This window comes from Leptospira terpstrae serovar Hualin str. LT 11-33 = ATCC 700639 (genome assembly GCF_000332495.1).
Classification (GTDB): domain Bacteria; phylum Spirochaetota; class Leptospiria; order Leptospirales; family Leptospiraceae; genus Leptospira_A; species Leptospira_A terpstrae.
This window is the reverse complement of record NZ_AOGW02000004.1, coordinates 1-57671: the sequence shown is the minus strand read 5'-3', so window position 1 is coordinate 57671 and position 57671 is coordinate 1. Positions and strand designations below refer to the sequence as shown.

General features: G+C 38.6%; 48 protein-coding genes, 1 other RNA gene and 2 pseudogenes (1 of these 51 running past the window's edge). 25 read left to right on the top strand and 26 right to left on the bottom strand.

Annotated elements, in window-relative coordinates; all coding sequences use genetic code 11:
* From LEP1GSC203_RS01680 to fusA, 3 genes are all read right to left on the bottom strand, one after another.
* Positions 1–315, bottom strand: the beginning of a protein-coding gene (locus tag LEP1GSC203_RS01680; RefSeq protein ID WP_002972040.1) for an amidohydrolase family protein. It extends 915 nt beyond the left edge of the window; only the first 315 of its 1230 coding nucleotides appear in the window; the start codon lies at positions 313–315; the stop codon falls past the left edge of the window.
* A complete protein-coding gene (locus LEP1GSC203_RS01675; RefSeq protein WP_002972048.1) occupies positions 315–953 on the bottom strand; it encodes an LIC_10271 family cell wall hydrolase in 639 nt (212 codons plus the stop codon). Before LEP1GSC203_RS01675 ends, LEP1GSC203_RS01680 begins: the two co-directional genes overlap by 1 nt.
* A 103-nt stretch (positions 954–1056) precedes the next feature.
* A complete protein-coding gene (gene fusA / locus LEP1GSC203_RS01670) occupies positions 1057–3174 on the bottom strand; it encodes an elongation factor G (protein WP_002972011.1) in 2118 nt (705 codons plus the stop codon).
* A gap of 126 nt (positions 3175–3300) precedes the next feature.
* Between fusA and LEP1GSC203_RS01665 the strand changes: the two genes are divergently transcribed.
* Genes LEP1GSC203_RS01665 through LEP1GSC203_RS01645 form a run of 5 tightly spaced genes read left to right on the top strand, consistent with a single transcriptional unit; the run spans position 3301 to position 8109 of the window.
* Positions 3301–4827, top strand: coding sequence for a TrkH family potassium uptake protein (locus tag LEP1GSC203_RS01665; RefSeq protein ID WP_002971990.1), 1527 nt, complete (start codon positions 3301–3303; stop codon positions 4825–4827).
* A gap of 45 nt (positions 4828–4872) precedes the next feature.
* On the top strand, positions 4873–5907 hold the full coding sequence (locus LEP1GSC203_RS01660; protein ID WP_002971954.1) for a hypothetical protein: 1035 nt from the start codon (positions 4873–4875) through the stop codon (positions 5905–5907).
* Positions 5904–6803 (top strand): decaprenyl-phosphate phosphoribosyltransferase, encoded by a 900-nt coding sequence (locus LEP1GSC203_RS01655; RefSeq protein ID WP_039936929.1) that lies wholly within the window; start codon positions 5904–5906, stop codon positions 6801–6803. The genes LEP1GSC203_RS01660 and LEP1GSC203_RS01655 overlap by 4 nt, the downstream gene beginning before the upstream one ends.
* A gap of 5 nt (positions 6804–6808) precedes the next feature.
* Positions 6809–7318: a TlpA family protein disulfide reductase gene (locus tag LEP1GSC203_RS01650; protein ID WP_002971987.1), complete on the top strand. Its 510-nt coding sequence runs from the start codon at positions 6809–6811 to the stop codon at positions 7316–7318.
* A gap of 17 nt (positions 7319–7335) precedes the next feature.
* The gene (locus LEP1GSC203_RS01645) at positions 7336–8109 is read left to right on the top strand and encodes a hypothetical protein (RefSeq protein ID WP_002972034.1); all 774 of its coding nucleotides are present in this window, start codon (positions 7336–7338) and stop codon (positions 8107–8109) included.
* 11 nt (positions 8110–8120) lie between these two features.
* Here LEP1GSC203_RS01645 and LEP1GSC203_RS01640 read toward each other — a convergent pair whose 3' ends face one another.
* Positions 8121–8984 carry a hypothetical protein gene (locus tag LEP1GSC203_RS01640; RefSeq protein WP_002972018.1) on the bottom strand — a complete coding sequence of 288 codons (864 nt, stop codon included), beginning with the start codon at positions 8982–8984 and terminating at the stop codon, positions 8121–8123.
* Positions 8985–9042: 58 nt separating this feature from the next.
* On the opposite strand from LEP1GSC203_RS01640, the gene LEP1GSC203_RS01635 reads away from it, so the two are divergent.
* The 5 genes from LEP1GSC203_RS01635 (at position 9043) to hemH (ending at position 14530) form a co-directional block, all read left to right on the top strand.
* Positions 9043–9591: a polyhydroxyalkanoate synthesis regulator DNA-binding domain-containing protein gene (locus LEP1GSC203_RS01635; protein WP_039926971.1), complete on the top strand. Its 549-nt coding sequence runs from the start codon at positions 9043–9045 to the stop codon at positions 9589–9591.
* 45 nt (positions 9592–9636) lie between these two features.
* Positions 9637–10524 carry a HEAT repeat domain-containing protein gene (locus tag LEP1GSC203_RS01630; RefSeq protein WP_002972002.1) on the top strand — a complete coding sequence of 296 codons (888 nt, stop codon included), beginning with the start codon at positions 9637–9639 and terminating at the stop codon, positions 10522–10524.
* A gap of 66 nt (positions 10525–10590) precedes the next feature.
* Positions 10591–11505, top strand: a complete 915-nt coding sequence (cysK, locus tag LEP1GSC203_RS01625) for a cysteine synthase A (protein WP_002972008.1) — start codon at positions 10591–10593, stop codon at positions 11503–11505.
* A 57-nt stretch (positions 11506–11562) separates the two neighbouring features.
* Positions 11563–13455, top strand: coding sequence for a type I DNA topoisomerase (topA, locus tag LEP1GSC203_RS01620; protein WP_039936927.1), 1893 nt, complete (start codon positions 11563–11565; stop codon positions 13453–13455).
* Complete coding sequence (gene hemH, locus LEP1GSC203_RS01615; protein WP_002971977.1) at positions 13445–14530, top strand: ferrochelatase; 1086 nt, start codon at positions 13445–13447, stop codon at positions 14528–14530. Before topA ends, hemH begins: the two co-directional genes overlap by 11 nt.
* Here hemH and LEP1GSC203_RS01610 read toward each other — a convergent pair.
* Genes LEP1GSC203_RS01610 through LEP1GSC203_RS01580 form a run of 7 tightly spaced genes read right to left on the bottom strand, consistent with a single transcriptional unit; the run spans position 14504 to position 22719 of the window.
* Entirely contained in the window at positions 14504–15715 is a 1212-nt protein-coding gene (locus LEP1GSC203_RS01610; RefSeq protein WP_002972039.1) for a protoporphyrinogen/coproporphyrinogen oxidase, read from the bottom strand. The genes hemH and LEP1GSC203_RS01610 overlap by 27 nt on opposite strands.
* Positions 15712–17052, bottom strand: a complete 1341-nt coding sequence (hemN, locus tag LEP1GSC203_RS01605) for an oxygen-independent coproporphyrinogen III oxidase (RefSeq protein ID WP_002971992.1) — start codon at positions 17050–17052, stop codon at positions 15712–15714. Before hemN ends, LEP1GSC203_RS01610 begins: the two co-directional genes overlap by 4 nt.
* Positions 17052–18092: a uroporphyrinogen decarboxylase family protein gene (locus LEP1GSC203_RS01600; RefSeq protein ID WP_002971993.1), complete on the bottom strand. Its 1041-nt coding sequence runs from the start codon at positions 18090–18092 to the stop codon at positions 17052–17054. The genes hemN and LEP1GSC203_RS01600 overlap by 1 nt, the downstream gene beginning before the upstream one ends.
* Complete coding sequence (gene hemL / locus LEP1GSC203_RS01595; protein ID WP_002972001.1) at positions 18089–19372, bottom strand: glutamate-1-semialdehyde 2,1-aminomutase; 1284 nt, start codon at positions 19370–19372, stop codon at positions 18089–18091. The genes LEP1GSC203_RS01600 and hemL overlap by 4 nt, the downstream gene beginning before the upstream one ends.
* A complete protein-coding gene (gene hemB, locus LEP1GSC203_RS01590; RefSeq protein ID WP_002971951.1) occupies positions 19369–20322 on the bottom strand; it encodes a porphobilinogen synthase in 954 nt (317 codons plus the stop codon). Before hemB ends, hemL begins: the two co-directional genes overlap by 4 nt.
* Complete coding sequence (hemC, locus tag LEP1GSC203_RS01585; protein ID WP_002972075.1) at positions 20319–21854, bottom strand: hydroxymethylbilane synthase; 1536 nt, start codon at positions 21852–21854, stop codon at positions 20319–20321. Before hemC ends, hemB begins: the two co-directional genes overlap by 4 nt.
* Entirely contained in the window at positions 21847–22719 is an 873-nt protein-coding gene (locus LEP1GSC203_RS01580; RefSeq protein WP_002972024.1) for an NAD(P)-binding domain-containing protein, read from the bottom strand. The genes hemC and LEP1GSC203_RS01580 overlap by 8 nt, the downstream gene beginning before the upstream one ends.
* A gap of 106 nt (positions 22720–22825) precedes the next feature.
* On the opposite strand from LEP1GSC203_RS01580, the gene msrB reads away from it, so the two are divergent.
* Complete coding sequence (gene msrB / locus LEP1GSC203_RS01575) at positions 22826–23209, top strand: peptide-methionine (R)-S-oxide reductase MsrB (protein ID WP_002972000.1); 384 nt, start codon at positions 22826–22828, stop codon at positions 23207–23209.
* Between the two features lie 244 nt (positions 23210–23453).
* On the opposite strand, the gene LEP1GSC203_RS01570 is transcribed toward msrB, so the two are convergent.
* Positions 23454–23897, bottom strand: a complete 444-nt coding sequence (locus tag LEP1GSC203_RS01570) for an LEPBI_I1174 family sigma 54-regulated protein (protein WP_002972059.1) — start codon at positions 23895–23897, stop codon at positions 23454–23456.
* Positions 23898–24001: 104 nt separating this feature from the next.
* On the opposite strand from LEP1GSC203_RS01570, the gene rnpB reads away from it, so the two are divergent.
* Positions 24002–24351: RNase P RNA component class A (gene rnpB / locus LEP1GSC203_RS19425), an RNA gene on the top strand.
* A 1154-nt stretch (positions 24352–25505) separates the two neighbouring features.
* On the opposite strand, the pseudogene LEP1GSC203_RS20135 reads toward rnpB, so the two are convergent.
* Positions 25506–25892 (bottom strand): annotated as a pseudogene (locus LEP1GSC203_RS20135) (nuclease-related domain-containing protein); the annotation flags it as partial.
* Between the two features lie 43 nt (positions 25893–25935).
* Between LEP1GSC203_RS20135 and LEP1GSC203_RS01555 the strand changes: the two are divergent.
* Positions 25936–26541: an LBF_1134 family protein gene (locus LEP1GSC203_RS01555; protein ID WP_198008541.1), complete on the top strand. Its 606-nt coding sequence runs from the start codon at positions 25936–25938 to the stop codon at positions 26539–26541.
* On the opposite strand, the gene LEP1GSC203_RS01550 is transcribed toward LEP1GSC203_RS01555, so the two are convergent.
* Entirely contained in the window at positions 26538–27131 is a 594-nt protein-coding gene (locus tag LEP1GSC203_RS01550) for a precorrin-2 dehydrogenase/sirohydrochlorin ferrochelatase family protein (protein ID WP_002972005.1), read from the bottom strand. The genes LEP1GSC203_RS01555 and LEP1GSC203_RS01550 overlap by 4 nt on opposite strands.
* Positions 27128–27913, bottom strand: coding sequence for a uroporphyrinogen-III C-methyltransferase (gene cobA, locus LEP1GSC203_RS01545; RefSeq protein ID WP_002972033.1), 786 nt, complete (start codon positions 27911–27913; stop codon positions 27128–27130). Before cobA ends, LEP1GSC203_RS01550 begins: the two co-directional genes overlap by 4 nt.
* A gap of 165 nt (positions 27914–28078) precedes the next feature.
* Between cobA and LEP1GSC203_RS01540 the strand changes: the two genes are divergently transcribed.
* Together LEP1GSC203_RS01540 and LEP1GSC203_RS01535 are read left to right on the top strand one after the other, a co-directional pair.
* Positions 28079–29848 carry a diflavin oxidoreductase gene (locus LEP1GSC203_RS01540; RefSeq protein WP_039936919.1) on the top strand — a complete coding sequence of 590 codons (1770 nt, stop codon included), beginning with the start codon at positions 28079–28081 and terminating at the stop codon, positions 29846–29848.
* A 7-nt stretch (positions 29849–29855) separates the two neighbouring features.
* Positions 29856–31523, top strand: coding sequence for an NADPH-dependent assimilatory sulfite reductase hemoprotein subunit (locus LEP1GSC203_RS01535; protein ID WP_002971969.1), 1668 nt, complete (start codon positions 29856–29858; stop codon positions 31521–31523).
* Here LEP1GSC203_RS01535 and LEP1GSC203_RS01530 read toward each other — a convergent pair.
* The 9 genes from LEP1GSC203_RS01530 to LEP1GSC203_RS01490 all read right to left on the bottom strand — a co-directional run bounded on the left by LEP1GSC203_RS01530 (position 31520) and on the right by LEP1GSC203_RS01490 (position 40238).
* A complete protein-coding gene (locus LEP1GSC203_RS01530; RefSeq protein WP_002971950.1) occupies positions 31520–32425 on the bottom strand; it encodes a bile acid:sodium symporter family protein in 906 nt (301 codons plus the stop codon). The two genes, LEP1GSC203_RS01535 and LEP1GSC203_RS01530, sit on opposite strands and share 4 nt — an antisense overlap.
* Positions 32426–33493: a TauD/TfdA family dioxygenase gene (locus LEP1GSC203_RS01525; protein WP_002971956.1), complete on the bottom strand. Its 1068-nt coding sequence runs from the start codon at positions 33491–33493 to the stop codon at positions 32426–32428.
* 68 nt (positions 33494–33561) lie between these two features.
* Positions 33562–34794, bottom strand: a complete 1233-nt coding sequence (locus LEP1GSC203_RS01520; RefSeq protein ID WP_002971989.1) for a sulfate adenylyltransferase subunit 1 — start codon at positions 34792–34794, stop codon at positions 33562–33564.
* Positions 34794–35702, bottom strand: a complete 909-nt coding sequence (gene cysD, locus LEP1GSC203_RS01515) for a sulfate adenylyltransferase subunit CysD (RefSeq protein ID WP_002971957.1) — start codon at positions 35700–35702, stop codon at positions 34794–34796. The genes LEP1GSC203_RS01520 and cysD overlap by 1 nt, the downstream gene beginning before the upstream one ends.
* A 7-nt stretch (positions 35703–35709) precedes the next feature.
* On the bottom strand, positions 35710–36435 hold the full coding sequence (locus LEP1GSC203_RS01510) for a phosphoadenylyl-sulfate reductase (protein ID WP_002971985.1): 726 nt from the start codon (positions 36433–36435) through the stop codon (positions 35710–35712).
* 68 nt (positions 36436–36503) lie between these two features.
* Positions 36504–37568, bottom strand: coding sequence for a sulfate/molybdate ABC transporter ATP-binding protein (locus LEP1GSC203_RS01505; protein WP_002972019.1), 1065 nt, complete (start codon positions 37566–37568; stop codon positions 36504–36506).
* Positions 37558–38373, bottom strand: coding sequence for a sulfate ABC transporter permease subunit CysW (gene cysW / locus LEP1GSC203_RS01500; protein WP_002971996.1), 816 nt, complete (start codon positions 38371–38373; stop codon positions 37558–37560). The genes LEP1GSC203_RS01505 and cysW overlap by 11 nt, the downstream gene beginning before the upstream one ends.
* The gene (gene cysT, locus LEP1GSC203_RS01495) at positions 38370–39197 is read right to left on the bottom strand and encodes a sulfate ABC transporter permease subunit CysT (protein ID WP_002972076.1); all 828 of its coding nucleotides are present in this window, start codon (positions 39195–39197) and stop codon (positions 38370–38372) included. Before cysT ends, cysW begins: the two co-directional genes overlap by 4 nt.
* A gap of 3 nt (positions 39198–39200) precedes the next feature.
* Positions 39201–40238: a sulfate ABC transporter substrate-binding protein gene (locus LEP1GSC203_RS01490; protein WP_002971973.1), complete on the bottom strand. Its 1038-nt coding sequence runs from the start codon at positions 40236–40238 to the stop codon at positions 39201–39203.
* A gap of 180 nt (positions 40239–40418) precedes the next feature.
* Here LEP1GSC203_RS01490 and LEP1GSC203_RS01485 point away from each other — a divergent pair, with 180 nt between their 5' ends.
* From LEP1GSC203_RS01485 to LEP1GSC203_RS01455, 7 genes and pseudogenes are all read left to right on the top strand, one after another.
* The gene (locus LEP1GSC203_RS01485; protein WP_002972054.1) at positions 40419–42059 is read left to right on the top strand and encodes a flagellar hook-length control protein FliK; all 1641 of its coding nucleotides are present in this window, start codon (positions 40419–40421) and stop codon (positions 42057–42059) included.
* Between the two features lie 47 nt (positions 42060–42106).
* Positions 42107–42640: pseudogene (locus LEP1GSC203_RS01480) on the top strand (flagellar hook capping FlgD N-terminal domain-containing protein); the annotation flags it as partial.
* Between the two features lie 68 nt (positions 42641–42708).
* Positions 42709–44103, top strand: coding sequence for a flagellar hook protein FlgE (flgE, locus tag LEP1GSC203_RS01475; protein ID WP_015680552.1), 1395 nt, complete (start codon positions 42709–42711; stop codon positions 44101–44103).
* Between the two features lie 97 nt (positions 44104–44200).
* Positions 44201–46546: a tetratricopeptide repeat protein gene (locus LEP1GSC203_RS01470; RefSeq protein ID WP_002971968.1), complete on the top strand. Its 2346-nt coding sequence runs from the start codon at positions 44201–44203 to the stop codon at positions 46544–46546.
* On the top strand, positions 46543–47538 hold the full coding sequence (locus LEP1GSC203_RS01465; protein ID WP_002972013.1) for a hypothetical protein: 996 nt from the start codon (positions 46543–46545) through the stop codon (positions 47536–47538). Before LEP1GSC203_RS01470 ends, LEP1GSC203_RS01465 begins: the two co-directional genes overlap by 4 nt.
* Before the next feature lie 50 nt (positions 47539–47588).
* The gene (locus LEP1GSC203_RS01460; RefSeq protein ID WP_002972028.1) at positions 47589–49568 is read left to right on the top strand and encodes an HD family phosphohydrolase; all 1980 of its coding nucleotides are present in this window, start codon (positions 47589–47591) and stop codon (positions 49566–49568) included.
* A gap of 76 nt (positions 49569–49644) precedes the next feature.
* Positions 49645–50481: an enoyl-ACP reductase FabI gene (locus LEP1GSC203_RS01455; protein ID WP_002972050.1), complete on the top strand. Its 837-nt coding sequence runs from the start codon at positions 49645–49647 to the stop codon at positions 50479–50481.
* Positions 50482–50490: 9 nt separating this feature from the next.
* Here the strand turns inward: LEP1GSC203_RS01455 and murD are convergent, their stop codons facing one another.
* Positions 50491–51885 carry a UDP-N-acetylmuramoyl-L-alanine--D-glutamate ligase gene (gene murD, locus LEP1GSC203_RS01450; protein WP_002972004.1) on the bottom strand — a complete coding sequence of 465 codons (1395 nt, stop codon included), beginning with the start codon at positions 51883–51885 and terminating at the stop codon, positions 50491–50493.
* A gap of 60 nt (positions 51886–51945) precedes the next feature.
* Between murD and LEP1GSC203_RS01445 the strand changes: the two genes are divergently transcribed.
* The 3 genes from LEP1GSC203_RS01445 (at position 51946) to LEP1GSC203_RS01435 (ending at position 54861) form a co-directional block, all read left to right on the top strand.
* Positions 51946–52278, top strand: coding sequence for an STAS domain-containing protein (locus tag LEP1GSC203_RS01445; protein WP_002971981.1), 333 nt, complete (start codon positions 51946–51948; stop codon positions 52276–52278).
* Between the two features lie 9 nt (positions 52279–52287).
* Positions 52288–53046 carry a beta/alpha barrel domain-containing protein gene (locus LEP1GSC203_RS01440; protein WP_039936914.1) on the top strand — a complete coding sequence of 253 codons (759 nt, stop codon included), beginning with the start codon at positions 52288–52290 and terminating at the stop codon, positions 53044–53046.
* Positions 53047–53178: 132 nt separating this feature from the next.
* On the top strand, positions 53179–54861 hold the full coding sequence (locus LEP1GSC203_RS01435) for a sensor histidine kinase (RefSeq protein ID WP_002972069.1): 1683 nt from the start codon (positions 53179–53181) through the stop codon (positions 54859–54861).
* 71 nt (positions 54862–54932) lie between these two features.
* Here the strand turns inward: LEP1GSC203_RS01435 and LEP1GSC203_RS01430 are convergent, their stop codons facing one another.
* Complete coding sequence (locus tag LEP1GSC203_RS01430) at positions 54933–57149, bottom strand: ATP-binding protein (protein ID WP_002972052.1); 2217 nt, start codon at positions 57147–57149, stop codon at positions 54933–54935.
* Positions 57150–57671: the final 522 nt, after the last annotated feature.

Sequence of the window (57671 nt, the reverse complement as noted above, 5' to 3'; positions counted from 1 at the left end):
TAAGATTTCTGGATCTACTTGTTGGCGTTCTGCAAAAACTCCTGAACTTTTGTAGAGATTGTCATAAGACAACCAAGACTGGTGTTTTTCTGTACCTCCCACTTTTGGAAGATAACTTGCAAGTAAGTGGTCATGGGAATTGATAAATCCGGGATACAGTTTTTTTCCTTTTAAGGAAATTGTCACCGCATTTCCGTTAGTTGGTATGTTTTCTTCGATAGCGGAAATTTTTTCGCCATCAACGAGCAGGTCTTTTGTTTCTAATTTTCCATTCCGATAGACGGTACCAGATTGGAAGAGGATGGAGTTTACCATTAGATGCCCCTCTCCAAGATTTTTTCTGGATTTAAGCTGAGTTTTTGCCTGTTCATTTGGAAGTAGAGACCCTTGTCTTTTACTAAAATTCCCAAGCGGTCTTTGGGTTTTACCTGTTGGCCTTCTGTGACTTGGATTCTTTCCAAGTTCCCATAGACAGAATATAATCCGTTCTGGTGTTCTAAAATCACAAAGTTATCATACCCATCCATATAATCCACATGCACCACTTTGCCGGGAAGACTTGCACGAACGAGTGAAGATACACCACGTTGGAATTGAATTCCTTTATGTGGATCATAAGTGAGCTCAGAAAATTTTTTAACCACCTTTTCTCTTTGGACCAAAGGATAAGTTGGTATTTCTTTCAAAACGGATTCAGCGGAAACAGAAACTTTTTCTTCCCCTTTGGGAATTCGTAAAACTTCTCTTTCGTATAAATTTTCTTTTGTGGTTCGGCCATTTAACTTGGCTAAGGTTTCAGGTGAAATTTTGAATTTTTTTGCAATTCCAAACCAGGAATCTCCTTTGGTCACTCGGTAAGAGGAAGGAACTTCTGTTTTTGAGGTTTGTTTTGAGAAAATAGGGAATAGGAGAAAGTAACCCAAAAAAATTAGAATGAATTGCAATCTGTACATCCGGTATCCCTTCTAAATGTATCGACACCTGGCAGAGAGAGGGCAATAAAAAAGGCGGGAGAACCCGCCTTTTCCTAAATCGAACTGACTGGAAGAAGAATGATTATTCTTCTTCTGTCTTGTTGACTTTGTATTTTTTCATCAGTTCGTCTGCTACGTTTCTTGGAACAGGAGCATACTTGGAGAATTCCATAGCAAACTCAGCTTTTCCTTGTGTAGAGGAACGAAGGACCGTCGAGTAACCAAACATGTCAGCAAGAGGAACTTCTGCTTCGATCTTTGCATAACCGTTTTCTTCAGTTGTGTTTAAGATCATACCACGTCTTTGGTTTACTGAGGCAAGGATGGCTCCTTGGAACTCCGTAGGACCTTCTACTTCCACTCTCATGATTGGTTCGAGAATGATAGGAGCTGCTTTTGAGAATCCTTGGCGGAAACCATAACGAGCACCAATTTGGAAGGCCATATCTGATGAATCCACATCATGGTAAGCACCGTCATTGATGACACAACGAACTCCAATGATAGGGAATCCAATGAGAGATCCTCTTTCTAAACAAGAACGAAAACCCTTATCACAAGATCCGATGTATTCGCGAGGGATGGATCCACCTACGATTTTATCTACGAATTCGTAATTCTTTCCTTCTTCTTGTGGGATTGGTTCGATAAAACCAGCCACACGAGAGAACTGACCTTGACCACCTGTTTGTTTTTTGTGGGTATAATCAAATTCAGCGGATTTAGTAATGGTTTCACGATACGCAACTTGCGGTGCTCCAGTCACAAGATCTACACCGTATTCACGTTTCATACGTTCGATGTATACTTCTAAGTGAAGTTCCCCCATCCCTTTGATGATGGTTTGACCGGACTCTTTATCTATTTCTGTTTGGAAGGTTGGGTCTTCCTTAGTGAAACGGTTGAGAGCTTTCGCAAGGTTTGGAAGTTGTTTTGATTCTTTACATTCGATAGTAAGAGAGATCACGGGATTTGGAACAAACATGGACTCCATAGTCACTTTTGCTTTTCCATCAGTGAACGTATCTCCGGAAGCACAATCAATACCGAATAGAGCTACGATATCTCCTGCTTCTGCTTTCGCAATATCTTCCATATCGTTTGAGTGCATACGAACAAGACGTCCAATGTTATGGCGTTTGTTGTTAGAAGAATTGTAGATGGTCATACCTTTTTCGAGTCTACCTTGGTAAACGCGAACATAAGTTAACTGACCATATCGACCGTCTTCAAGTTTGAATGCGAGACAAACTAATGGTTTTTCTGGATCTGATTCTAAGCTGAATTCGTTTTCTTCGTTTCCGATTTCTTTTGCTTTGTTATCAACATCATAAGGAGATGCAAGGTAATCCGCAACTCCATCAAGAAGTCTTTGAACCCCTTTGTTTTTGAAGGCAGAACCCATAAATACTGGAACAAATTTAAGAGCAAGAACACCGCGACGAATCGCTTCTTTCACTCGTGCTTCCGAAGGAGTTCCTTCTAACAACTCTTCTGTGAGTTCATCACTGAAAAGAGATACTGCATCAAGAAGAGCTTCACGTTTTTCGTTCGCTTGGTCTTTTAATTCATCAGGGATATCAGTGATTTTGATATCTTGACCGTTTGGACCTTCAAAGTAATAAGCTTTCATTTCGACAAGGTCAACAATCCCTTTCAGATCATTTTCCAAACCGATTGGAAGTTGCACAGCATGTGCATTCAAATGGAGTTTTTCACGAAGTTGTTCGATCACTCTCCAAGGGTTAGCACCTGTACGGTCTAGTTTATTAATAAAAGCAACACGTGGAACATTGTAACGTTTCATCTGACGGTCTACAGTGATGGATTGCGACTGAACACCCGCAACTCCACAAAGAACCATAATCGCAGAGTCAAGGACACGAAGGGAACGTTCTACTTCGATTGTAAAGTCAACGTGGCCCGGAGTATCGATGATGTTGATAGAGATGTCTTTCCAGGTAGCATAAGTTGCTGCTGATTGGATTGTGATCCCTCTTTCTCTCTCGAGATCCATACTGTCCATGGTAGCACCCACACCGTCTTTTCCACGAACTTCGTGGATGGCATGGATTTTGTTCGTATAAAATAAAATACGTTCGGTAAGAGTTGTCTTTCCAGAGTCAATGTGTGCAGAGATTCCGATGTTACGGATTCTGTCCAATTTAGGGTCGCGTTTTGTTTCTGTCGCAGAGGTCATATTTTCCTCAAAATAATGGTTAAAGTTGAATTGATTCTACCAAAATCTGAAATGGACTGCGTTTGTAAAGTACTTGGGATTTTTGGTCAAAGGGAAAATCCTGGAGAAAGTAGAGATTAGGGGAATATGCCACTAGCGCGCTTGAAGCGATTTTTTCGAACACTATCCTTTGCCCGACTTGTATGTCTGGGGTTCTTTGCCGCCATCCTGATTGGATCAATTGCCCTCTATGTTTCCGAAGAAGGGGAACTCTCTTATGTGGATAGTTTATATCTTTCTTCCTCCTCTATTTGTGTGACGGGGCTCTCTCCCGTTCCCCTCTCTGGACTCAATCCTTCTACCCAGTGGATTATGCTCTTTCTCATCCAACTGGGGGGACTTGGGATCATTAGTTTTACCGTGATTGTCGGATTTCTCATCACCCAAGGAATTTCCAGGAATGCTCGTTTTAATGCCTTTGTGGGTGCGGCCATAGATACCCAGGCAGAAACGGAATCACTTGCTACCAATGAAGTGAACCGGATGTTACTTTCCATTATCAATATTTCTTTTTCGATAGAAATCTTAGGTGCCATTGGGCTTTACCTTCATATGCCGGATGGAGTCGAAGGGGGGAACACTCGTTGGTTCTTTTCTCTTTTTACGGCGATCTCTTCTTTCAATAACGCTGGTTTTTCGATTACTGATGATTTGAGTGCCCTACGGTTAGATCCCTTTTCCTTATACATTGTATCAGGACTTGTGATTTTTGGAGGGATTGGATTTCCCGTGATTATCCTTTTAGAAAAGTTTTTACTCACTGTGTTTGTAAGGATTGTTTACCGCATTGAAGTGATGGCAGAAACTCTTATGATGGAAAAGGCATTAAAAACAGGAAATGTTCCAAGACTTCTATTACTTCCTGCTCAGTTTTCTGCCTTTTTAGAAAATCGCATTGGTGACTATAACAAACATTTGCGGGGGGAAACCACAAGGATCCAGTCCAAAGTTCTTGTTTATGGATCTTTCGCCTTACTATTATTTGGTTTTGTTGGGATTTATTTTTTGGAAAGGTCGAATCCTCATACCTTTCATGGAATGTCTTTTGTTGATAAAATTTCGAATGCATTCTTTATGTCTGTTTGTTCTCGTACTGCGGGATTTTCAACCATGGATCTTGGGCATCTAAATGATGCTACTGTCATCATCATTACTGTGCTAATGTTTATAGGTGGGGGTCCACAAGGAACAGCAGGTGGTATTAAAATCACCACCTTTGTTCTGTTACTTGCTTATTTGAAAAATGTGATCCAACCTTCAAAACCTGTGATGTTGTTTGGAGAAATCGTTTCTAAAAATTCAGTGGCGGTTGCCATTCGAGTTTACTTCCTTGCGACCATTGCATTGGCCTTCGTATTTATATTTCTTGGGATTTTGGACCAAAACCAACATTCATTACACGTTATCTTTTTTGAACTGATCTCTGCTTTTTCTACAGTTGGGTTTAGTCTCAACTTAACCTCCCAATTGGGGGACATTGAAAAGCTGTTTTATGCCGCAGTGATGTATGTAGGCCGAGTGGGAATCTTTACAGTCCTCATTGCTGCCACAGGCCACTCAGGAGTTCCTAAAATGGGAACTGTGGATGATGGCGTGAAAATCCAAGTCGGTTAGAATGGACATAAAAATCAGTTTTAGTATTTTGAGGACGGTTAAGACTTGGTATTTGTGAAATTACGTATGCGAGATCTATTGTTTTCCCCTTGGAAGGCTCCGGTTTTGGAACCTCGGGAATTGGAATTCGAGAAACAAAAAGAATCTCAAAAAAGAGTTTTGGCCCAAATGGAATCTCGATTGGAATCCATCGAACTTCTTTTATCAAACGAGAAGTTAGAAGATGCAAAACTTCTGTTTCGATCCTTAACCTTTGATTTGGTAAACTTTCAATTACAAAGAACCAACCAAAAAGAAATTCTATCTGAAAAAGACCTAAAAGGTTTTTTGATCCCTGAATCAGATAGAAAACTCAAACCATTTCTGTTTTTGAATTCTATCGAGCTTTTATCCCAATTGGATGCTAAGGGAATGGACCAAATTTTGTCCGAAGCCATTGATACTTACGAATTTCTTTTATACGAATCTAAAAAAGAATTTAAAACTCGTTTTTCGACTCTTTTGGATCAGTATCGGATAATACGACAAATTCGATTTTTTTTCCTAAGTTCTGCCGTTGTTTTGAGTGCCTTTGGATTCATTTACTATCAATACAAATACCCAGCGATGAGAGACCAATCCATCAAATTGTATAGTTTTATCAGTAAAGAGAAACCAGAAACTTCGGAATCTATGATGGTCTCTAAACCTGTATCCAAAAAAGACATTGGTAATTGGGTGGAATATGAATGGGAACTCCCTGAATCAATGTCCACAATGGGTGGTCTTCGGATTGATCCATTGGAACAAAGAGGAATCCGTTTTGTTTTGGACCAAATCAGTATTTTGGATTCAAAAGGAAAAGAAATTTACTCCAAAAAAATGATCGTGAGTGCAAGTTTACTTCCAGAAGACTATCAAGATTTTTTACAAATTTTGGATATCAAAACTGCCGGCAAACAAAGCCATGGGGAACTTGTGGAAATGATAACCACGGGAAGTGACCCACAAATCCATTTAGTATTCCCAATGCTTACGGATGCAAAAACCATTAAACTAAAAATGAAATACATAGAAGCCCATAAAGTGAAGAAAAAATGATCTACCTATACCTCAAATTAATGCGAGTCCCTCAGTGGGTGAAAAACATTATCCTTTTTGCCGGATTGATTTTTTCTAAAAAAATCTTTGAACTTCCTTCGTTAACGAAAGTTTGTTTGGCTTTTCTTTGTTTTTCTTTGGTTGCTAGTTGCCAATATGTCTTTAACGATTTTTTAGATCAAAAGGAAGATGCAAAACATCCTGAGAAAAAACATAGGCCACTGGCCAGTGGAGAATTGGATTCTGGTATTGCTTTAGCCATCACCGGTGTGATTTTACCCATTGCCCTGATCGGTGCGTACAAACTGTCCCCTGTTTTCTTTTATCTTACAATTTTCTACCTTCTTTTCAATATGTTGTATAGTAAAGTCCTGAAACATATTGTGATTTTAGATGTTATGAGTATCTCCATTGGATTTGTGTTACGTGCCATTGCCGGTGCAGTTGTCATTGGAGTGGAATTTTCTCATTGGTTATTACTTTGTACTTTTATGTTGGCTCTCTTTTGGGGATTTTCCAAACGTAGAGGAGAGATCAATATCCTTAAAACGGATGCGGGCAAACACCGAAAGATTTTAGAAGAATATTCTATCGAGTTTTTGGACTTGATGATGGCAGTGGTTGCCACTCTCACACTAGTAAGTTATGTAATGTATACAGTAAGTCCTGAAACTGCAAAAAGTTTAGGAACACCATATATGGTTTATACAGTTCCGATTGTTGTTTATGCTATCTTTCGTTCGCTTTACATTATATATATCAAGAACATGGGTCATAACCCCACAAAAGCCATCCTCACCGATGTGAGTGTCTTGGTTTCTGGGTTTATCTGGTTACTCCTCATCTTATTTTTGATGTTTGGGAACATATCGGGCCAACCACCAGTCTTACAATAAAGACTATGAAAATTTGGAAGCAGTTACCGTACGGATGGAAGGTGGTTTCCGCCTTTGTTTTCTTTTTTTCGACCACCCTTTGTTTTGCTTATTTTAAGGGTCGGGACACGAGGCCGGGTGTTCCCATTGAAATCCTGGCCACTACACCGACAGAGGCCAATTCCTGGAAAGGGCATCCCAAAGTAGTTTATTTTTGGGCGACTTGGTGCACGATTTGTAAAGCTTACGCACCCATTTTAGAGGCAAATTTAAAGTTTTTGCCAAAATCTACAATTTTCCTTTCTGTTCTCGAAGCAGAAGATTCAGAAGAAACCAAAGAAATTTTATCAGAACTCACCCCCGATGCCAAACATCCCGTTTATGCTGCAGACTACCGGATGTTAAAGGAATGGCGAATTTCTGCATACCCCACAACGGTATTTTTGAATGAAGAGGGGAAGGTTGTATTTTCTGATACGGGAATCCTTAGCCCGATTGGGTTTTGGCTTCGTACTTTTCTTTTGCGGTTTTTCTAATCTGTCGATGATATAACATGGATTCTTCCTTCAAACCCAAGCCGCTTTTGAATAAGTCGGAACTGCGACAGATCAAACGCAGTAAAACTCGGGTCGAAGGAAAAAAGGTCATCACGGATGACGTAAAAAAACTCAAATCCCTCAAAGTCACACCAGAAGTCAGTTTCCAAGAGTCCATTGATTACTATAAAGAACCCATTTGGATCGAATATTACATTCCAAAAGAATCTAGGTTTGCCTTTGAAACAAAGTATCTTTTTATCCTACTCGTAGATCCAAAAATGACTAATGATCTATGTGATGCAGAAAGGAAACGTGCCGCTGCCAACCGCGAAATCGTAGATGTGTTTGCCTATATGGAATCCCATCCTGAATCTATTCGGCTCATTGAAGACTCGTATCATTCTACGATTTCTATGCACGAAACAGTCCATCATATCTTTAAGGCTTATAAAGAAACGGGAGCTACTGAGGATTTAAAAACTGCTTGTTACCTAACAGAAGCTCTCCTTAAGTATGAACCTACCATTGCAGGTCTTACGTATTTTCGAGATTATGTAATTTATAATCTAAATTTTTTCATTCGCACATTGAATCGGTTGAAGATTGAATTTGCTTTGGAAGATGCTACTGTTTCTCTTCTCATCAAACGCCGTAATGAACTTTGGGAATTAGAAAACCGAGAGGAAGATGAAGACTTTGACTTGTTAGCTGCTCTTTTTTTTGAGCAGGCCTTTCCGAATCGGGGAGCAGGCGAACTTTCTAGTGATGATATGTTGCTCTTTGAGTGAGATTACTTCAATTACAAAAACCAATGAAATAAATCTAATAGATTTTGGATTTGCGGGTGAGCTAGTTTTTTCTTTAAAACCGTAGTTTCTGTCAATTGCATGGCAATGGGAATTTGTTTTTCTTGGAAAGTAAAACTAAGTTTAGAAACCGACTTAGAAGTTTCCTTCCAAGTTTCTTGTTCTTTGGATTCCTCGGACATGGGGAAACTATGAAGTAAAACATTCCAAAAATCTGAAAAGGAAACAAGAACTTCCGAAATGGTTCCAATCCCTGTTTTTAAATCTCTATAGAGATGTTCTTTCATAAAGTCCTTAATTCCAATGGATAAAAACTGTTTTTCACTTTTAAGTTTAGAGAGTTCCGGGACTACCGTTTTTGGATCCAATACATCCCAATCTAAAATAAGAAAATGACAAGGTCCCGTTTGGATTCGTTTGACGAGGAAGTCCAGACTTCCTTCCGCAAAAACAGTTTGTCCCATTGATTTTAGAAATACTGACAGGTGTTTATCTAGGAGTTGGTTTTTTGTATAAACAACCCAAGTCAGTTTTGACATAGGTAAGGTTTTATAAGGTAAAGTGTGGATTTCTGTATATGGTTTTTCCCAAAGTAGGGAAGCTCCCATGTTTTTATAATTTTCTTTTTCTTCGTTTGTAAAATTACCGCATAAGATTGGTTCAATGCTCCAATCTAATAACTCTTTTATGATTTCAGGTGTTGGTTTGGAAAAAAGACGAATGGAATCGGGATGGTCTTTCCAAGTTTTCTGTGTACATTCTTTCACCACGAGTCCTTGTACTTGTAACCATGAAACAATCAGGTTTTTTTCAAGGTCGGGAAGTTGTGTCAAAACAGCACCGAATAGAGTGTCCATTACGATTGTATTTTAGTTGACCCCCTAGGCTTGAAAGTCATTTTAAAAAGCATCTCCGATGAAGCTCCTTAAGCGATACGCAAACCGCAGACTCTATGATCCTGAAACTAGTTCCACCATTACTTTAGAAGATGTGGCCAAGATGATCATCGGGGGAGAAGAAATCAAAGTCCAAGACAATATGACTGGAGAAGACATCACTCCGAAGATTTTGGGACAAACCTTTCTCAAAGTCAGCTTAGGACAGCGGAACGAAGATTTTTCAAATTTTATGTTAACCTCACTCATTAGAGAAACAGGGCGGGATGTTTCCGGACTTTTTGAACGATTGATCTTGGGAGGAATCGGTGCCAATTATCTAACTTCCGAGCGGTTAGAAAAAATTGTTACTTCTATGGTCGAACTTGGGGAATTGAAGGAAGCGGATTTCAGTCACTACCGAGAAGACTTACTCCGCAAAATGGCCTCCCGTGCCAGTGAAAAAAAGGAACAAATCCAAAGAGATTTGGAAAAGTTCAGCCAATCTATTTTGGAAGAAGACAAGGCCACTCTTGGAGATCTTTCCGAAAAATTAAAAGAAGTCGCAGAAAAATTAAAAGAAAATTAACAGGAATCGGTTAGAATGACCGTCCCAAATCAGAGGTGGTTTAGAATGATTCGAAAGTTTGTTTTGTTTTTCAGTGTTCTCCTGGTGCCAGTGGCAATTTTTTCAGAAACTGAGGAGCGTTTTTTTGAGATCCAACGTACCAGACTCTCTTCCTCTAATATCTCTGAAATTCGAGATGCTATCGACAAACTAACTTTCGTTAAGTCGAACCAAGGGATTCGTGACATTATTTCTGCTATGGAAGGTTCCCCAAATTTTCCCACAAGTCCAGGGAATGCCCCAGCGGTAAAATTTTATGCAGCAAAGGCATTGGGAATCAAAGGGGAGAAACTTGCTGTTCCTTATTTAATCAAAACCTACCAAAAAGAATCGGCCAATATTCCCGAACACAATCCACCGAAATCTCGCACTTGGAAAGATGGTGTGGCTGATAGTACATCTTTATCTAGTCCTTATTTTTATGAAGAGGGAGAGATTCCTATCACATTGGCTTGTGGAGAAATTTTGAGAGCCCTGGGATCTTTACCCAAAACTGCGGAATCAGAATCCACGATCAAGTCAGCACTGACAAGTCCCAATTTTTATCTTCGCAGTTCTGCTGCTGATGCTCTATATAATTCTGGAAAAAAAGAGGCTCTCTCTCCTTTGTCGGAAGCACTCAGTAAGGAGACAGTTCCCTATGCAAAAATTTCGATTCTTTCTGCACTTGCAGGCCTTGAACGATTGCCAAACCAAAACTACAAAGCGATTTTAGAATCATTAACAGACAAAAACCCTGAGGTTCGTGCCAAAGCATCGGAAGCACTGCGGAGATTGGACTTCCGGATCTCGGCACCTTACTTAGAAAAGGTGATTCAGTCCGAAAATGACTCCAAGGTCCTGAATCAAATGAAATCCGATTACCAATTCCTAATTTCTATTCACACTCCGTAAGTTTTCGTATTTTTCATTGTGGACAAATCCGCTTTTTCTCCTAAAATGTGACAGAGCGGAGAAATTATGAAAATAAACAGCATTCTAGAAGCCATCGGAAATACACCTCACGTTAGACTGTCGCGACTTTTTGGAACCGACCATGAAGTATATATGAAACTCGAAAGACAAAATCCTGGTGGATCCATTAAAGATCGAATCGCTCTTGCTATGATTGAAGAAGCAGAGAAGTCAGGAAAATTAAAAAAGGATTCTTTTATCGTAGAGCCTACTTCTGGAAATACTGGAATTGGTCTTGCTATGGTAGCAGCTGTTAAAGGGTATGCAATCACTCTGGTGATGCCAGAACATATGTCCGTGGAAAGAAGAAGGATTATGGCAGCTTATGGTGCAAAGTTTGAACTGACTCCTAGAGAAAAGGGAATGCCTGGTGCTATCGCCAAAGCACAAGAAATAGTTGCCGCCAATCCGAATGCATGGATGCCTCAACAGTTTGAAAACGAAGCTAACATTGCTGTTCACAGAGAAAAAACTGCAGAAGAAATTGCAAAAGATTTTCCAGAAGGTTTGGATTACATCATCACTGGAGTGGGTACAGGTGGTCACATCACTGGATGTGCTGAAAACCTAAAGAAAAGATTTCCTAAATTAAAAGTATTTGCTGTAGAACCAGAAGGTTCTCCGGTTCTTAGCGGTGGAAAACCAGGTCCGCACCCTCTGCAAGGAATAGGTGCAGGTTTTATTCCCAAAAATTGCAAAACAGAACTTTTGGATGGAATCATCACTGTGGGTAAAGACGAAGCATTTACCATGGCTGTGCTCGCTGCAAAAAAAGAAGGAATCTTTATCGGAACTTCTTCTGGTGCAAGCCTTGCTGCAGTTTCTAAAAAACTAAAAGAAATTCCAGCAGGTTCTAAGGTTCTTACTTTCTGTTATGACACAGGAGAAAGATACTTATCAGTGGAAGGTCTTTTCGTTTAATAGGAATTTAAAATCACCAAACTCCTAATAGTCGAATCACCGACAAAAGCTGCAACAATCGCTTCCTACTTAAGCGAGGAATGGGTTGTTGTTGCTACCAAAGGTCATATCAAAGACCTACCTCCCAAATCTTATGGGGTGGATTTTAAAAATCAATTCGAACCCGAATATGAATGGTTAAAAGGAAAAAAAACTGTTTTTTCCGCCATCAAAACCAAAGCCAAAAATGCCTCTATTATCTACATTGCTAGTGACCCTGATCGAGAAGGGGAGATCATCGCCAAACATTGTTATGATGAATTAATTAAATTAAAAAAACCAATCTTTCGACTTCGGCTGAAAGAAATATCTAAAGAGGAAGTTAACCGTCAGATCCAACTAAAAGCCGGATTGGATTTGGCGGAAATTGAATCACAAATTGCAAGACGTGTAGTGGATCGTATTTTTGGTTTTGAAGTTTCACCCGACTTATGGAAACAATTAAAAATTTCCTCTTTATCGGCGGGTCGAGTTCAATCCACTGTCTTACATTGGATTTGCGAAAGGGAATTAGAAATCCAAAACTTTTCTAAAGAAATCTATTACCAATTAAAATTAAATGGATCGGTTTCCAACCAGTCAGTTGTTTTGGACCACCAAACCAAAGATAAATTAGATTCGAAGTCGATACAAAAGCTCCTTTCGGAAATAGAAATCCTACCAGAACCAACCAGGTTAAAAGAAATAACACTATCCCAGATTAAAAAGAAAAATATCAAAAGAAATCCTCCGCAAGCATTTTCCACTGCTAGTTTGCAAGAAACGAGTTTCCGTGTTTTAGGATTTGATTCCAAAAAAACAATGAAATTAGCACAAATGTTATTTGAAGGAAAACGAATTGGTTCGGGAGAGAGGATCGGACTCATCACTTATATGCGGACTGATAGCACCCGTGTTTCCGATCAAAAACGGGAGTTAGGTGAGAAGTATCTCAATCAAAATTATCCTGGTTTGTGTTCTTTGCAAAATAACACTCCTAAAAAACAAAAAAAATATTCTCAAGATGCCCACGAAGCAGTCATTCCCACGAATGCAAATTATAGTCCAGATTCAATATCTTCCTATTTATCGCTTGAGGAGAAAAAACTATACTCACTGATTTGGGAGCGTTTTTTAGTTTCTTTGATGAAGCCAGAGTTAGGTGAAGAGACAGTTTATGAATTTGAGAAAAATAATCATACCTTTGTCCACAAAAATGAATTCATAACAGACCCTGGATTCAAAGCCTTTGCCAAATCAGAAAAGAAAAAATTGCAAAAACGATTAGATTGGAAATTGGGAGATCGTTTTCAATACGAGTCCTACTCTGTAGAGGAAAAACAAACAGAACCACCCGTTCGTTATACACAGGGAAAACTTGTGCAAAAGATGGAAGATACGGGAGTCGGTAGACCCTCTACCTATGGAAGTATCCTCGAAACTTTAAAAACCAGGAAATACATTGTCGAATACCACAAATCCATTGGCCCTACGGCACTTGGTTTGAAAGTGAATGAATATCTTTTTCTTAACTTTCACGATATGATTGGTGAATCCTTTACAAAAGATTTAGAAGAAAAGTTAGACCAAGTCACAGACAAAAAAGAATCACGAGTGTCTCTCATTCAAAATTTTTATGAAGGTTTGATGTTTATTTTAAGAAGTCCTCGAAAAAAAACATCTCTCGTTTCTTCTCAGTCAAATACAAAAGAAAATGTCATTAGTTCCGAAGAATCAAAAACAAAGAAATCCTTATCCAAGCAAAAAGGAAAAAAATCAATTGTTACACCTCCTCCTTCGAATCTAAACAAACAAAACATTTGTCCTGTGTGTAAAGAGGGTGTGGTAAAAACCAAGTTAGGGAAAAAAGGAAAAACCATTTATTTTTGTTCCCGGTATCCGCATTGTGACTACATCACCTATGAACTATAAACAAAAGAAAACTCTTATCCTTGTGAATTTAGGTGGGCCAAGAACCACTGAGGAAATAGAAGTTTTTTTAACCGATTTGTTTACAGATCCATTTGTTTTTGATTTGCCATTACCTGAATTTTTACGGCTTCCTCTTGCACGTTTTATCGCAAAGAAACGAACCCCCAAGGTAAAAAAAATCTATGAGTCAATGGGGTTTGGTGGTGGTTCTCCTTTGGTTGCAGAAACTGAAAAACAAGCAAAAGCACTAGAGCAGATATTGAATCGCAAAACAGATTTTAATTGGACTGCCAAAGTAGCAATGACTTGTGGATTTCCACATATCAGAGATACAGAATTCGAAAAACCAAGTTCCGATACCATCTATCTACCGTTATATCCACAATATTCTAGATCTACAGTGCTTTCTACACTTAGCCATTTAGAAAAAAAATTTAAGGAATGCCCAGTGGGAAGCGGGGGTTATGTTCCTAGTTTTGCTTCCGATTTAAAGTTTCACCAAATCACAGCTAGGTTTATTTTTGAATTCTTTACTAAATCATTAAACAGAGATGAATTTTTACATTTTCCGGAAGTTACCTTCAATGGTGATTGGAAGGATTTGGATTTTATTTTTTCCGCACACGGCGTTCCTATGCGCCTGATCCGTAAGGGAGATCGATATATGCAAGAAATCGAATCTTCTGTAAAGGGAATTACGGAACAACTTCGTTTGTTAGGATATCGTGGGCAAACACATATATCTTACCAGAGTAAGGTGGGACCAGCTAAATGGACGGAGCCAAGTTCTTTACAGATCATTGAGTCTCTCGCTAAAGAGGGAAAACAAATCGCAGTTTATCCTATTAGTTTTGTGAGTGATCATTTAGAAACTTTAGAAGAAATTGGAGAGCAGTTTAAGGATCTTGCTTTAGAATCTGGTGCAAAATCATTTACTCGAATTCCCGCATTTGGAATCTATCCACCGTTTCTAGAATATTTGGCAGAAAGAGTGCTTGCGGCAGATATTTTAATCAGCTATTGTTCTTGTAAAGAAATGGGTGGTGAGTCACTCCCTACTTGTCGATTCAAATAGAGACCGAAGTCCAATTCCTTTACGATAGTTCCCAAAAAATCGAATGTCTTTCCCTTCGGCAATCCATTGTGATTCTAAAACATCCAACCGTTTGTTGAATAAAAATAATTTTCGATCGTAAGCCGGAAAAGCACCTGTCCATGAAGTGATATACACAGCCTTCGGGGAATCTGTTTTTCCTGTAATTTGTTTTCTATCTTCCTCGAGAATGGATTCCCAAGAAATTTTATCATCGGTTTTTGCTACACTTGGATAAATCCAAGTTTCGGAATGGAGATCATTATTTGCCCTTCCAGGAAAAATATCGGAATTACATAATACACCAAGGGCATGAATTCCTTCGTTTTTTCCAAAAAGAATTCCAAAACATGGATCTATTGTTAGGTGGTTTTTTCCAAATCTTGTGATGGTTGTGATAGAAAGTAAATTAGGTGTTTCCTCTCTATCGATTTGATTGCCTAGGAGTGGAATTAGATTTTTTAATGATATGGAAAGTTTTACTTTCCCTTTCCATTGTAAAATTTCCTCCAGACTGTCTAACGAAACATTGGTTTTGATTTGTATTTTTGGTTTTAAATAATCCACCAAATGAGAAATTAAATCTCCCATACCCAAAGGAAAGGAAACGGTTCCGTATGTTTTTCTTTTGTTTTTTAATATTTCTTTTAAAATCGTACTCGATCCGGAACCGTCCCATTGATTAAAAATAGATTCTGCTTGCAGAGATTCGAGTCTTGTACCATAAACTCCACCTATGGCTGGTTCGATGATGTTTTCTGTAATTGCACTGCCAAACATATGACGCGCCCAAGTTTCAAAGTTTTGTTCTTCATTGAATTTTAACTTTTTAAAACAAACAGTGTAGAGTAGCCTTAATCCTGTTAAAATAGAGATCGGTAATCTCGAAAGTTTTCGGTTGGTCCAAAAATAACGTCGTTTCGAGGCGTTGTTCGGAAAAAGAGGGGTGAGTCCAATGTCATCTAACATAGAATTCATGGAATCAGTCAGTAATACCCCATTGGCTGCGAACTCTACAAGACCTTCCTCCACTGTATTTGTTCCTATAAGGCCACCTAACTTATTTGAACTTTCATACAGGGTTACTGCGTCTCCGCGTTTTGTATGGTGGTAGGCGAGAAAGAGTCCCGTGATTCCTCCGCCAATGATACGAATTTCTTCACTCATATTGCTTTTGAAAAAACAGGTTTTGTAGGTTGGCTCAGTTGTAATTTTTCATCGAAAGCCATTGCTACAATTCTTAAAAATGGTTTCCCAAGTTCAGTCACAGAAAGGGAATCTCCTTGCCACTGCACTAACCTATCCAATTCCATTTCTTGTAAGAAGTTATATACATGAGATTTCATTTCACTGGGAACATTTACTTTCCAAGAAGTCATTAAATCTAAAATCAATTGTTTACGGATTTGATCAGATTTCGTTAGTTTGTGTCCGCGGAAAATGGGAATGGTACCTTCCAATACGGACTTACGGTATTTCATTTCTAACTTTTGGTTTTGGAAAAAAAGATCAGGTGTTTCCGAAATAGAAGAAGAACCAAGTCCTAACATTACATCTGTTTTGGATTCGCTGTATCCCATAAAATTTCGATGAAGTTTGTTTGTATTAAAGGCTTTCCACAGTTTGTCATGAGGTAAAGCAAAATGATCCATCCCAATTTCCCTATAACCTTCTTTTTCTAATAATGATCGACCAATTTCGTATAAGTCTCGTTTGACGGCAGCTTCTGGAAGGTCTTTTTCTGTAAATAGTCTCTGGGATGCTTTGATCCAAGGTACATGGGCATAGGAATAAAAGGCAATTCGATCGGGTTTTAGTTCCAATGTCCTTTCAATGGAATATTTCATGGAATCCAATGTTTGTTTGGGAAGACCATAAATAAGATCAAAATTTACGGAGTCAAATCCAAGTGCCCTGGCTTCCAGTGTAATGTTTTCTGTAAGTTCAAAGGGTTGGATTCGGTTGACAAGCCTTTGAACTTCGGGATCAAAATCTTGAACCCCTAAACTAATCCTTCGAAATCCTAATTTTTGTAAAAGTTTTAGTTGAGATACTCTTGTCCTCCTTGGATCCACTTCGATGGAATATTGAGGATCTTCTGTAGGATTTAATTTGTTTAAGATAAACTCAATTGTAGATTGGAGATGATAGTCTGATAAGTAAGTTGGACTTCCTCCACCTAAGTGAAGTTCGCTCAAGTTTTTTCCGTTGAGATTTGTTACTTTTTCTGCATAGAGTTGTAATTCATTTTTAAGGGCTGCCACATAAGGTTCTTCCACAGTGTGGTTTTTGGTGATGGAAGTATTACAACCACAAAAAGTACAAAGTGTTTCGCAAAAAGGAATGTGGAGGTATAACGCTAGTTTTGATTCTTTTGTGCTTAGGTGTGTTTCTAAAGATTGAATACACTCTTCCAGAGTAGGGGAGTCCGTCCAGTAGGGAACTGTTGGGTAACTAGTATACCTAGGTGCGGGTGTGTCGTATTTTTCAAGCAAGTGTTTCATTATGCAAATGCCTTTCTAGTTTCATCTATGAGAAGGTGGATGGAGCTTTCTGGAGTGAATTGTAGAACTCCATGTCCGAGACCTGCCACCCAACCTTTTCTTTCTTCAGGATCTAAGTCTTTGATTGGCTGAAGGTATTCCTTTATTTTTTGTTTGAGAATTGAGTTTTCTGCAAATAAAAGTTCTTGGTCAAAGTTTCCTTGGATAAAACCGTTTCCGCTAAACTCTGTTAGTGTTTGTTGGATTGAAAATCGATGATCTACGCCAAATCCTGCTAAATTCGGAATCTCATGGATTTGTCTGACTTGAGCTTCTGTTGAATTTTTAGCATAATAACCAATTTGTTTTGGATAACGATTTGCAAATTCTGTAATTGGTCCGACCACGTACCTTTGGAAGTTGAAAGGATCTAACATCCCTGCGGCAGTATCAAAAATCATTACTAATTCAGAACCACCTTGCAGTTGTAATTCGATATTTTGTTTCAGAAGTGGTACGAGTATGGAGTAAAATTTATCTACAAAGTTTTGGTTTGTTTTTATAAATGATAAATTTCCATCATGTTTTCCAATGCTTGCATAAGTCATGAGAGTGAATGGGCCACCTACAAATCCAATTAAGGAAACATCATTGGGTAAAACTTCTCTGGTTCTTTTAACTGCTTCTTTTTGAAATTTGAGTCCCTCGATTGCTTCCTCATAAGGTTTTAAACGTAACAAATCATGTTCGGAAGTGAGAGAAAAGGAAAGTTTGGGTCCTGGATCATAAGTCAAACCCATCCCTAGTGCTTCCAAAGGAAAAAGCAGATCCGAAAATAAAATGCTTACATCGAATCCAAATTCACGAACAGGTCCAAGAGCCACTTCTGCTGCAAGTTCCGGTTGTTTGCATAACTCCATAAAACTGTAAGTTTCTTTTAGCTTTCGATAATGCGAGTGGTAACGTCCTGCTTGGCGCATAAACCAAATAGGGGGAATGTTTTGGGGTATTAAATTTAAAGCATTTGCAAATCGTTCGTTTCTAAATTGAGTGGTGATCATTTTACTTCCTGTAAGGCCTTCATGGTTTTATTTAAAGTGGCTTCTATGATTTCATCTGTGTGAACCGTGGATAAAAATCCCACCTCGTATCCGCTAGGTGCTAGATACACACCATGGTTTAAAAGTTTATGGAAAAAAGTTGCAAACTTAACTTTGTGATCAGCAGGAATGTTTGCGACTGTACGAATTGGTTCCTCTGTTTTACCTTTTAGCCAAAATAGGCTTCCATAAGTAACTGCTTCCCATTGGGAATCACCGGACTCGGCGAGTAATTTTACAATTCCTGAAGTGAGTTTTTTTGTTTTTGTTTCTAGTCCCGGATAAGGATTTTCGTTCCAAGCTTTTGTTAGAGTTTTTAGACCAGCACGCATCCCAATCGGATTTGCAGATAGGGTGCCTGCTTGGTAAACCGGACCACTTGGTGCGACCAAATCCATCAGTTCTTTTTTTCCGGCATAAGCACCCACAGGAAAACCACCTCCGATGATTTTACCATAACAAACTAGGTCCGGTACAATTCCAGTAATGCCTGCCATACCTTGGAAGGAAACTCGAAAGCCTGAGATTACTTCATCAAACAAAAGTAATGCGCCGTATTTTGTTGTGAGTTCTCTACATTTTTTTAGGAATTCTGTTCTTTGAGGGAGAAGTCCATAATTTGCTGGAATTGGTTCGATGATAAGGCAGGCAATCTGGTTTCCTTGTGTTTGGAATAATTCCTCTAAAGCTATCTCATCATCTAACGGGAGTACGAGGGTATTTTGAATGATTTCTGGTCCTATACCTTTACTATCACTGGAACTGAGTCCTGCAAGACCTGAACCTGATTTAACAAGGAGTTGGTCTAAGTGGCCATGGTAACAACCATCAAATTTTAATATTTTACTTCTGCCGGTAGCAGCTCTTGCTACTCGAAGGGCACTCATCACTGCTTCTGTTCCTGAGTTGACAAAACGGATTTTTTCTGCCCAAGGGATTCGACTAGTAATAAACTCAGCAAGCTCTAAGGAATAAGGTTCACATGCACCGAAGGACCAAGCCTTCCTCACTGTATCTTCAACGACTTCTTGAATTTCAGGATGTCTATGACCAAAAAGTAGAGGACCAAAACTCAAACAATAATCAATGTAATCTTTTCCTTCCACTGACTTTAAATAGGCGCCGTTTGCTTCACTAAAGAAAACGGGTGTTCCACCCACGGAAGCAAAGGAACGAACCGGGCTATGTACTCCCCCTGGGACCACTTGTGTGGAACGAAGAAATAGTTCTTCTGAATTCATGAATACAACCTTTGTGCGATCCTTGCACCATAAGTAATTAAATAGGAAGATCCTGCCCTTCGAAAGACATCCCAGGTCTCCTTTAATCCTTCTTCAAAATTTAAAAAACCTTCTTTGGCTAAATAGACAAGACTGGCATACTCGCCACTCACTTGGTAAGCACCAGTAGGAAGTCCTGTTTTTTCTTTGATGGGTCCTATCAGATCAATTGCAGTCATCCCTGGTTTTACCATGAGTAAGTCAGCACCTTCTTCTTTATCTCGAATGGAAGTGTGGATGGCAGTATCTCTGTCACGTACGTCCAGTTGGTATCCGCTTCTATCTCCAAATTGTGGTGAGGAATCTGCGGCCCCACGGAAAGGTCCATAAAAATTACTTTTGAATTTTGTCGAATAACTCATGATAGGAACCATGGAATGTTCGTTAGCATCTAATATTTTTCTGTGAGAGCCCACGCGACCATCCATCATATCACTAGGTGCAATTCCGTCAGCACCTGCATCTGCATAGATGAGGGCAAGGTCAGACAAACGTTTGAGTGTTAGATCCAGATCAATTGTGCCTGATTTGTGGAAGTGGCAACAATGACCTGTTGTGGTCACAGAACAAATACATGTATCAAGCCAGAGAAACATGTTCGGGAATTCTTTTTTAATCGCACTAATATTGGAATGGTAGAAGTTTTTTGGAAAACCTGTATCCGATTTTTCTTTTGGAACCATAAAAAGTAGAAACTGAGAGACTCCTGCTTTTAAGTCTGATTCAATTTGCGAAAAAATTGATTTATGAGTATCACGAAAAACTTCGGGTAACCCTTTGATGGGTTCCTTTTCGTCGATCCCTTCTGCAAGAAACAGAGGTTGGATCATTTTGTTTACATTAAGTGAACCTGTTTCTCCTAAGTTTCTTAAATATTGGTTGGAACGAAGTCGAAGTGTTTGTTTTTTCATGGCTTTATATACCTTTCTACCCAAGAATCAAAAGATAATGATACAAAAACTTTGGTTTCAGCGGCTTCTTCACCTATCGTCTGTTTAATTTTTTTAAATGTCGATCCTGGACCCACAAAATGTATGACATCTAATAATTCAGGGAACCGTTTGGTAACAATGTCAAACTCGGAACCACTGCGCCAATAGGCTGCTTTGATTTTGGATGTATCAAATGGAACTGGGATTTCTGGTGCCGATACAAAGTATGTTGGAACCACTGGATAAATACTATTGTTTTTGTCTGAATCAACATGAGTGAGTTTAATGAAATTTGTTTTCCTTCCTAAAAGTAAATCAATCATAGGGGGTTCACTTTCACCTAACCCATCACAGGTTCCATTTACCCAAAATCCTCTGAGAGCCAAATCTTTCCATGTAGAAAGTCCTGCCGACCAAAGAATTTGGTTGGTTGGATTTACTGATAAATCAAGTGGAAATGCATAACCGCGAGAAACAAATACATCTACATCTTTGGGAATGGAGTATGTAAGTCTTTCTCTTTGTCTTGCGGCCATTTTGGCCTTTGGTGGCCAAACTTCATCACGATGAAACATTAGTTTTGGTGTATTTGATAATTCCTTTGTAAATAAGGATTTCCCATCTTCGGTTTCCCCTCTAACAAAAGTAATTCTACCGTAATCTCTTGTTAATACAGAAACTCCGATTTTTTGATGACAACCACCGCCATACCTGGATAATATTTTTCTTTCTTCATTGGCTGTAAGTTCTGCATTTACATCAGAAATTTCTCTAAGTAGTGATTCTAAATGTTTGTCATCTTTTCTAATCTCTGCAGCGAGAGCACCTTGTGCGGGTGCACTTGGGAAAATGGAAGAAGGCATTACCATAAACAAGGAGAGGTTTATGGTATCTCTAATGAGTTGTTTTACATCCTTTAATTCAGGGATCAGATTCTCATCATCTTCAAAACTCAATATTCTATCTAAAGCTGCTTTTGCTACTAAGATTCCACCATTTTCATGTTCCAGATACTTTCGCAGTCTTGTTTGTATATTTCCTCTAACTGATTCGATTTTGACCTGGAAGGAGTTGATGGGAGTTGGGAAATAGGATTTTACAAAATCACGAATGTGATGTTCCCTTCTTGGAGAAGAAGTAAGGATTGTAATTTCAGTTGGTGCGGAAATCCATTTATTTCTTTTGAAAAGTAAAACGTCGCGAACATCTTCTCGTGCTAAGACGGGAACAAGGATTGTGTCCTTCCGTTCTCTTAGATCCATATCTTTCCAAGAATGAATGACAATATCAATTTTATGATTTAATAAATCGTCTTGGAGATCTTTTGTAAAAATTCCTTGGCCTGCAAACTGCCAAAGAGGTGTTTTGAGATCTTTGTCACCAGCAGATTCTCTAAATACTGTTTGGAATTCTGTGGTTTTGTTTTTTTGTTGGAGTGCTTTGGTTACGGAAAGAATTTGAATTCGGGAAAGAAGCGAAGACCTTCCTCCGACTTTGATGATCTCAGACAAGTAAATCTTCCCATCCATTCATAATATGAATTTGTTCTTCCTCCCGCTCCCGAGTGAGTTCGGTAAGATAGAATTGTAAGTCCATTTTTACGGATTGGATTTGTTCATCAGTATTTTGTAGATCGTTTAGAATTTTTGAAAGGGGAATGTAATTTTTATAATTGGATTCACTGAATGCAGTTTCACGAAAATCTAAAATTAAAGAAGAATTTACAATCATGGATTCCCAATCAAACGGTAGAAAGCTAGAGGCAATCACAATGGCTTCCGTACTTGGTTTGTAATCTTCCCAATGGTGAGTTGTGATTGAATATTCTTTCTGTAATTCAGACATCTTTGTTTGGTTTCGGCCAATGAGGCGAACTTCCTTTTCTTTTGAAACAAGATAAGGGAGGATGGAAGTGGCGAGTTTTCCTGTTCCCAGTAGAGTTACTGATTTATGTTTTTGTAGATAAGAATCAGCTACACTGCCATAAGTTTGTCTTCCAAGTCCTGTTAAATATTTGGAACGAATTTGTTTCGTATGTTCTAAAATTTGATCTCGTAACCTTAAGAGAGAGAGTGCAAAAGTTGACTCAGTTACTTTTTCTTCTCGAAAACGATCTCGAAATTGTGCCTGGATTTCAGATTCTCCAAAAAGTTTGGATCTAAGCCCTGAAACAACTTCTAACAGAAACCGGTACGCCTCAAAACCATGAAAAACTTCGTAACCTTTGTAAAATCGTTCGGATTCGGTAATCGGAAATAAGCGGCGGTCTCCAAATGCAATGGATCTTTGGCATGTTTGCCAAACCTCTAGACCTGGTTCGTCTAAAGAGTTACTTGTGGGATCATTTGAATGTAATAGAATCAGGTTTGACCACATAATTTTATTCTATCAAATACAGAGTTCCAACTGTCACAAGATTGTCAGTCTCTAAAAAAATAAAATATGATATTGAAACTAAGTCTCAATTAATAAGGAATGGTTTATGATGAACGAAGAAAATTGGAAAGAAAAACTCACTCCCTTACAATTCCAAGTCACTAGGGAAAAAGGCACCGAACGACCGTTTAGTGGTGAATATTATGAACATAAAGAGAAAGGCACTTACCTTTGTGTTTGTTGCGGTGAAGCATTATTTTCTTCCAATGCAAAGTATGATTCAGGTAGTGGTTGGCCTAGTTATTACGAGCCGGTGCGAAAAGAAGCAGTGGCAACAGAATCAGACCAAAGCCATGGTATGGTTAGAACAGAAATTCACTGTCAAAACTGCGGGGCACATCTGGGTCATGTATTTCCAGACGGGCCAAAACCCACTGGGTTAAGGTATTGTGTCAATTCTGCCTCCCTTAAATTTCAAAGCGAATCATAATGGGACTCGGATGACAACCACCTGAAATTTGATTCCCAGGCTCCAGGTAGTCATATGAATTTTGTTATCTGGTTATTTTTGGTGAACTGAACCAAAAATCGCGTGGTATCGATTGGAAAGTAAGTTACCTATGAAATCGGTTGTTAAATTCGTGGGGCTTACTTTTGTAACTGAATCACTAAAGTAAGCGACTTTCCAAAGAAACCTACTTTTCTTTTTTCACTGCTTGCAAAAGGTAAGTGACTTACTCTTTTAACCAGGAAACTTCTACACAGCCTTCAGGTTTTCTGTCGGGAACAACCGCTCGGTCTAAGGCTACTGCCCCGAGGTTGACACCAATGCGAAGGGCAATTCGTTTTGCTAGATGGGAATACTGGTTTGCTTCACACCGGTTCCCCAGCCGCGATTCTAATTTGGAAATTTGCAAAAGAAGACTAGCATTTCCCTCTGACTCTTTCATTCCAATCGCATGTTTGAGCTGAATGGCTTTTTTCAAATCTTCCCTTGCAGAAATGAGTTCGTTTGTTTCCATTTTTTGAATGGCTCGTTCTTCAAGGCTCGTAATCACAGAAGGGATTCGAGACAAACGAGTGATTTTCAAAATGTCTTCTGCAGACTCATCCAAAACGGGATTTGCATGCAAACCAAAGGAAATGATGAATAATAGAGCAATTTGGTATTTAATCATACAAAGGGTGCCTCACGGACTCCATAATCCTACACAATGCATAATTTGTGCCAATTGGAAGAAATACTCATAGACGAGATCGAACCTGACTTTCCAATGAAACTGACTCTGGCCGAGCGATCGCCTTTTGCCTTCCTTCTGGAAGGTGGGGGGAGGAAAGTCCGGACACTAGGGGACAATCGGACCGAGTAACACTTGGGCTTTCGGGATCCAGAAATGGGCCTTGAGGGACGGAAAGTGCAACAGAAAGAAAACCGCCTACTTTGGTAGGTAAGGGTGAAATGGTGGGGTAAGAGCCCACCGCTCTATTTGTGAAAATAGGGGCATGGTAAACCCTCCGATGTGCAATCTCAAGTAAACAACCGCTACGAGCTTGTCCCGCCAGGTTGTGGGTAGAGAGCATTAGATAAATGATCGCATAGAACAGAATCCGGCTTATGGGCCAGAGTCACCTTTTTTTAGAATCGATTGAATCACTTCTTCTTCGTTAGGTGGATAGAAAACACAAACCAAACTTCTGATTTTCAAAATTGTTTCTGCTAAGAGAGTCCTTGTCTCTAATTTATCCCAGTCTTCAAAACCAATGAGGACGCCGCATGTTTCTTCCATACCCACAAATTCTTGGCACGAATAATTTCGCATAGCATTCTCATCTAAAAATTGTTTTAATCCAGTTTTTGCTACTGATTCTTCTGATTTATAAATTACCACAATTTCATCGTTTTCTACTTCTAATACTTTCTTTGCATAACCAAAACACCACCGAATTTGGTCTGTTAGGTCATCATCTGCCTTTATGAATTGAATATCGGAAAGATTACTTTGTATTGGAGATTCGGAAAAATCATTGAGTAGAGTATTCGCAAAATTGACTATTTCGGGAGAGTTTCTTATATTACGGTTGATATCCCAGACATGGATGGGAAGTGAATTCCAATAATTTAACATTGGGGAATCTAAATATTTAAAACGCCTAGAGATAAAGAGGATCCAATTTTTATTTTCCCAAAAATACTTTGACAGGTATAAAAAAACTTCTTTTTCAGGAGGTTCCGTGATTACCTCTTCAATCCCATCAGCAATCAGTAGATCAATGTTGTTGTGGTTTATTTCTGTTATGTTGTTTATGAGTTCAATGTAGTTCTTTTCTGGAAGGTTTGCGAGTTCCTCTTTCCAAATTTCGTAAAGTGCTTTTGCTCCTTGCCATAACAATACTTTTTTGCCAGCGCGAGCGTTTTGTAAGGCCAACTCTCCTGCAAGGATAGACTTACCAGATCCCGTACTTCCAAATACTAAATTATGCGGGTAGTTATTAATTCCTTCCACCAATTCAAATTGTTCTTTCGTAAAAAATAATAAATTCTCTTCTTCTTTTTCCTTTTGTGATCGAAAGGTAGGAAAGAAGTTTAGATTTTTTTTAATGATTTCATGTGCTTTGATAAGGACTGAGTCTGGCAGAGGTTCTCTGTTGTAACGGAAAAGTATTTCTTCCAAAATAGAATTTAAGTCAACCTCATCCTGAACTTCTTTCCCACCAAACACATAAAGATGTTGGTCATTTGGTAAGTGAAATTCTTTTCTTTCATTTTTTAAAAAGAAGATAGCGCTATCGTAATAATCCGCTGGAAACAAATCCGCAAGTTGGTTATGGTTTTTAAAAAACTCACGGATTAGGTCCCTCTCCGTGACTACTTGTTCGATGGGGTTTGAATAGGATTTTCCTTCTACTGGTTTCCAATCCCTTTCTCGAACATTATAAAATTCCCATTCTCCTTTTTTTTGTCTCCACTTCCCATTTTTTAATTCGATTGTGATGACTCCGAATGGCGAGACCACAAGAAAGTCAATTTCTCGCATGGGAACATCGGGAGTGATGAGGGTAATCGAATAATAGATATTGCAAGGAATGCGAATTTCCTTGGAAAAACGGCTATAAAAATGGGATTCTAGCGATACGTCTTTGGATTTTCCGTGAAACTGTTTTGGATAGATCATTTTTTAGTTCTGCAAACTGACCACCAGTGTTTCCATTGGTGATATGAAACTGATACCACCAACCGTAATTTTCTGCCTATTGTTTTGTGCCTGTGCCGGTGGGAATATTAAAATAAAGATTCGGCCTGATATGTCAGGAGATCTTGTTTTATACCAGAAAAAAATTACCAAAAAACCTTCGGGTGTTTTTTTTGGATCTGGATTGAAACCAACAGGGGAACTTGAGATCAGTATCAAAGAGAGAGCTTATCAGTTTTCCAATTACACTCACATCTTACCACCTGGATTTCGGTTCATTGAATTTACAGAGGAACAGGTGCAGGAAATCCAACTAGTAGTTGATACGAGTAAGTCTTCCCTTCTTCTTAAGGCATTGGAAATCAACCGGGAGGAAATTGATTCTATTTTGAAAGAGGCAAAACTTAGAGATGATTTACTTCGTTTTAATACTCTAGTGGAATTCATCCAATTTGAAGTTCAGTTTCCTTTCCCTATCAAAAAAGTGAAATTTGCAGAACCTAGGACACCGGGGGAATGGACAGCAAGATTAGATGACAATCAAAAGATGATAGTGAACATTCCCTTACATTCCGTTTGGGCCAATGAACACCAACTAACAACGATTCAAATCTATCCGGATTCGAATTAATCTTTGTGAAAGTATCTGGAATCTAAATTGTGAACAATTTCTTTTAATACCTTTCTTCTTTCCGTATTGTCAGGAAGGATTTCTTTTAAGTTTCTTCTCATTTCAAATAGAGTTTCCATTAACTCATGATCCTCTTCTGGGATAATTTCTTCAAAGAGTTTCCGCAAAGTAGAAGATACACCAGCAAATTTACCATCTGTGGAAATGGCAAATTGGACAGGGCCAATGGATACGGTGGAGGATGAGTAAAAGTCGCAATTTTTGGGATCATCCACAGAGTTCACCCAAATCCCTTTTTCTTTGCCAATTTTTCGAAAATTTAGATTGGTATCGGGATCACTTGTTGCTAAAAAAATAATCTCTCTGTGGTTTAAATCTTCTTCTTTAACTGCTCGTTTTTCTACTTTGATGTTTGGGTATTTGTTTAAAAAAGTTTTTACTTCTTCACTAAAATCAATTGAGATCACATGGAGATTGGCTCCCGTAAATTCAAGGCCTAGTAATTTTTCTAAACAGGCATTCCCACCGCCAACGATAAGAATGTTTTTATTTTCTAAGTTTAAAAAAATTGGATATTTTTTGAAATTCATTCTGTAAATAAACTGGTAATCGTTGATTTTTGTATTTTTTCTTTTCGATTCAGTAGGGGACGGATTGCTTCACCCACATACAGGATTCCTGGACCAGAAGATTGTTTTTGGATGCCGTCTAACATAGTATCGGCGAGAGTCGATGTTGCATAGGTTGGGTTTAAACTTCCTACATTTTCAGCAAGGACAATGGGGGTTGTGCTTTTGATTCCTTTTTCTATTAATCTTTCTGCAAGTTCCTTTGTTTTTCTGCTACCCATAAGAATGACAATAGTTCCTAAAAAATTTTCCATTCCCATCCAACTGCGTTCATCTTCCAAAATCGTATGTCCATCCAGGATGATGATCTGCCTAGAGACCCCACGAACAGTAAGCGAAAGACCTAAATCAGCAGCACCCGTGGTAACTGAACTTACACCAGGGACCACTTCATAAAGAATTCCCGCTTCTTCCAAACTTTGGATTTCTTCGGAAAGTCTTCCGAAAATAGAAGCATCTCCGCCTTTCAATCGTACAACTCGTTTTCCCTCTAAAGCAAATTCGACTAACATCGAATTGATTTCTGGTTGGGTGCGGGCATGTTCGTTTGCCCTTTTTCCCACATAAAGAATTTGTGCATTGAGGGGAAATAAGTCTAAAAATCCGGAATCGAGAAGGGCATCGTAGAGAATGACGTCGGCGGATTCGATTCGATTTCGGCCACGGAGGGTCAAAAGGTCAATGGGGCCCGGGCCACCACTCACAAAACTGACAAATCCTTGTTCTGTCTTATTGGAGGACATATCTGTTATACCTTGCCAAAATGTTAGAAATAGTCAAGTGAATGGCTAATAATTTCTACAAAATCTCCATTTTTTTGGTTTACTTAGGCTCTAACTCTGGGGAAAGATTCAATTTATCAGACTTTTTGGATGTTTTACTGGAATCCAAATCAAAAATAGGTTTTTATGCTATCCGATGAGAAACGCAATCGATTTTTACAGTTACTGAAGGAATCCACGAAAGACGAATGGGTGTGGATGTCTGGATATTTGTCTGCTCTCACTCAGGCAAGCATTGGGGGCAGCAGCGTGGATGTGTCCCTCACTCCTCCTGTGAGCATTGATTCAGGGAATGATCCTTTACATGGAAATTTAAAAACCCAACCCATCCAATGTAGCGTGGTGTATGGAACAGAAACGGGAAATTCTAAAAAACTTGGAACAGAACTCGTTAAAAAATTAAAGGAACTCGGTGTATCGGCCAAACTCAAAAGTACAGATACCTACAAAGCGAAAGACCTGAAAGAAGAAGAGTATTTATTTGTGATTGTTTCGACACATGGGGATGGAGAACCACCGCAAGCAGCAAAACCATTCATTCAAATTTTGAAAGATTCAAAAGATTCATTAACAAAGGTAAAATTCGCCGTACTCGGATTAGGTGATACTAGCTATCCATTATTTTGTCAAACTGGTGAAGATGTAGATTCCATGTTATCCAAACTGGGTGCTGAACGTATCCAACCTCTAGGAAAATGTGATGTTGATTTTGATTTAGTGGCCAAACCTTGGATGAGTGAACTGATTTCCAAACTGAATGCACATTCTAAAACTGCAACGTCACAAAGTTCTGCAAAGACACAAAATCCAACGGTAAAACCTGCTTCTAGCGGTAAGGTTGTTTATGAAGGTTCTGTGATTACCAATATAGTCTTAAACGATATTGGTGCTAGTAAATCCACAAGACATATTGAAATCAAAACTACTGTCCCTATCGATTACCAACCAGGTGATAGTGCAGGATTTCTTGCATACAATCGTGATGAGGAAGTGAGCCGAATTTTATCCCTATTACAAACAGATCGTGAGTCTCGTGTAACTTATAAAGGGGAGACGTGGATGGCTTATGATTTGTTTCGTAAAAAAGTTTCTGTCCGCTTTTTGCCAGACCGAGTCATTCAAAAATATGCAACCCTTATTGGAAAAGAGATTCCATCCGGTAAAATTGATTTAGATGTATTACTCACTCTTCATCCTTCGGAAAAAAAATTAGAACTACAAACTCTCGTCGATGTTTTAGAACCCATAGTCCCTAGATACTACTCCATTGCTTCTAGTCCTTCTGCTCATGGAGATGATGAAGTTCACCTAACCGTTGCAGAAGTAGAGATCGAAACATTTACTGGTCTGAAAACTGGTTTTTGTTCTGGATTTTTAGCTGAATTAAGAGAAGGGGATGTGGTTCCCTTCTTCATTCAAAGAAATAATTCCTTCCGATTGCCAAGTCCAGATACAGATATTATCATGATTGGGCCAGGCACAGGGATTGCCCCTTTTAGAAGTTTTTTGTTTGAAAGAGAACAAAATTCCGGGAACGGAAGAAACTGGTTATTTTTTGGAGAAAGGAACTTTGTCTCCGATTTTTATTACCAAACAGAACTTTTAGAGTTAATGGATACAGGCGTATTACATAAGTTAAATGCTGCATTTTCTCGTGATACAAAACAAAAAGTTTATGTGCAAGATCGGATGGGTGAAAATGCTTCAGAACTTTTAAAATGGATTGAAAATGGCGCAATTATTTATCTTTGCGGTTCCAAAGATCCTATGAGTAAAGATGTAGATCGCAAACTCATTGAAATTTTAACAGAAAGAACATTTGATACGGGAAAAGATGCTTCCGATTATCTCAAAGAATTGGAAGAAATGGGCCGCTACATTAAGGATGTTTACTGAGGTAATCATGGCAGAACAAAAAAAAGAAACATTAGCAGAAAAAGTAAAACGCCTCAGTCGAGGACTTCGAGGTTCACTTAGTGATAGTTTGAAAGATGAACACACGGGTTCTCTTCGTTCCGATGACCAACTATTACTGAAGTTTCATGGAATGTACCAACAAGATGATAGAGATCGCAGAGAGGAACGTGCTGCTAAAAAATTAGAACGGTTGTATTCTTTTATGATTCGATTGCGAATCCCAGGGGGGATGATTGGTCCTGTTCATTGGGAAGCTTTACACAATGTAGCTGGTGAAAATTCAACAGGAACTATTAAAATCACAACTCGCCAAACAGTACAACTTCATGGAATATTAAAATCAAAAATCAAACCTACTATCAAAGCTTTTGATTCTGTATTTTTAGATTCTATTGCTGCCTGTGGAGATGTAAATCGTAACGTAACTTGTACCTCCAATCCAGCAACTAGTCCCTTACACAAAGAAGTGTTTGGATATGCAGGGGAGATTAGTCGGTCTCTTCTGCCAAAAACTAGAGCCTATTATGAAATTTGGCTCGATGAAAATCTTTTAGCAGAGAAAGAAGAACCAGAAGATCCTTTGTATAAGGATGTTTACCTTCCGCGAAAATTTAAAATTGCAATTGCGATACCCCCTTATAACGATGTGGATCTTTTTACCAATGATATTGGCCTTATTGCAATCATTGAGAATGGACAACTTATGGGATTCAACGTAGCCGTAGGTGGGGGACTTGGAACTACTCACGGGAATGCTGACACCTATCCCCGAGTAGGAACTGTATTTGGTTATATTCCTAAAAAAGATATCTTAAAAGTTGTTTATGAAATTGTCACTGTCCAAAGAGATTTTGGAAATAGAGAAGATCGAAAACTTTCTCGTTTGAAATACACATTGGATCGGTTAGGTGTTGAGTTTTACAAACGTGAAGTAGAAAAACGAGTAGGGATTAGTTTTGAACCAGCAAAAGAATACCAGTTCACACAAAGATCAGATGATTTTGGTTGGAAACAAGATGTGGCTGGAAACTGGCACTATACTCTGTTTGTGGAAAATGGTCGTGTTTGTGATGAACATGGATACAATTTAAAAACGGCGCTTCTTGAAGTTTCTAAAACGAGAAGAGCAACATTCCGTTTTACTTGTAACCAAAACTTAATCCTTTCTGATATTTTCCCAAAAGATAAGGATCTCATTGAGTCTATTCTTGTTAAGTTTGGAGTTCATCGTAAAACTGGGGAAATTTCACCCATTCGCAAAAACTCAATTGCTTGTGTCGCACTTAGCACTTGTTCTTTAGCACTGGCGGAAGGACAAAGATACCTACCAAGTCTAATTGATAAAATTGAACCTATCCTTAGTAAACATGGACTTGCAGAAGAACCAGTATCGATTCGTATGACAGGTTGTCCGAATGGATGTGCAAGGCCTTACATTTCAGAGATTGGTCTTGTAGGTACGTCGTATGGGAAATACAACCTACATTTAGGTGCAGATGCGGAAGGATACCGTCTCAACAAAAAATATAAAGATGATTTGGATGAAGCTGCTATTCTAAATGAGTTAGATGGACTCTTCGGTAGATTTTCAAAAGAAAGAAATACCAAAGAATCTTTCGGTGACTATATCAATCGAATCGGAATCTTAAATTAAGATTCCGATTCTTTGGAAGTTTTGTTCCAGTAAGTCGCGATGCCGGCACCGGCAATCAGGTGCCAAATTCCCCACCACGCACATATCATTGCCATTCCTCCCAGACCATCAAAGAAATTAAAAACAATCGCAAGACCAAGGCTTGAGTTTTGAATTCCTGTTTCTATGGCAACGGTCTTTCTATCACCCAGTGGCAATCGAAAGAGTTTTGCAAAGTAATACCCTAAAGAAAGACCAGCCAAGTTCATAATAAAAACAAGTCCAAAGAGAAGATGGATGTATTCTTTAAAAAATTTCCAATTGGTAGCAAGGGCTCCCACGATAAAAAATGCGAGTAATAAAACAGAAATTCGTTGTACCGCACGTTTTACCGTATGAGTGAGTTTTGGAAATAGTTTTTGAAAGAGGATTCCAAGGACCAAAGGGATAAGCAGTAACAAGGTAACGGAAACCAAAATTTCATAAGGACTCACTGAAATTGATTTGAGATATTCTCGCGTCACAGGAAGTAAATTTCCCCAAAAGAAAAAACCAAGAGGTGTGAGGATAAAGGCCAAAGCAGAAGAAAAAGTAGTAAGACTTACAGAAAGTGCTAAGTTCCCTTTTGCCAAATGGGTGAAAAAATTAGACATATTCCCACCAGGACAAGCAGCGACGAGCACCATTCCCAGGGCAAGGCCTGGATGTGGTTCAATCACCCAAATGATGAGCAGAGTGGCAATCGGTAACAAAATGTATTGGCTAAAGAGTCCAACAAACGCTGGTTTGGGATTGCGTAATAGGTGTCGGAAATCTTGTAACTTTAGTTCCAAGGCAATTCCGAACATTATAAAACCAATCAGAGCATTGATTAAATAAACCGAATCTTTGTTAAAGTTAAGGCGAACCGAATTGATATCCATTTATTCTGACCATCCTACAAGGATACGACGTGGCCCTGTAAAGGGGAGCCTTCCATGGGAAACTGAAAAGTTATCAATGATAAGAACATCCCCTGTTTGCCAAGGTATTGCTACCAAATGTTTCCAAAATACATTGGTTATGGATTTCATTTCATTTGCAGTGATCTCTTCGCCATTACCATAAGTTACATGAACATCATGAGACTTTTCTCCTGAAATTCTTTTGATTAAAGTGAGGAGTGTGAGTAAAAGTGCAACACCGAGAGAACGAAAAGTTTTTTGTCTTTTAAAAATTTTCCATACTTCACTCACTGCGGCTTGGTAGTGAAACGTTTGGGAATGGTTGTGCCATGCTTTGGTTTTTGCTTCTGGATGGATTCGAAATCCAGATTGTTCGTTAGTAATAGTTAAGGAATCTATTCCAAACCAATCCAATTGGAATCTGTTTTCATCGGAAATTTTTTTTACTTCGGATAAATCTGTGGTTCCAAACATTTCATCCCAACGTTTGGTTTTCCAAAGTGAGAAGCGGGCCTTATTGGACGGACCGTCATAACGCCTTCTGTAACGAATTCCATGTTTCTCAATTTTTTCTTTGATCTTTGGATCTACATCTTTATAAATTTCTCTAAGATCAGTTAAGGGAGTTTCTCCTCCTGTTTCTGATGCTTTCTCAGCATAAAAAAATAAAAGTTTCGGCGGGTTGTCGAGAAAACTCATCTCGGCATGTTGCATGATCGGGTAGTGGGCGGGGAGTTCACTTGCGGTAAACACATGTTTAACGACCTGATCTCTGGGTGAAGTTCCTAAATAAAATTCTCCTAGTTTTTCCTCAGTGGCGAGAAGGATGGATTGGAAATCCGTCGCCTCATGGATAGGAAAACCGCGGAATAGTATGGCTCCATAGTTCTTTAGGTCCTCTCTCCATTCCTTCTGATTTTTTTTGACCCAGTCAGTGAGTTCGAGTAATTCTTTTTCTTCAGCGGGTTCATAAACGACGGGAAGTTTTGTCTCCCCGATGAAAGATTTCCGGATCCATTTCGTTGCAGTCGTGGTGGCTTGGCTCATACTATTGTCATCTTAGTGAACCCAGCCTATTTATTGCAAGAGAAAATCTGTTATATTGGACTAAAAATCTACAATAACATTCCAGCAGCTACGGTTTGGTTGGTTCCTTCGTCCACTAAGATGAAACTACCTGTTCCTCTGATTTTTGAATACGGGTCATAGGCGACAGGTTTTGCTGTTCGAATCGTTACCTTTCCAATTTCATTGAGACCAAGATTTGCCTGTTCTTTTTTTTCATGAGTGCTTGTTTCTACTCGGTATTCCAAAGTACGAATGGACGCCTTTACGGAATTAGTAGTTTGGCGGAGTAGATACTTGGATCCAGGGGTCATTACTTTCTGGTCCATCCAGCAGATATGGGCTTCCAAATCTTGGGAGGTTGTCGGTTCCTCTCCACTTATAACTAACATATCCCCACGACTCACATCGATTTCATCTTCCAAACGAATGGTAACTGACATCGGAGCATAGGCTGTTTTTAAGGAACCAGCATAAGTATCAATTGCTTTGATTTTTGATTTGAGTCCGCTTGGTAATACAGTTATGGAATCACCCACTGTAAAATGGCCACTACGAATTTGTCCCGCATAACCTCTGTAATCATGGTATTCTGCCGTTTGCGGGCGAATTACATTTTGTACGGGAAACCTAGGAGCCGGGGACTCTTCTTCTGTGTGAAGTTCGATATCTTCCAAAAAGCCTAGAAGTGATTTTTCTTTCCACCAAGGCATTGACGTCGAAAGATCAACCACATTGTCTCCGTTTAAGGCAGAGATGGGAAGGAAGTGGATGGATTTTAAATCTAAATCTTTTGCAAATTCCAAATATTGTTTTTGGATATTTAAAAATACTTCTTCAGAAAAATCTACCAAGTCCATTTTGTTCACACAAACAACGACATAAGGAATTCTTAGTAAAGATACAATATAAGAATGACGGTAAGTTTGTTCAATCACACCTTTTCTTGCATCAATTAAAATGATCGCAAGATCAGAGTTAGATGCTCCCGTAACCATGTTTCTAGTGTATTGGACATGCCCCGGTGCATCAGCGATGATAAACTTTCTTTTAGGTGTAGAGAAATATTTATAAGCAACGTCGATCGTGATCCCTTGTTCTCTTTCTGCTTTTAATCCATCGGTAAGGAGTGCTAAGTTGATTTGCCCATTCACCTGTCCTGCTTTTTCAATGGCTTCTAGTTGGTCTTGAAAAATGGATTTACTATCATATAACAACCGTCCGATGAGAGTTGATTTCCCATCATCCACGCTTCCCGCAGTAATAAAACGTAAAATATCCATTAAAAATATCCGCCTTTCTTTCTATCTTCCATCGCTGCTTCCGAACGTTTGTCATCCAAACGAGATCCTCTTTCCGTAGTCCTTGAAACTTGAATTTCACGAATGATATCATCGATTGTATTGGCTTCTGATTCTACCGCTGCCGTGCAGGTCATATCTCCCACAGTTCGGAATCGAACAGTCCTAGTTTCTACTTTATCGGAATTGTCTAAACTGATGAACTTTGATACCGGAAACACTAGGTCTTCTCGCCATACAATTTCTCTTTGATGAGAAAAGTATAAAGAAGGAAGTTCGATGTTTTCTTTACGAATGTATTCCCAAACATCCAGTTCCGTCCAATTGCTGATCGGGAACACACGAACGTTTTCCCCTACATGGATTTTTCCGTTATAGATATTCCAAAGTTCTGGGCGTTGTAGTTTTGGATCCCATGATCCAAATTCATCTCTAACCGAAAAAATTCTTTCTTTGGCTCTTGCCTTTTCTTCGTCTCTGCGAGCTCCACCAATACAAGCATCAAATTTGAATTCTGCTATGGTATCAAGTAATGTCACAGCTTGGATTCCGTTCCGGCTTGGAAACTTTCCTTTTTCTTCGACAGCTTTCCCTTGGTCGATGGAATCTTGTACAAAACGCACCACTAGTTTTTCACCAGTTTTTGCTGCTAAATCATCTCTGAATTTAAGCGCCTCATCAAAGTTATGTCCTGTATCAATATGTACAAGGGGGAATGGAAATTTTCCGGGACGAAAAGCTTTGAGAGCAAGGTGGACAAGACAAATGGAATCTTTACCACCAGAAAAGAGGAGTGCTGGCCTTTCAAATTGAGCAGCAACTTCTCTTAAGATATATATGGCTTCTGACTCCAGTTGGTCTAAATGAGAAAGTCGATGTAAATCGGTCATGTAACTATTATCCTTTTTTTGGTGTGAGTTTGCCATCTACCCAATGCAAACCGCACTCTTTCTTTGATTCTTGTTCCCACCACCAACGGCCTGCACGAAAGTCTTCTCCTGGTTCGATGGCTCTTGTGCAAGGGGCACAGCCAATACTAGGGAATCCTTTGTCGTGTAGTAGATTGTAAGGTACATTGTGTTCACGAATGTACTTCCAAGTATCTTCAAAGGACCATAAGAGGAGTGGTTGGTATTTGATTAAATTTCTTTGGTTGTCCGTTTCGAAAATGGACATCTCGGTTCTAAATCCCGATTGGTCTTTTCGGAGCCCTGTCACCCAAACTTCTGTATCTTTTAAAATGAGATCTAGGGGAACCAGTTTACGTATCCGACAACATTCTTTACGTAAGTCTTGAGAATCGTAAAAAGCATTGGGACCATTTTGTTCTACAAAAACTTTAATTTCTTTTTCGTTCGGATAAAAGGCTTCAATATTTACCCCATAACGGATGTTTGTTTTTTGCCAAACATCATAAGTCTCTTGGAAGAGTCGTCCTGTATCCAATGTGGCAATACGAATGTCGATTTTGTTAGAAAGGATCGCATGAGTGATGGCTTGGTCTTCCAATCCAAAGCTTGTTGTAAAAACAACTTTTTTTGGATAGTCCAAACTCAATTGTCGTAAACCCTGTTCGAGCGAGAGGGAGGTATAGGTTTCTGTCAAAACTTCCAAATTTCCCATTTTTTTCCAATCCTACCGTCCAATGTTTTGTATATTGGACGATTTGTAAACTATATTAGCGGAAAATACTAGATAGAGAAGTCTTCTACGTAAACTTTTGCTTTTTTAATCCTCAAATAGACGGTCTCTCCCGGCAAAAGGTTCAGGATTCGGTAGGTTTCCTGCTCTAAAACCGATTCAATCAGGGTGCCTGTGTCCACTCGTTTGAGCTCCACTCGCACATTTCGACCCGTGGAATGGATGTATTGGATTTCTGCCGCAATGCCTTGGTCGGCTTCTCTTACAATTTCTACATCATACGGGCGAACGTACGCCACAGCTACAGATTCTTTTATATCCTGGTGTTCAGAACTCTCGAGAGCAAAGTCACCAATTTTAGTTTTTCCTTCTTCGATTCGGCCATGGAAGAGATTCACATCTCCTAGAAAATGGAACACAAAAGGGGACTTAGGTTTGTTGTACACTTCGTCCGGACTTCCTACTTGTTCCAATTGGCCTTGGTTTAAGATGACAATGCGGTCACTGACTTCCAATGCTTCTTCTTGGTCATGGGTGACAAAGACACTGGTGATATGGATTTCATCATGAAGGCGGCGTAACCAGTTGCGGAGTTCTTTTCTGACTTTGGCATCGAGAGCACCGAAGGGCTCATCCAATAACAAAAACTTTGGTTCGATGGCAAGGGCCCGTGCCAATGCCACACGTTGGCGTTGTCCCCCGGACAATTCATGTGGGTAACGGTTGTGGAATTTTTCTAGTTGGATGAGTGTGAGTAATTTAGAAATTTTTTCTTTGATTTCTTCTTTGGGGGGTCGTAATGCCTTGGGTCTTACTTCCAATCCAAAGCCTATGTTCTCCGCAATGGTCATGTGGCGAAAGAGGGCATAGTGTTGGAAAACAAAACCCACTTCCCCATTTTGAATTTTGGATTTAGATAAATTTTCGCCTACAAATTCTACTTTCCCGGAAGAAGGTTCTTCAAGGCCTGCTATGATTCGCAGTAAAGTAGTTTTCCCAGATCCCGAAGGACCGAGGAGTGCTACCAGTTCTCCATCAGGGATCGATAGGTTTACATCTTTTAGTGCGGTGAATGACCCAAAGGTTTTATTTACATGACTGATTTCAATCGGCATTTTTTTGACTCGCGGTTCGTTTTTCCAAAATCAATTTAAAGATGAGTGTGAGTAGTGAGAGAAACACAAGTAAGGTGGCACAGGAAAAAGCTCCTACCGAATCAAACTCATTATATAACATTTCTATGTGCAAAGGGAGGGTGGTCGTTTTTCCTCGGATATGTCCACTAAGGACAGAAACAGCACCAAATTCTCCCATGGCCCTAGCATTACAAAGGATAATTCCGTATAACAGACCCCATTTGATGTTTGGTAGGATGACCCGTTTGAGTAGTTGGAAAAAACTAGCACCTAGTAATAAACCAGCTTCCTCTTCTTCTCTTCCTTGGCTTTGCATAAGCGGAATGAGCTCTCTTGCAACAAAAGGAAAGGTAATAAAAACTGTCGCAAGGATTAGGCCTGGAGTATTAAAAACTATTTTGATTGAATGTGCGGAAAGAAAATTGCCAAAGTAACCTTGCCTACCAAATAACAATAAAAAGATGAGACCTGAAACAACAGGAGAAACTGCAAAAGGAGAATCAATAATAGTAACTAAAATATTTTTACCTGGAAATTGAAACCTAGTGATAGTGAATGCTGCTGTCACACCAAAGATCGTATTTAAAATTACAGAGACAACGGATACTTTTATAGTTAGCCCTATGGCATAGAGTGCGTATTCCCCTGTAATGGATTCAATGTATTTTGGAATTCCTTCCGAAAAGGCTTCTGAAAAAACGGTATAGATTGGTAAAATAAGAATGATCCCAGCCAGAATATAAGCTAAAAACACCAGGAAAATGGGTAAAATTTTGATTTTCATGATAATTTTTTAGATGCCCGGTCTTGGAGTAAATTAATCAAAAACATAAAAAGAAAAGAAGTGAGTAACATCACAAGAGCAATTGAAGTTGCTTTTTCATATTCGTATTGTTCTAGTTTGGTGACGATCAGTAGAGGAAGGATTTCTGTTTTCCCTGGAATGTTTCCGGAAATAAAAACAACAGATCCGTATTCACCAATACTTCTGGCAAATGCCATTCCCGTACCAGCTAAGATAGAAGGCCAAAGTTCTGGAAGTAATACTTTGTAAAATGTTTGAAACGGAGTGGCTCCAAGACAACGTGCACTTTCTTCTAATTCTTTTGGTAATTCTTCGATGACAGGTTGCACAGTGCGAACTACAAAAGGAAATCCAATAAATACTAAAGCAATGACAATCCCGATCGGAGTATAAGCAATTTTAATTCCCCAAGCTTCAAAATAGGATCCAATGATTCCTTTTTGGGAATATATGGTGGTAAGGGCAATTCCGGCAACTGCCGTCGGTAGAGTGAAAGGCAAATCAATTAAGGTATCGAGGAGTTTTTTAAAAGGAAAGTCATAACGAACAAGAACCCAAGCAAATAAAAATCCAATGAAGAGGTTGATGATGGCGGAAATGAATCCCACGCTGAAACTTAAAAAAAGTGCCGAGCGAATTCTATTGTCTGAAAAAACTTCTAGGATTCCCGAAACTCCAATCCCGAGAGAATGGAAGAAGAGTCCTAGAAGGGGGATGATGACAACCGCGGACGAGTAAAAAACTGTCAGTCCTAAACTGATTCCAAAATGTATTTTTTTATATGGCCGCGTTTCTATAAGCATATTTTATTGGGTTTTGTAGATGGCATCAAAGACACCTGCATCTGCAAAATGTTTTTTCTGTGCAGAATCCCAAGTTTCCCCTAAATCGGATAGGGAAAATAATTTAATGTTTGGAAATTCTTTGGAAGAAGCCTTTGCAGTCGCAGCGTCAGTGGGTCTAAAAAAATGTTTAGCGATGATGGATTGTCCTTCTTTTGTATAGAGGAACTCGAGGTAAGTAGTCGCTTTTTCCAAATTGCCTTTTTCTGTAGCAGTTTTAGTCACTACAGCCACCGGTGTTTCGGCTTTGATCGATTCTGAAGGATAAACTACTTCTAAAGTATTTTTTCCTGATCTTTTTTCTTCATCTAAAGAAAGTTTTGCTTCATTTTCCCATGTGATGAGAACATCACCAATTCCTCTTTGGACAAAAGTAGTTGTGGATCCGCGGGCTCCCGTGTCTAAAACAGAAGTATTTTTGAATAGGGCTTTCACAAAGTCAGTTGCTTTTTCATCAGACTTGTATTTACGTTTTGCAAATCCGTATGCTGCAAGATAATTCCATCTTGCGCCTCCACTTGTTTTTGGATTTGGAGTGATGATGGAAACGCCTGGTTTTACAATGTCATCCCAATCTTTGATTTTTTTAGGATTGGATTTACGAACCAAAAATACAATAGTTGAGTAGTAAGGAACACTATTGTTTGGAAGTTTTTTTTGCCAATTGGCATCGATTAACCCTGATTTGGCGGAGATGCTATCGATATCGTAGGAAAGTGCAAGACTTACAACGTCGGCATCCAAACCATCAATCACTGCACGTGCTTGTTTTCCGGATCCACCATGGGACTGTTGGATGGCAAATTCGCTTCCTTTCTTTTCCTTCCATACTTTTAAGAAGGATTTATTGATTTCTTCATACAATTCCCGTGTTGGGTCAAAGGACACATGGAGGAAAGTAGATTCCGCAGCCAGGGAAGAGAGAGCCCCAATGCTAAGAAAAATGCACAATATTGCAGAAATTGTTGGTTTTAAAGTCGAAATACGGGTAATTTTTTTCATTTTTGCGCCCTTTTGATTAATAAATCAAACTCATCCTCCAATTTAGTGAATATTTGTCAAACGAAATTTATTTCATAAAACCCTTAATTTTCCCTCACCAGACATAAACCAGAAAAGGAAGAAGATAATTCTCTCAAGGAAATCTGGGGAAGTTCGATCCTTAAGGGAGAAGGCACCCCCATGAACGTAAAAGTTGAAAACCAAAACTTAATTCAATTCCCACAAGTGGATTGGAAGTCCGCAAGACGGAGTGGGGAAGAAAACCATGCACAAGCGGTGCGCGAAAGTTTTGGAGAAATTTTGGAACGTGAATTCCAAGTGCATTCGGAAAAACCAAAAAGTCCCTCGGAATACAAATCTCCAGGTCAAGAAAATGAAAATACAGCTTCTCAAACAGAAATTTCTAAATTAGATGAAGCCACAAAACAACCGTTAAATAGTACTTCTGAAATCAAAAACGAAGAAACCATTGAAAAAGATAGAATTGTGCAAGGCGAAGATGGTGAGTCTTCTGAAGAAGAAGATTTAGACCGTGACGCTTTGGAGTATAGTCTTGGGATTGTCACCTCGACTGTAGATTGGGATAGGTCCATGGTATCGGCCAACCAATTGAATGAAATGGCAATGAAAGAAAAAACCGTTTTACTTTCCTTACAAAAGTCTGCAGAAAAATCACAAGCCTATTCCCCAAAAGAAGGAAATGCCTTTATTGATGAGGCTAAAAAACTTGCTGAAAGTTTTTTCCTTTCAGAACAATCCAAAAGAACAATCGAGCCCGGTGCGGCAAAGTCGCAAACTCCTTTGGTCAAAGATTCAAATTTAATTCCCTTTCCTAAAAGTGATAAAAAAACCTTAGAAGATAAAAAAACAAATGGGAAACCAGTTTCTTTGGGAACAAAGATGGAAGTGATCCATTCAGGTTCCCAAGTTTCTGATTTGGTTTTTGCGAAAGGAAAAGAAGTGAAAGTAGAAGGATACGACCTTTCTAGCGAACACTCTGTTCGTAAAACCGATGGAAAACTAAAGTCTTCTAAACAAACAAAGAGTGGATCAGAAAATACCGATAACCATTCGGAACTGGATAAATCCAACCAAACACAAAATGCTGATAAGATGATTCGTTCTCTCGGGGTAAAGGACAAAGAATTCCAAAAACAAGATTCTAAGATTCCTACATCCCAAGAAAAACAAAAATCCACGGAAGCCATGTTAGTTCAAAACATTCAAATGGGAACTCCTTCTAAATCAGGGGAAGAGGGTGGCCGCTCTGCTGACGAACGGAGTTCCAAACAAGGGTTCCAATTTTCTACTCTTGAAAATAAGATGACATCCAAAACAGAAGAGATTCGTACTTCTGAAAAAACAACGAAACCGAAAGAAACCAATCTCAAACAAAACATAGACGAACTCATCAAACAAGCTAGGTTCGATATTGTACAAAATGGAAAGTCTAGTGCTGAGATCGTAATGAATCCTAAGGAATATGGAAGACTTACATTGAAAGTCACAGTCGATGGGGATAAGGTAGAAGGACGTATCCTTGTTGAATCAGAAGAGTTACAAAAATCTCTTCAAAACGAAATCCAAACCATTAAAGAAAACTTAAAAGAATCTGGTCTCGACTTACAAGCGCTCATCATTGATTTATGGGATGATGGAAGTGGACTTTCCGATCGTAACGAACAGAATGAACTCTACCAAACGATGGTGGATGCAGCACGGTTTCGTCATTCCGAAAACAAAATTGGGTTAGAAGAAGGGGCAGACCTTCTTGGTTCTCCTTCATTCGAAGAATCCAAGGCTTTGGAATTTTTCGCTTAAAACACCTGTAAATATAGAAAAAAATAGAGGATCCCATGCCAGACGGAATGCAAGACATATCGACACAAAACTCTGCAAGAACTAAATACTTTGAAGGAGACCGCACTTTCAATATCCGTAAACATTTAGAACAACTGGATAAAGAAGAAACAAGTGGACTCAAAGGAATTGAAATTCGGGAAAAACAAAAAGAGTTAGGAAAGGATGATTTTTTAAAACTCCTTCTCACTCAACTTTCACACCAGGATCCTACAAATCCTGTGCAGGACAAAGACTTCATAGCACAGATGGCACAGTTCTCATCTCTCGAGCAGATGAAAAACATTTCTTCTGGAATTGCTCGTATGGAATCTAAACAAAGTTATTCGGTTGTAGGTAAAATTGTATCAGGACCGGATTTAGTTACCGGAGAAGATGTTACAGGACTTGCTGGTGCCATTCTTTTTGATAACGAAGGAAAAACTTACGTTCGTGTGAACGGAAGAATGCTTGATGTAGCAAAAATCAATTTGATTTCTGAACCTTCTTTACTGAAAGCCGAGCCAGAGTTTCAACGTCCGGCAAACGTTCCGAATAATACGCTAAAAAAACAAGAAGCTTATCAGGATTAATTCAAAAAGGTCGATAAAAAAAGAGAGGATATAACGTTATGATGAGATCACTTTACTCCGGAGTTTCCGGATTGAAAAACCACCAAGTAAGAATGGATGTTATTGGTAACAACATCTCCAACGTAAACACACACGGTTTCAAAACCGAACGAGTTACCTTCCAAGACATGATTTCACAAGAGTTACAAGGTGCGTCAGAACCAAATGAAAGGATCGGGGGAACAAACCCGAAACAAGTGGGTCTTGGTTCTCTCATCGCGGCTATCGATAAAATTATGACACAAGGTGCTTTGCAAACCACAGGAAAGAATACAGATGTTGCAGTTTCTGGTGAAGGATTCTTTGTTGTGAAAGACGGAGATAAACAATTTTATACTCGCGCTGGTGCTTTCAACATAGACAAAAACGGTTTTTATGTAAACCCTGCGAATGGTCTGAAAGTGCAAGGATGGAATTCTCGTTTGGATGATGGTGGTAACAAATACATCAACTCCGCAGGATCTTTAGAAGACATCGTCATTCCTCTTTATTCTAAAGAACCAGCTCGTGCGACTCAGAACGTAGATTTTCAATCCAACCTCAATGCAAGTGTTGCTGCTGTTCCATCGGACGCAACAGAAGAAGATATCCAACGTTATATCAATGATCCAGATCCTCGCCAAAGAAGAGGCCATGTAACCTCTATTAATGTTTATGATGAACTTGGAAACACTCGCCAAATGGGAGTAGAGTTTTACAAAATGAGAGAAAACGTATGGAAGATGCGTTTCAAATTGGAAGACTCAAGCCAAGTTTCTGTGGATGTAAGTGGAACCGGTGGGGAAAACACAAAAGTTTCTGGAAACCAAGAGTTAGAAGTTTCCTTCACTCCTGATGGAAAGATTATCTCCGTATCAGATGGGGTGGATTCTCAAACTACAGGAAAACTCAAAGCTGATATTTCCTTTCGCATTCCTGGAAATCCTACAGCACAAAAATTCAGTTTGAATTTAGGGGAAGCTGGACTTGTGGGTGGAATCACTCAATTTTCTTCTGATTTCACGACCAAAGCAGTAAAACAAGACGGATACCCGATGGGATACATGGAGTCTTTCTCCATTGACAACACAGGGACTGTGACTGGTGTATTTTCAAATGGGGTACGCCAACCATTAGCAAGAATTGCTCTTGCTAACTTTACAAACCCTGCGGGTCTCAATAAAGAAGGGGACACGATGTATAGTTACTCTTTGAACTCAGGGGACGCAAACATTGGTGAGGCAGGAAGCCAAGGCCGTGGAAAGATCAATGCGGGCCTTCTTGAGATGTCAAACGTAGACTTATCCGACCAGTTTACAGATATGATTGTGACTCAAAGAGGATTTCAAGCCAACTCACGGACCATTGTGACTTCAGACCAAATGATCCAGGAAGTTCTAGGTCTCAAACGATAAGTTTCTTTAACTAACGGGGGCAACCCCGTTTTTTCCTTGAGTTCTGCAAAATTCTAAGAAAAATAGGTCAAACTAAACTTTTTAGAATTTGCTTAACTTGTCCCGCTTTCAAAAAAATACCCTCCTAACCTTTTCCCTTCTGGCATTTGTCGCCTATGCTCCGTTATACTATTCGATTCGTAATGCGATCCAAAAAGAATCCCTACCGGTTACCTATGAATCTGCGGATACTGTTTCCTTTTTTAGTTTAGGGGACTTTGAAATCGAAGGAAAAATATCCGATCCGAAAACTCTCGAATTGCTTACAAACCTTGTTGATTTTGAATTTAAAAAATTAACGGGTGCTGTGTATTTAGGAAGGCAAAGTTCTCTCTCCATACCTAAAAAAAATCGTTCTCAATTTATATTTTATGGAAGTTTCGAGTGGGAAGAGAAAGGAATCTCCTTCACTCCTAAGCTCAATTCGATAGAACAAAAAGCTAGTTTTTCAGGTAAGTCCATCTTTGTACCTTACGAAGAACGGGGAAAATTAGTTTCCCTCATGTACCAATCCCTCTCTCATCTTCTGGATGAAACCATTCGGTTACATCGTTTGTTAAAAAGATCTCCTGAATGGAAAATCCCCACCCAAGAAGAATTTTTATCGGAATCAGAATTTGTTCGTTTGAGTGAATACAATCCTACTTTACCACAAGAAGAAAGAGTTTCCTTTTTAAAGTCGCTTGAATTCCCTTCGGAGTATTTACAGTTTCTTAAACTCAATCAAAGTTTAGAAAAACGCACGGAGGAATCATTCAAAGATGTATGGAAGACAGTAGGTGGGAATTCGAATCTTTCTTCTTACACAAGGTTTTTCATTGCGAAATCCATTGCTGAGTTTTATTTTTCCAAAAAAGAAATGAGTCAGGTGATTGAGTTTGCGAGTGCCGCAAGAAAAGAAAAAGAAGTTTCAAAATCCGTATTCCATAGTGATTATGCTGATACCATTTCTTTACTGGGCAAGGCTTTCGTTCTAGAAGGTAAAAAAGAAGAGGCGGTGTATTATTTAACCTCGGCAAAAAAACTTTATGAAACTTTGGGACTTTTGAAAGATCCATCTTCGATTGAGAATTCTTATTTTTACGGTCTTCTTCTTTACGACTTATCGCAAACGGAACTGGCATCCTATGAATTGTCTTCGATTCATGGAAAACTCTCAAGTCCTATGGAACAAATTTATTTGGACTACAACTTAGCCAAAATTTACTATGATTTAGGTCGTTATGATGCGGCCGTATCTATTTTACAAAACCAAAGAAAACGAATCATAGAAGAAGGTTTTCCCAATCACGAAATCGCTTTGTATTCATATAATTTATATGGCGCCTCATTGTACAAATCTGGGAAATGGAGTGTTGCCAAATCGATTTGGGAAGCTCTCGTCAATGCCAAAGCCATTTATGGAATTGAAGAAAAACCATACCACCGTTATGCTTTATTCAATTTGGCTGTTCTTACTAAGTTAAAAAATAATCCAGAACAGACGGAAATTTTTTACAAACAATACATAAGGCTTTCTCCCTATGGACAAATTGTTGACCTACCTTCAAACGATACGTTTGAAATAGGAAAACCTATCTATCCTTATACTTGGGAACCTCAAAGCCAAAATACCTTTGTAGAATTAGAAGAAAGAACCATTCGTTCTTACACAGGTCGTTATTTGTTTAATGGCCAAGAGGAAGAGATTCGAGCAAGAACTTATGAAAACAGACTCGAAGATACCAATCTCTTTTTGGATGACTTACTCAACTCGAAAGCCTTTTTATCCAAACCAATGTCCATCCTTCGTAAAACTTTGTTTGGTGATTTGAAACGATTTGAAAAAGGAAACCAAATTGTATTTTTTGATATTGGGCCTGCACTCAACCATCCGGAATATCCTGGTGTTACTTCTCTTGCTGTTGCCAAACATTTTTCGGGAATGGAAGTCGTATTATGGGAGTTACCTGGGGAAGTGGATTTATTTTTAAAAAAAGTAAAACCTGAATTAAAAGACAGATTGTATTCATCTCCTAATATCAGAATTCTTTCTGCCGATGGAGTGGGGGAGTTCCAAACTTTATACACAGATCCAAACAATTGGATCCTTCGCAATCGCCCCATTCCCAACTTAAAAGGAAAAACCATTATCATTCGAGCTGCCAACTCCATTGATATTTATGAACCTTATACTAAAATCCTTCCGCATTTCCAAAACATAGGAAAGGAATTAAAATCAAATCCCGTCCTGTATTTTTTCAACCGTAGTATTTTATTAAAACCAGCTGGTTCTGAAAAGTTCATTCTGATTGGGAACCAATCCATCCGAGGGTTTCACCATAACTTTCAAAGTTTAGACCGAAATGGAGAACCTCCTTACTCCATTCTTCCTTTTACCGTCAGTGAGGAAATTTATCCATGAATGTAGTCGAAACTGAATTTCTATTTTGTATTCTTTCTGGAATCTTTTTATATCATTCTCTCTCTAGAATTTCTGTGGAATGGAAACGTAGAGATTTACTATTTCAATGGACAGCAATCACTGCTCTTGGATTTATTTTTACGGAATCACTGAAGAAATGGGGAATTCAATCGGCACTTTGGAACACAGATTCTATTTTTGGTTACATCACAAAAAGTAATTTATTGTTATTTCTTTCTTACACTTCCTTAGAAGAAAGAATCTTTGCTTTTAAAGTGTATCGCCGCTATTTTTTATCGGTTTTTCTCTATATGTTTTGGATTTTGGTTCTGTTTGGGATTCAATTCTTTCAGACAACGATTCAAATCCAAGACAATACTTTGATTTTACCTTTTGCTATTTCTCTCGGAGCCTTTGTTTGGGCACGTGAGATGTTTTGGCCGTTTGAAGAAAACAAGGAATCTAAGTTAGGTGATGATTCTTTTCGTTTTGTCTATTTAGTTTTTCTCCCGGTAGCCTTTTTGGTCCTATCTCCTTGGAAACTCGAATGGAGTTTTTACAAACAAGTCGCAACCATTCTCATCTATGGGATCTCCTCTCATCTGGGATTTCAGTTGGTGTCAAAATTTAAAAAACAAATGGTACCGGCAGAATCAGAAATAGGAATCTGGATCGGAGCCCTTGCCTTCTCGACTTGCCTTGGAACAGAAATTCTCGTGGTCCTTCCATTAAGTATCCTTTCGGGTATCTTTGGAAGACTGCTCTATGCATACCTTTCCACTCTTTCTTGGTCCGAACCAGGAATTCGGGGGGTGATGAGTTTTCTTTATCCTTCTATTTTGGGAATTTTCCTCCCCTTTTTACTTGTGGAACGTGGCCAGTGGGTTCATGCACCCTATGTATTGTTAGGAGTCCAAATTCTCTATTTTTTGAGTTTTTATTTGGTCGCCTCCTTTAGTTTTGGGATCATCCTTTTAAACAAACAAAAGTAAGACTAATTTTGTAAAAAACAATCGACAGTCGATTTTTTCATGTCGATAGTATGACTGTGACCAAATCTTCGGATTCGAAATTCATCATCACGGATGATCCTTTTTTTGAAGGCAAAATTGCCGATTATTCCAAAAAAATCAAAGCTAAGGTTTTGACCCTTGTCGACTTGGATCAAATTGAATCTAATTCGAACGGTCATATCGCCAAAGTGTTGTTCTACATCTCACGTTATGAGTTGGAAGCAAAACACAAAGAGATCCACCAATTCTTAAAGAACCATCCTACCATTATGTCGAACTTTATTGTTCGCGCCCCCATTGATTATACTGGCTACATTGCTCTTGATATTGAAGAAGATTTATTTTTTACCAATGTTCCCGATGATGCCCCTCTGATCTTTTTGGTAAAGGCACTGGCGAATGCATTTACTAGCCTTCAAATGGTGGTGGATAAGTTTGAATTACAAAAACGGATCAACGTATCCACGAATGAAATTTCCAAACTCACAAAGATTGGAATTAGCCTTGCAAACGAAAAAGATTTCACCAAACTCCTTCGTGATATTTTGAATTCCGCCCGTGAAATTTCTAATTCCGATTCGGGATCATTGTATTTGGTGGAAAAAGACGAAAGGGGAAATCCTAGAAATTTAAGATTTAAAATTTCAGCTCTTGATTTGAGTTCCGATGAATTTATTTTACCAATTAACAAAAAGAGTATTGCCGGTTACGTAGCATTTACTGGAAAACAACTCAATATTCCGAATGTGTACGAATTGTCCGGTGGAGAAGAATATAAGTTCAATAGTGATTTTGATAAAATGAGTAATTATTATTCAAAATCAATGTTAGTGGTTCCGATGAAAGACCACCATGATGAAGTAGTGGGTGTCATCCAACTCATCAACCGTAAAAAAAACTTTCAAACCAAATTAACTTTAGAGGAAATGAAAACCAATTCAATTCTGGAATATGATAAATATTCAGAAGAGTTGGTGATGGCGGTTGCGGGACAGGCGGCTGTTGCCATCCAAAATAATAATTTGGTTCATGACATTGAAACCTTGTTTGAAGGATTTGTGACTGCCAGTGTTTCAGCGATTGAATCCAGGGATCCAACTACCTCAGGTCATTCCTTCAGAGTGGCACAATACACTGTAGGACTTGCAGAATCGGTAAATGCGATCCAAACCGGTCGTTTTAAAGATATTTATTTTAATGAATCCCAAGTGAAGGAAATTCGTTACGCTTCCCTTCTTCATGATTTTGGAAAAGTTGGGGTTCGAGAAAAGGTTCTCGTTAAGGCAAAAAAACTAGAAGATTACGAACTGGATTTAATTCGTTGGCGTTTCCAATTTATCTTAAAGGATGTGGAAGCAAAACTTGCACAAAAAAAAATTGAATACCTGAAAAAACATGGTAACAATGGTTATGTGGATTTTGAAAAATCCATCCACCTAGAGTATACGTTAGAAAGAGAAAAATTAGAAGAAATGGTTCGAGTGATTTCAGAATCCAATGAACCTACAATTTTAGAAGAAGGAAATTCTAACTTTTTAGAAGAAATCTCCAAAATGAGTTACCACACAACAGACGGTGGCCAATTGAATTTACTCATGCCAAAAGAATTTGGATTTTTATCCATTCGACGCGGGTCATTGGATTTTGAAGAAAGACGAGAAATTGAATCCCATGTGGAACATACATTTCAGTTTCTTTCAAAAATCCCTTGGACCAGAGAGTTAAAAATGGTTCCCGCCATTGCCCACGGCCACCATGAAAAATTGAATGGATCGGGTTATCCGAGAGGTCTCTCAGCCGTGGAGATTCCCGTACAAGCTAAGATGATGGCCATTGCAGACATCTTTGATGCCCTTACGGACCAAGACCGCCCGTATAAAAAAGCGGTGCCTCTAGACCGTGCTTTTGACATTCTCAAGATGGAAGTAAGAGACCAACATATCGATGGAGATTTGTTAGATATTTTTATCGGAAGTAACTCATACGATAGAATTTTGCACAAACGATAAGAAAAACGCGAAAAAAAGTTCGTATTTTTCTATCCACTGAATTCCCTTTTTTGTCTAAAACGCAAGGAGGGTAAATATGAATTTTAATCTAGAAGGGAGATCCGTAATCATCACGGGAATCACGGATTCTTCATCACTCGCATTAGTCATAGCAAAAGAATGTAAACAATTGGGTGCAAAACTCATCTGCACAGGCCTTGGGAAAACCGAGTTCCATCAAAATCTTTCGGAAGCAGGTCTTTCATTTTTAGAACGCACATACTCCGATTTTACAGAAACTGTCAAACGTGAGTTAGGTGACGATGTGATTACCTATCCACTCGATGTTACCATTCAAAAAAATATTGATTCCTTTGCTGAGTTTTTACTAAACCAGGGATTACAAATCCACTCAGTTTTACATTCGATCGCTATGGATAAAACCATTCGTCAAGGAAAGGTAAAGCCCATCATGACTGTGTCCCGTGAAGAGTTTATGGATGCTATGAATGTATCTGCTTTTTCCTTACTCGCACTCATTCAAAGTTTTTATCAAAGAAATTTACTCGTGCAAGGCGGCTCTATCGTTGCCTTAAGTTATTTAGGAGCCGAAAGAGTAGTATCCCATCCATACAAAAACATTGGAGTGGCGAAGTCTGCTTTAGAGCGACTGGTAAAAGAAATGGCTATGGAACTGGGAAAAGAAAAACAAATCCAAGTGAATGCCATCCGATTTTCTCCTTACCGAGCAAGTAAGGCTGGTTCGGCGATTGAAGGTCTTGAACAGGCGGAAAAAAGTTGTGATACTCTGGCTCCCTTGGGAAATGCTTCCGCAAAAGATTTAGCAGAAGAAGTGGCCTACTTATTTCGGCCAGGAAACAGGATCACCGGAGAAATTCGTCATGTAGATGGCGGGTATCATATCCGTGGATAAAAATTAGAATTAAGAAAAACTATCTTTGATCAAAGTTTCGAAGTGGTTGCCTCTTTCTTCAAAATTTTTATACAAATCAAAACTGGCCCCTGCTGGTGAAAAAATCACTGACAGGGGAGTTTGGTTTTGACTTTCTTTTGTTTCCATTGTTCTATCGATTGTTGTTTTTACATCTGCGATGAGTGTGGGGAGGTCAGAAAAGTATTTCACGGGAAGACCTGTGGCATCAAACGCCTCTTTCCATACTTCTACAGCTTTACCATATACCCAAAGTGGACATTCCAATTCCTTCCATCGACGTAAAAATAAATCGATCGGTTCTATTTTGGGAATTCCGCCAAGTACCAAAAACAATCCATCCCCTTTTTTGAATCCAGCAATTCCAGAAAGCATAGAATGGATGTTAGTAGATTTGGAATCATTGATAAATTGGATTTCTTTGTATTGAGTTTTGAATTTTGAACTATCGATTCGATGGAATCTATGAGGAAGTCCTAAGAAGGTTTCAAATTGACTTTGGATTTCGTTTTTGCCCATTCCCATGGATTCCGCAAGGGCAATCGCAAAACATAAATTCATCAGATTGTGTTTTCCTTTGAGTGGAAACTGAGTCGCATCATAAATATGATTAGGAGTATGCACTTGGTTTGGGTCTAAACTCACAAAGTAATTTTGATTCTCACCTATGAAATGTAAGTTTTTGTTTTTTGGAATTCCATTCGGTAGAAATTTAAAAAAGTTTGGATTTATAAAGGATGTATGGTTTGGGTTTTCTAAATTTTGAATTTTCCATTTAGCTTCTGCGTAGGACTCCATTGTTTTGTGTCTTTCTAAATGGTCAGATGCTAAATTTAAAATGGCAGATGCCGTTAATTCCAAGTTAGGTGAATCATCTAATTGATAACTTGAAAGCTCAAGTACCACTAAGTCTAATGGTTCCAAACAAAAAGAAGTAAATGGAACACCGATATTTCCGCCCATTCGTGAATTAGGAAACTTAGATTTTAAAATGTGATAGGCAAGTGCTGTGGTCGTTGATTTTCCATCAGTGCCCGTGATGCCAATGATAGGGCCTTGATAAAAAATTCGTGCCAATGAAATTTCACTCAAAATGGGGAGCTCTTTTCGTCTGGCTTCTTCTAAGATGGGATGGTTCGGTAAGATGCCTGGGCTTTTGATGATACAGTCAATCCCTTCCAATCGCTCTTGTGGGTGATTGTCTGACAAAACTTCTGCATAAAGATTGGCATTGGCTTTCTCCGGAAACTTGTCCGCCAGTACACATATTTTTCCTTTTAAGGATAATAATTTGGCGGAGGAGTCCCCAGAGGATCCGCCACCTAAAATCAGGAATTTTTGCCAATGGTCTAGGTCAGATGCTCTTGGAATTGATTGAGAAAACATTGATTGACACTCCGCTAAAATACGATGATTTTGTAAAATCATATCAGGTTGGGTAAATCGGTGCTGAAACACGAAGTGAAAGACGGAAAACTAGTCGTTTATCTGGAAGGTCGATTGGACGTTTCTGTGGCAAATGAAGTGGAAGAGGGCCTTATGGAACTCATCGATAATGCAGGACATAGAAAGGTACTTCTTAACATGAAAGACGTTGAATACATGTCTTCCTCTGGATTCAGAGCTTGTATTTCCACACTTCGTAAACTCAATTCTAAAGAGGGTTCGTTAAAAATATCCAACATCAAACCCGCAGTCAAACGTATCTTTGATGTCATTGAACTTACTTCTCTTTTTGATATCTATGACTCAGAAGATGCCGCTCTAAAAGCGTTCTAAGCTTTTTCCTTGAATCCTGTCTTACATAAGATAGTAGAAACAAAACACGAGGAAATTCGTATGGGAAGGGGAAAGTCCCTTCCTTCTCGGACAATTCCCATTAGACCTTGGGAATCTCATCTCAAAACCAATTCCATCTCCGTCATTGCTGAATGTAAAAAAGGAAGTCCCAGTTCCGGAATCCTTAGACCAGATTATGACCCAGTCCCAATTGCCTCTATTTATGAATCTTCGGGAGCTGGTGCCATTTCCGTTTTAACCGACTCAAAGTATTTTTATGGATCTTTAGCAGACCTTTCTGCTGTATCGGAATCGGTAAAAATCCCTGTGATCCGAAAAGACTTTATCATAGACCCCCTCCAAATCGATGAAGCTTATGCTTATGGTGCTTCCGCTATTTTACTGATTGTTCGAATCCTTTCCCAAACTGAGCTAACTTCCTTACATAAATACGCTAAAAGTTTAGGTCTTTCTGTCCTTGTCGAAACACACAACAAGGAAGAAGTAAAAACGGCCCTCGATTCTGGAGCGACAACAATTGGAATCAATACTAGAGATTTGGATACATTCGAAATTCATAAAAATCTAATTGAGGAAATTGCACCAGAATTAGATAATTCTATAATTCGTGTGGCTGAATCCGGAATAAAAAGTTTTGCCGATTGGCAAAAATACAAAGGTATCGTTGATTCTATGTTAGTTGGGACTTATTTTATGAAAAGTAAAGATATTGCAAAGGATTTTCATTCACTTTTGTTTGGGAATTAAGGCTTTTTTTCAAACATTCTAAGCCTATGTTAGCAAATTTTCAATTGAATTTGGGGTATCCCTTATCTTGGCAAAGAGATTTCAAAGATAATTTCGCTTTTCTCCAATTGTCCTTCTACTAATCTATCCCCCATGAACTGGAAGCAATCCTTCAAAGGATTCGTTTTATTTCTGCTCTATATAGGGACTGCCAAACTGGGAATGGAATTTTTTTCCTTCCAACCGGTGAATCTGGCAGTGCTCTGGATTCCTTCCGGTATAGGGCTCATTGGTTGTTTGTTTTTTGGATATCGTTTTTTGCCTGTGGTTTGGCTTGCCAGTTTTCTTGTCAACAAAGACGGCCTCATCAGTAGCCAACATGGTTTGGACCCTTTTGGTTTGTATTTAAGTATTTGCCTGACAGCCGGAGTTGATACACTCCAATCCACTCTTGCGTATACCTTCTGGATTAAAAAAATCAGAAAAAGTCTTAGCTCGGCAAAAGATAATTTTTACTTTGTGGTTTACGTTTGTTTTCTTTCTAGTTTGATTTCTATTCTTTGTCTTGGTGGAATTCTTTATTCCTTTGGATATTTTTATAAACTAAATTTTTCAGAAATCGTTCGCACCTTAATTGTAATTATTTTCGGAGATACGATCGGAATATTTATAGTGGTTCCGTTCTTTATGGCTTGGAGAAAATTCCGTTTTGAGGATTTTTCGATCAAATTAATCCTTTGGACTGTTGCTTTTATACTGGTTCAGGCAGTGATTGTATACCACTTCCCTTATCTTTTCTTTTTATCTTTTTTAATTCTTATCTATTTGGGTTATCGGTTCCAAATCCGAGGTGTTACCTTGGGTGTATTTCTTCTGTATCTATCCAGTATCCTTATGACAAGAATGGGTGTTGGTCCATTTGTTTATCCTGGTGTTTTTGATTCTTATATTTATTTAATTTCGTTTTTGATTCCATTTTCGATTTTATCAGAATTTATCACATTACAATACCAACGGCTGATTACTTATCGTTTCGAATTAGAAAAAAAAGTTTTTGATCGTACCAAATTACTCAGAAAACAAGTTTTTGAAAAGAATAAGGCCATTGAAGCCTTACACACATCAGAAAAACTTCTTAGTGAATCGAATCGCACCAAGGATATATTTTTTTCCATCATTGCACACGATTTAAGAAATCCACTTGGGGCTTTTAAACAACTTACGGAAATCATGTATACGGATTTTGATTCGCATACAGACACTGAAAAAAAAGACACTATATTTGAAATTCAAAATTCCGCATCGATGTTGTATGGACTATTAGAACAACTTTTGGACTGGGCAAGAACGCAAACAGGCAATATGCCTTTCCGTCCCAAACAAGTGAATCTTATCGCATTAATTGCAAAGATTGTAGACCAAGTAGAACCTACAGTTAAGAAAAAATCCATTCGTATCTTAACAGAAATTCCTTCGGAACTTGCCTATGTTTATGCAGATTCTGAAATGATCCAAGCAGTTCTCCGAAATTTAATAACCAACTCGATTAAATTTACGAACGAACATGGTGAAATTAAAATTACAGCAAAACAAGATGAAGATGGAATTCGAGTAGAATGCCAAGACAATGGTATTGGAATGGATAGTTCTGATTTAGAAAAACTATTTCGTGTGGATGCACAAGTAACAAGTATTGGATTAGAAGGCGAAAAGGGAACAGGACTTGGCCTCATCCTTTGTAGTGAATTTATCAAATTGCATGGCGGGGAAATTTGGGCGAAAAGCGAAAAAGGAAAGGGGACTACTGTAAGTTTTCGCTTACCTGATAGACCTTAGGTTTTGGTTTAATCAGGTTTTCTCATTTTATTTTCCTAACTTTTTTGAAATATAAATTTTGAATGTTAGGATCATTCAAGTGTTGTTGGTAGGAAGATAGTAAAAATTGTTTTTCCTGGTTTTGTTTCAAGTTTAATTGTCCCTTGGTGTTTTTCTACCACTTGTTTTGTGATATAAAGCCCAAGTCCGGTTCCTTCGCCAATGGGTTTTGTTGTAAAAAATGGATCAAATATTTTAGTTTCCAAATCTTTTGGAATTCCTGTACCAGAGTCTTCGATGGAAACAAAAACATAGGCTTTGCCTTTTGTTTCTGTTTGTCCAATTTTAATTTTTAAGTTTCCTTTCCCGTTCATGGATTGGATGGCATTTTGGATCATGTTTGTCCAAACTTGGTTTAATTCGTCGGGATAACATTCAATAGGCGGAACCTCTTCAAAATGAGTTGTGAGATCGATTCCTTGTTTCATTGAGTTTTCAAAAATGGTAAGAACCATATCGATAGAATCGGAAAGGTTTATGATATGTTTTTCTGCATTGGGATCAAAATGTGTAAATTTCTTTAGTGATTGTGCAATTTTCACTGCACGAAGAGCCGCGATTCGAATTGTCTTAGTTCCTTGAAATATAGAAACGGCACGTTCCGCTAGGTTAAGTAAATCATCTCCGTCTTTATCAGTGAGAATAGGAATCCAATCCTTGGGAATTTCACGTAATCCAAGTGATACAAAAAAATCAGCTTTGTTTTCTGGATCAACGATTCCCAAATTCTCTATTTGTTTTACTAGGTCCTGTTTGTACTGTCTAGTTTCCTTTGTTGAAAGTATTTCATTTTGGTTTAAGGCTAAATTGATTATTGATAAAAATAGGGGAGCTACATCGTTTGGGATTGGATTTATTTTGGAGAGGAGGCGAAAGTGTTCTGTAATTTTTTCTTCTATCGCAGTGCCAGATGCAATGACTGCACTGAGTGGGGAATTGATTTCATGGGCAACACTGGCAACCATAACACCGAGTGATGACATTTTTTCGGACTGAACTAGTTGGTAATTGGCAGCTTTTAAGTTCAATTCTGCTGTGATGATTTCATTGGATATATGTTTAGACAAAAAGAGAGATTGGAAAAAAACAAATAATAAAATTCCGTAAGGAAGTAACATAGGTTCTGTTATATGTAATAATGATAAAATGATATCATTACTCGCAGAACCAATGAGTAAAATGGATGATAAGCCCAAATAGATATATCCATACCTTTTATCTTGAATGTAACGAAAAATTAGATAAACTGCGAGGGCCAGAAGAAAAGTGAGGGCGGTGAGAACATAGAGATGGAGGTAACTGATTGTATAAATGGGACCGAATATAGTGATGAATACTGGGATAAGAATGATTCCGCACATTCCATGGATTACGTAATTAGGAATGTACTCGCGAGTGAGACTGTAAAAATAATATAACCCTGAAATGGCCCCTGCATATTGACTAAAAAAATTAATTCGAAAGACGAGTTCACTTGAATTTTCGCCCACAATCAAAAATAACGACCGAGTCCCTGTGGCAAGGATTTGTAATGCCATAATTTGGCAAAATAGGAAAAAATAAAGAGAACCTAAGATTCTACCGCGGGTAAAGTAGACTCCTAACTGATAAAGTCCCAAAAAGAAAAGTCCTCCCACAATTAATGATTGTTCAAAAATATCTTTTTCTCTTATTTTTATTAGAGACTCACTTGTTCCTAGTTGTGGAAGGAATCGGATTCCTCCTGCTTGGTAGAAACGATTTCGAAGTAAAATAGTTAGGTGAAATTTTTCACCATTAGTTGGCAAAAGTTCAATTTGTACTGGCCTACGATCAATACCTTCATTCTCTCCATATATATTTCCAATAGAACCGATTAAGATTCCATTTTGAAATATTTTACAATCGGAGAACACAATGTGAAAATCTAAACTTAAATTGATTGGTTCTTTCGGAGGGATGATCGTTAAAAAGTAACTTCCAATCCCGAATCCAGTTGCTAAACCATTTTGATTTGGATTGTAAGAATTCCAATGTGGGTTGTCTGGAATTGTTACAATGATGGTATCTTTGTTTTCGGTCATAGCAAGTTGGCTAGGTGTAAATTTCCATTCTCCGATCAGAGGTAGCGTTGGCTTATTTTGAAAGTTATAATTCGTTAGATCAAGAACACCTTGGACTAATTTTGGAGATTCGCTTTCTATGTTTTTACAAGTAAGATGAGAAAGATAAAAGAAACAGAAAATTGATATAGTGAATATAACTTTCATTCTTTCTATTATTCTCGCTATGGTTTTTATAAAGTGAAGAAATAGATGCGTCCATAAACAGAATCCTTTTTTACCAAGGGTCAAGTTTATTTTTTTGTTAATGAGTGTTCCGTAATCCATTGGCTGGAAAATGATACAGGTTTTCGCTCATTACCTGGGACAAAACGGGTGTTTGGTTGGAAGTTTGGTGCCGTAAATTGGTCAGAAACGAAGTTCTTTATTCTTTTGAATTAATGAGAATCCCATTAAAGACTTTTTCCTGAAACCCGCTTACGGCTTTTGATTTATAGGAAAAGTGGAATAAAAAACTGGTATAAAGCAGGATAATTTTTATAAAAATGGATTGACTGTGAGTGTACATTCCCAATGATGGTGAAACGGTGATTGACTAAAGGCCTGGAAGGGAACCGAGCAATTACTAATTAAGATCTTTTACAACATACACAGTAGCGTGACTCCAAGACAATTCTAGCGAGAAAAAACCGAGGGAATGGAAACGTTCTCTCAAATGAAAGACTTAGG

What these genes read in the sequence shown, in the direction of transcription:
- murD (WP_002972004.1), bottom strand. Translation starts at nt 51,885, where the DNA reads ATGTTTTCTCAATCAATTCCAAGAGCATCTGACCTAGACCATTGGCAA.
- cobA (WP_002972033.1), bottom strand. Translation starts at nt 27,913, where the DNA reads ATGTCCTCCAATAAGACAGAACAAGGATTTGTCAGTTTTGTGAGTGGT.
- LEP1GSC203_RS01650 (WP_002971987.1), top strand. Translation starts at nt 6,809, where the DNA reads ATGAAAATTTGGAAGCAGTTACCGTACGGATGGAAGGTGGTTTCCGCC.
- LEP1GSC203_RS01460 (WP_002972028.1), top strand. Translation starts at nt 47,589, where the DNA reads ATGACTGTGACCAAATCTTCGGATTCGAAATTCATCATCACGGATGAT.
- LEP1GSC203_RS01490 (WP_002971973.1), bottom strand. Translation starts at nt 40,238, where the DNA reads ATGAAAAAAATTACCCGTATTTCGACTTTAAAACCAACAATTTCTGCA.
- LEP1GSC203_RS01540 (WP_039936919.1), top strand. Translation starts at nt 28,079, where the DNA reads ATGCTATCCGATGAGAAACGCAATCGATTTTTACAGTTACTGAAGGAA.
- LEP1GSC203_RS01665 (WP_002971990.1), top strand. Translation starts at nt 3,301, where the DNA reads ATGCCACTAGCGCGCTTGAAGCGATTTTTTCGAACACTATCCTTTGCC.
- cysK (WP_002972008.1), top strand. Translation starts at nt 10,591, where the DNA reads ATGAAAATAAACAGCATTCTAGAAGCCATCGGAAATACACCTCACGTT.
- LEP1GSC203_RS01655 (WP_039936929.1), top strand. Translation starts at nt 5,904, where the DNA reads ATGATCTACCTATACCTCAAATTAATGCGAGTCCCTCAGTGGGTGAAA.
- LEP1GSC203_RS01430 (WP_002972052.1), bottom strand. Translation starts at nt 57,149, where the DNA reads ATGAAAGTTATATTCACTATATCAATTTTCTGTTTCTTTTATCTTTCT.
- LEP1GSC203_RS01485 (WP_002972054.1), top strand. Translation starts at nt 40,419, where the DNA reads ATGAACGTAAAAGTTGAAAACCAAAACTTAATTCAATTCCCACAAGTG.
- hemH (WP_002971977.1), top strand. Translation starts at nt 13,445, where the DNA reads ATGAACTATAAACAAAAGAAAACTCTTATCCTTGTGAATTTAGGTGGG.
- cysT (WP_002972076.1), bottom strand. Translation starts at nt 39,197, where the DNA reads ATGCTTATAGAAACGCGGCCATATAAAAAAATACATTTTGGAATCAGT.
- LEP1GSC203_RS01435 (WP_002972069.1), top strand. Translation starts at nt 53,179, where the DNA reads ATGAACTGGAAGCAATCCTTCAAAGGATTCGTTTTATTTCTGCTCTAT.
- LEP1GSC203_RS01520 (WP_002971989.1), bottom strand. Translation starts at nt 34,794, where the DNA reads ATGGATATTTTACGTTTTATTACTGCGGGAAGCGTGGATGATGGGAAA.
- fusA (WP_002972011.1), bottom strand. Translation starts at nt 3,174, where the DNA reads ATGACCTCTGCGACAGAAACAAAACGCGACCCTAAATTGGACAGAATC.
- LEP1GSC203_RS01635 (WP_039926971.1), top strand. Translation starts at nt 9,043, where the DNA reads ATGAAGCTCCTTAAGCGATACGCAAACCGCAGACTCTATGATCCTGAA.
- LEP1GSC203_RS01570 (WP_002972059.1), bottom strand. Translation starts at nt 23,897, where the DNA reads ATGATTAAATACCAAATTGCTCTATTATTCATCATTTCCTTTGGTTTG.
- LEP1GSC203_RS01645 (WP_002972034.1), top strand. Translation starts at nt 7,336, where the DNA reads ATGGATTCTTCCTTCAAACCCAAGCCGCTTTTGAATAAGTCGGAACTG.
- hemL (WP_002972001.1), bottom strand. Translation starts at nt 19,372, where the DNA reads ATGAATTCAGAAGAACTATTTCTTCGTTCCACACAAGTGGTCCCAGGG.
- LEP1GSC203_RS01535 (WP_002971969.1), top strand. Translation starts at nt 29,856, where the DNA reads ATGGCAGAACAAAAAAAAGAAACATTAGCAGAAAAAGTAAAACGCCTC.
- LEP1GSC203_RS01465 (WP_002972013.1), top strand. Translation starts at nt 46,543, where the DNA reads ATGAATGTAGTCGAAACTGAATTTCTATTTTGTATTCTTTCTGGAATC.
- cysW (WP_002971996.1), bottom strand. Translation starts at nt 38,373, where the DNA reads ATGAAAATCAAAATTTTACCCATTTTCCTGGTGTTTTTAGCTTATATT.
- LEP1GSC203_RS01580 (WP_002972024.1), bottom strand. Translation starts at nt 22,719, where the DNA reads ATGTGGTCAAACCTGATTCTATTACATTCAAATGATCCCACAAGTAAC.
- LEP1GSC203_RS01630 (WP_002972002.1), top strand. Translation starts at nt 9,637, where the DNA reads ATGATTCGAAAGTTTGTTTTGTTTTTCAGTGTTCTCCTGGTGCCAGTG.
- flgE (WP_015680552.1), top strand. Translation starts at nt 42,709, where the DNA reads ATGATGAGATCACTTTACTCCGGAGTTTCCGGATTGAAAAACCACCAA.
- msrB (WP_002972000.1), top strand. Translation starts at nt 22,826, where the DNA reads ATGATGAACGAAGAAAATTGGAAAGAAAAACTCACTCCCTTACAATTC.
- LEP1GSC203_RS01525 (WP_002971956.1), bottom strand. Translation starts at nt 33,493, where the DNA reads ATGAGCCAAGCCACCACGACTGCAACGAAATGGATCCGGAAATCTTTC.
- LEP1GSC203_RS01505 (WP_002972019.1), bottom strand. Translation starts at nt 37,568, where the DNA reads ATGCCGATTGAAATCAGTCATGTAAATAAAACCTTTGGGTCATTCACC.
- LEP1GSC203_RS01530 (WP_002971950.1), bottom strand. Translation starts at nt 32,425, where the DNA reads ATGGATATCAATTCGGTTCGCCTTAACTTTAACAAAGATTCGGTTTAT.
- LEP1GSC203_RS01600 (WP_002971993.1), bottom strand. Translation starts at nt 18,092, where the DNA reads ATGATCACCACTCAATTTAGAAACGAACGATTTGCAAATGCTTTAAAT.
- LEP1GSC203_RS01675 (WP_002972048.1), bottom strand. Translation starts at nt 953, where the DNA reads ATGTACAGATTGCAATTCATTCTAATTTTTTTGGGTTACTTTCTCCTA.
- LEP1GSC203_RS01550 (WP_002972005.1), bottom strand. Translation starts at nt 27,131, where the DNA reads ATGAATTTCAAAAAATATCCAATTTTTTTAAACTTAGAAAATAAAAAC.
- LEP1GSC203_RS01640 (WP_002972018.1), bottom strand. Translation starts at nt 8,984, where the DNA reads ATGGACACTCTATTCGGTGCTGTTTTGACACAACTTCCCGACCTTGAA.
- cysD (WP_002971957.1), bottom strand. Translation starts at nt 35,702, where the DNA reads ATGACCGATTTACATCGACTTTCTCATTTAGACCAACTGGAGTCAGAA.
- hemB (WP_002971951.1), bottom strand. Translation starts at nt 20,322, where the DNA reads ATGAAAAAACAAACACTTCGACTTCGTTCCAACCAATATTTAAGAAAC.
- LEP1GSC203_RS01510 (WP_002971985.1), bottom strand. Translation starts at nt 36,435, where the DNA reads ATGGGAAATTTGGAAGTTTTGACAGAAACCTATACCTCCCTCTCGCTC.
- hemN (WP_002971992.1), bottom strand. Translation starts at nt 17,052, where the DNA reads ATGAAACACTTGCTTGAAAAATACGACACACCCGCACCTAGGTATACT.
- LEP1GSC203_RS01555 (WP_198008541.1), top strand. Translation starts at nt 25,936, where the DNA reads ATGAAACTGATACCACCAACCGTAATTTTCTGCCTATTGTTTTGTGCC.
- LEP1GSC203_RS01610 (WP_002972039.1), bottom strand. Translation starts at nt 15,715, where the DNA reads ATGAGTGAAGAAATTCGTATCATTGGCGGAGGAATCACGGGACTCTTT.
- LEP1GSC203_RS01455 (WP_002972050.1), top strand. Translation starts at nt 49,645, where the DNA reads ATGAATTTTAATCTAGAAGGGAGATCCGTAATCATCACGGGAATCACG.